Origin of the sequence: Mesorhizobium sp. M0715 (assembly GCF_040320355.1) — a bacterium.
Taxonomy (GTDB): domain Bacteria; phylum Pseudomonadota; class Alphaproteobacteria; order Rhizobiales; family Rhizobiaceae; genus Mesorhizobium.
In genome coordinates this window covers 223,636-278,866 of record NZ_JAMYPL010000005.1, presented here as the reverse complement: position 1 = coordinate 278,866, position 55,231 = coordinate 223,636, and the positions used below count along the sequence as shown (strand labels likewise).

Here is a 55,231-nt window from a genome sequence, read left to right as displayed (position 1 = left end):
AGCGAAAAGTCGATGGCGAAGAATTTCGCCAGTACCCATTCGGCCTTCGGCCCGGCAATGCGGATGGCGGTGCGGCCGTGCGAGAGGTCGGTCACCGTGCCGATGGCCGGGGGCACCGCCTTGGCAAAGGCAGCGGCCAGCCCTTCGGCCTCGTCGGCAACGGTGAACTTTCCCGGCGCGAAGCCGAAAGCCGACTTCACGCCGTCGCTCAGGCCACCGCCGGCGCCATCGGGCAGGGCAAGCCCGGTGACGGTGCGGAAGGCCGCGATCAGCTTCTTCTCCTCGCCGGGCCAGGCGGCGAGCTGCACGATCGACCCCGGCCTCGTCTCGGTCAGGATGATCTCGACACCATGCTCGAAATTGCCGTGCGAGCCGACGTGGAATTCGGGCTCAAGCGGCGACAAGGGCTCGGGTGATTGGCGCTCAACCATGCATGCGGCTCCCGTCCGGATCGAAGAAGTGGTTGGAGACGATCTCGACCGGTCCGAACCGGTTGCGCAAGGGATCGGAGACATGAGCGCGTGTGCCTTGCCGTGCCTTGCCGCCCTTGACCAGCGCCAGCGCGATATGTTTGCCGAGCGCCGGCGAATAGCAGCAGGCGGTGATATGGCCGATGGAGTCGTGCGGATTGGCTTCGTCAACCTCCTCGACAATGTGGGCGCCACCGTTGAGTGGCCGGTTATCGAGGGCGATCAGGCCGACCAGTTCGAGGCGGTCCGATGCGATCAAGCCTTCGCGGTCCATCATTGCCGAGCCGATGAAAGGCTTCTTCTTCGACAGCATCCAGTCGAGATGCAGGTCGCGTGCCGTGGTGCGGCCATCGATCTCGGCGCCGGTGACATGGCCCTTTTCGATGCGCATGGTGCCCAGTGCCTCGAGCCCGTAGGTGACCAGCCCGAACGGCTTGCCGGCTTCAACAAGCGCTTCCCAGACATGGGTGCCGAAGCCGGCGCCGGAATAGACCTCGAAGGCCATTTCACCGGAGAAGGACAGCCGGCATATCATCACCGGCACGCCTGCTATATCGCCACGCACGATGCCCATGAAGGGCAAGGTGGCATTGTCGACCCCGGTGCCGGTGACGCAAGCGGCAAGGATCTGCCTGGCCCTCGGCCCGCCGATCGCGGCACCTGCCCATTCGTCGGTCACCGAGGTGACGTGGACTTTCAGCTCCGGCCAGATCACGTCGAGGAAATATTCCAAATGCTGCATCACCTTGCCAGCATTGGCCGTGGTGGTGGTCATCAGAAAATCCTGCTCGCCGAGCCGCCATGTGGTGCCGTCGTCGAAGGCAAGGCCGTCCTCGCGCAGCATCAGGCCGTAACGTGCCTTGCCGACGGCCAGCGTCGAAAACATGTTGGTGTAGACACGGTCGAGGAATGCGGCGGCGTCGGGGCCCTGCACGGCGATCTTGCCCAATGTCGAGACATCGACGATGCCGGCGCTTTCGCGTGTCGCCTTGGCTTCGCGCACATAGGCCTGCTCGACCGTTTCGCCTGAAAGCCCGTAGATCATAGGGCGATACCAGAGGCCGGCGGAATACATCGTCGCGCCATTGGCCAGATGCCAGTCATGCATCGGCGTCAGTCGCTCGGGCTTCAGTTCGCCGAAGCGTTCCGCCGCCAGCGAGCCGATCGACACCGGCGCAAAAGGCGGCCGGAAGCGTGTCGTGCCAACCTCGGGGATCGGCTTGCCCAGCGCTTCGGCCATGATGGCCAAGCCAGGCACGTTGGAGCTCTTGCCCTGGTCGGTCGCCATGCCGAGCGTGGTGTAGCGCTTGAGATGCTCGACCGAGACGAAGCCTTCGCGGTGTGCAAGTCGCACGTCTTCTGCCGTGACGTCGTGCTGGAAATCGACAAAGCTCTTGCCCTTGGCCCTGATCTCGAACACCGGTGCCGGATCGGGATCGCCAGGTGCTGCTTCGACCGTCGGCAGCACGGCCGGCGTGCTCGTTCCACCGGCGGCGGCGAGGCCGGCGGCGCGGCCTTCGGCGATGGCCTCGGCGGTGGAAAAACTGCCAGTGAAAGCGCCGGCGCCAATCCAGCTCTGTGTCGGCTTTGGCGGCAGGAAAGCTTGCCGCGCGGCGTTCCATTCCGCCTTGGCACCGGCCTGGCTGGCCAGATGGATGGTCGGCGACCAGCCGCCCGACATCAGCAGGCAATCGGCGTGGATGCTGCGGGCATCACCGATGAGCGTGCCATTGATCATGTCGAAGCGCTGCAGTTTGAGGCCGGACAGCGCCTTGCCGCCTTCGGTGGCGACGACGGCATGGCCGGCGAAGATCTCGGCCTCCGCTTCCGCGGCCAGCTTGCGCATCTCCGGCGAAAGTTCCGGCCTGACATCGGCGATGGCGACGACCGCGGCACCGGCCTTCTTCAAGGCGACGGCCGCCCGATAGGCACTGTCATTGTTGGTGAACAGTGCGATCCGCTCGCCCGGCAGCACGCCGAATTCGTTGACATAGCGCTCGGCTGCATGCGCCAGCATCACGCCTGGCCGGTCATTGCCGGGGAAGACCAGCGGCCGCTCGAACGCACCAGTGGCCAGGACCACGGATTTGGCGCGGATCGCCCAATAGCGATGGCGCGGCTCGCCCTTGCCTGGCTGATCCTTGTGGTCGCTGACCCGTTCGAGCGCGGCAAGCGTGTTGTTGTCGTAATAACCCCACACCGTGGTGCGCGGCAAAAGCCGGACATTGTCGCGGCCTTCGAGCTGGGCGACGGTGCGACGGGCCCAGTCTGCGGCCGGCGCGCCGTCGATCGTCTCATCGGACCAGTTGGCCGAGCCGCCGAAACGCGGCTCGAGATCGGCCAGCATGACGCGCGCGCCCTGATCGGCGGCGGCCTTGGCGGCCATCAGTCCGGCCGGGCCGGAGCCGACCACCAGCACCTCGCAAAAGGCGTTCATGCGTTCGTAGCGGGCCGGGTCCTTCGCCGATCCGGCACTGCCGAGACCGGCTGCGCGGCGGATGAAGTGTTCGCAGAACATCCAGAAGCGCGTGCCTTTGAGCGGACCGAACACCGGTCCCATGAAGGTCTTGTAGTAGAACCCGGCCGACAGGATCTTGCCGCCGAGCTGGTTGACGGCGTTGATGTCCCAGGCAAGCGAGGGGAAGCGGTTCTGGCTGATGGCAACCAAGCCGTCATGGATCTCGACCATGGTCGCCGGGATGTTGGGTTCACGAACCTCGCCCTTCAGCACCGTTACCAGCGCATTGGGCTCCTCGACGCCGGCAGTCAGCAATCCGCGCGGGCGGTGGTATTTGAACGAGCGGCCGTACAGCGTGACGCCCTTGGCCAGCAGGGCTGACGCCAGCGTGTCGCCGGCATGGCCGGTGTAGGATGCGCCATCGAAGGTGAAGCGGATGGTTTTCAGCCGGTCGATGCGGCCGCCGGTGTCGGTGCGGCGCGGGCTCATGACTTGTCCTCCGCCTTGCGGCGCGCGGCCGAGCCATGATCGCCGCGCATAAAGGCGACACTGGAAATCTCATGCGTCAGCGTGTTGCGCACGACGCGCAGATGCGTGCGGCAACCGCCGGAATGCTGCCAGATCTCGTTGTGGTCGCCGGCCGGGTTCAGCCGGTCATAGACATAAGCGTTCCACGCCTCGAAATTCTGCGAGGCGGGGTCGGGGCGCTCACGGTTGCCGTCCCCCTGATAAGTGAACTCGATGACGTCGCGCGGACCGCAATAGGGGCAAGTGATCAACATTGAACTCTACCTAATGCCTAATGCAGCCGCGGGTTTGCACCCTGGCCCTTGTCGTCGATCACCAGGCCGCGGTGGAAGCGGTCGAGGGTGAAGGGGGCGTTGAGATCGTGCGGCTGGTCCTTGGCGATGGTCCAGGCGAAGCACCAGCCGGAAGCCGGCGTCGCCTTGAAGCCGCCATAGCACCAGCCGCAGTTGAGATACATGCCGGGCAGGGGGCCGGTGGTGATGATCGGCGAGCCGTCCATCGACATGTCGCAAACACCGCCCCAGGAGCGCAGCATGCGCACGCGCGCAAGGCCCGGAAACAGCGCCAGCATTTCGCTCATCACCTCGTCGACGACGGGCAAATTGCCGCGCTGGGCGTAGCTGTTGTAGCCGTCGATGTCGCCGCCATAGATGAGGCCGCCCTTGTCCGACTGCGACATGTAGAAATGGCCCATGCCGAAGGTGACGACCGTGTCGATGAAGGGTTTCAGCGATTCGGTGACGAAGGCCTGCAGCACATGGCTCTCGATCGGCATTGTCTCGATACCGGCAAGCTGCATGACACGCCCGGTGCTGCCGGCGACCGCAACGGCCACCTTCTTGGCGCGGATGTCGCCACGGGACGTCGTCACGCCTGAAATGCGGTCGCCGTCGCGCAGGAAGCCGGTGACCTCGCAGTTTTCGATGATGTCGACGCCGCGACGGTCGGCGCCGCGCGCATAGCCCCAGGCCACCGCATCATGGCGGGCGGTGCCGGCGCGTCGCTGCATCAGGCCGCCAACCACCGGAAAGCGCGCGCTGTCGGAGATGTCGAGCGCCGGAATCAGACGTTTGATCTCAGCCTTCGTCATCAGTTTGGCATCGACGCCGAGATGGCGCATGGCATTGCCGCGTCTTGCATAGTCGTCGAACTGGGCCGGCGTGTGCGCCAGGTTCAGGCAGCCGCGCTGCGAGAACATGACATTGTAGTTGAGCTCGTGCGAAAGGTTTTCCCACAGCTTCATCGAGTGTTCGTAGAAGCGGGTGTTGGCCGGCAGCAGATAGTTCGAGCGCACCGCCGTTGTGTTGCGGCCGACATTGCCGGAGCCGAGCCAGCCCTTTTCCACAACGGCGACATTGGTGATGCCGTGTTCCTTGGCAAGATAATAGGCGGTCGCCAGCCCATGACCGCCGCCGCCGATGATGATGACGTCATAGGACGCCTTCGGGTCCGGCTTGCGCCATGCCGGCTTCCAATCCTTGTTTCCCTTGAGCGCGTTCGCGAGCAGCGAAAAGGCCGAGTACTCTGCCATTGATGTCATCCGGTTCGGGCGATGCGGCAGACTATAGAGCAGGCCGCATCCGCAAAGCCAATATTGCGCCATCGCCTTTCGACTGGCCGACGCCTGGGATGGGATCAATCGGAGTGAGTGATCGGTTGAGGCCAATGATCGGACGGGCTCGCGATACGACGGCTTGCCCCATGATAGGGCCGTCTTTATCAAGAGCAGGCTTTCAAATTGCCTTTGCCGCCGATGAGTCGCCAACAAATCATGCTTTTCCGATTGCTTCGTCTCATTTTGATCCTCACGCTTGTCGTCTCGGCGCCGCTGTCGTTCGATGCGGTGGCACAGGGGCTTGGCCAGGCGCCTGCCGGACTGGTCGCCGACCAGCAGAAGATCATCCAGGCGCTGACGACCAAGACCGACAATTTCGAGAAGCAGATACAGCAGGACGGCGAGGAGGATAGCAGCCTTGTCGATATCCGCTTGCAACTCGAGGAGCTGTCGCGGCAATCGCTGAACAGCGCACTGGCCTTCCGTACGCGTCTTGGCGAGATCAACAGCCGTCTTGAGCAGCTTGGCGCGGCACCTGCCGCGGGTCAGCCGCCGGAGCCCGACATCGTCAGCGGCGAACGCGAGGCGCTGGTGTCGGAAAAGGCGGAGATCAATGCCGTCATTGCGCAAGCCCAATCGCTTTCGATCCGCATCAGCGGGCTGATCGACAAGATCGGCAACATGCGCAGCGAGCTGTTCCGCAATGTGCTCACCAAGCGCTATGTGCTGTCCGACGCGCTCAGCCCGCAGGTCTTTTCGGACGCCAGGGACGAATTCGGCAATTTCTACAAAGCGGTGTCGTCATGGCTAAGCTTCGCTTTCAAGTTCAAGTTCCAGGCCATTCTGGCGGCAACCTTCGTGGCGCTCGGGCTGGCGCTGGTGCTGCTGGTCGGTGGCCGGCGCCTGTTCGGGCGCGTGTTCGAAGCCGACCCTGCCAATGAGGATCCATCCTATCTCAGCCGCTTGTCGGTGGCCTTCTGGTCGACCTTGCTGCCGACGCTGGCGGTTGGCGTGTTCTTGGCCTCCACGGTGTTCTTTTTCAACTATTACAATGTGTTGCGTGGCGACATCGGCCTCTTCCTGAATGCGCTCGCGGCCGTCATCGGGGTGGTGTTCTGCGTCAACCGATTGACCAATGCGGCGCTCGAGCCGCGGCTGCCGAATTGGCGCCTTATCCCCGTCGAGACAGGTCCGGCGCGCTGGCTGGTGCGGCTGACGACCGCCATGGCCGTGGTCATCGGCGTCAATTATTTCCTGTCGGTCATCAACGACAAAATGGGCTCGCCGCTGTCGCTGACCATCGCCCGCAGTTTCGGCGCCACCATCATCGTCGGCGTCATCCTGATCCTGATGGCGATGCTGAGGCCGTTCAAGGCGCGTGACGGAAGCTGGCGGCCTTGGCCGGCATGGCTGCGCTATACGGCGCTTGCGCTCGGTCTTTTCACCATCGTCGCGGCGCTGCTCGGTTACATCGGCCTTGCTCTGTTCGTTTCGTTGCAGGTCGTCGTTACCGGCACCGTGCTGATCACCGCCTATATCGGCTTCCTGTCGGCGCAGGCGATCGGCGAGGAGGGTGCTTTCGCCAACACGACCGTCGGGCGCTGGCTGTCGGCCAAATCCAGCTACGAGGATACAGCCCTCGACCAGCTCGGCCTTGTCGTCAGCGTTGCCATCAATGTGATGATCGTGCTGGTGTTCCTGCCGTTGATCCTGCTGATGTGGGGTTTCCAGCCCGGCGATATCCAGGCCTGGGCCTACAAGCTCGCAACCGGGATCAACATCGGCTCGGTGACGATCTCGGTCACCGGCATCCTCTCCGGCATCGTCGTCTTCGTCATAGGCTATTTCCTGACACGCTGGTTCCAGGGCTGGCTCGACGGTTCCGTGATGGCGCGTGGCAAGGTCGATACCGGCGTGCGCAACTCGATCCGGCTGGCGGTCGGCTATGCCGGCGTCGCGCTCGCGGCACTGGTCGGCATCTCGGCGGCGGGCATCGACCTGTCCAGCCTGGCGCTGGTCGCCGGCGCTCTTTCCCTCGGTATCGGCTTTGGCCTGCAGAACGTGGTGTCTAATTTCGTTTCCGGCCTGATCCTGTTGGCCGAACGGCCGTTCAAGGTGGGCGACTGGATCGTTGCCGGCGATGTCAGCGGCACAGTCAAGAAGATCAGCGTGCGCGCCACCGAGATCGAAACCTTCCAGCGGCAATCGGTGATCCTGCCCAACTCGAACCTGATCAACAATGCCGTCGGCAACTGGACGCACCGCAACAAGCTCGGCCGCATCGACATCAAGGTCGGCGTCGCCTATGGCAGCGACGTCAAGCAGGTTCATGCCGTCCTGCTGGAGATCGCCCGCAGCCACCCGATGGTGCTGAAGAACCCCGAACCCTTCGTGCTGTTTTCCAATTTCGGCCCTGCCGCCCTGGAATTCGAGATCCGCGTGTTCCTGGCCGATGTGATGAACGGCAACATCGCGCAGAACGACATCCGTTTTGCCGTGCTTGAAAAATTCAGCAGCGAACACATCGAGATGCCCTCGACGCCACGCGCCGTGGTCGAGGCCCACAAGCCCAAGGCCTGGCCGACAGACGACGACAAGATCGAGGCCGACTTCGCCGAACAGGAGCAGGTGAAGGCCGAAGCCGAGGCGGAGAAGAAGCGACTAGTCAAGTCCCGCAAAACCAGGAAGCCAGATCCGGACTAGGCTGGGAATCGGTGGGTCTCAACCATCGAAAGCCGATTGCGGCATGAATGGGGCATTCAGTTGCGGTTCAGCTTCCATCTCATATAAGCTCCATGCAAAGGCGAAAATGCCTTGCGAAATGCAACAGAGGCGGTGGGAACACCGATATTGCACCATGTGGAAGTCTCTCGTCGCTGCCGTCGCCCTGGTCGCCGCTATCGGCTCGGTCCATGCCGCGAGCGCGGTCAACAAGGACGCCGAGACCCGAACGCTGGTCGTCACCGAGGGCGGCAGCAAGACCGACCTTGCGTTGGCCGGTGGCGAAACGGTTGAGTTCTGCCCGAATGGCTGCTTCGTCACCTTGCCCAATGGCGACCTCGAAGCCCTGACCGGTTCGGAAACCGTCGAGATTTCGGGCGGTGTCGCCCGCATCAAGTAATCCTGGCGTCACGATTGCGGAGGCCGGGAATTTGCCCGGCCTTTTATCGTTTCCGGTAGCGGTTGTTTAACAATGACGCCGGAAATACCCCCATGGCAGCCGTCTGCAACCGTGCGTTTTAACGTTCGCTACGTCATCGCCCGCTATACCAGCCTCAAGACGCCGAAAAGCGGCGCGCAACTCTACGCGGGCAGGGTAGGACATGGATGCGCGGTCGGACAGGAACGCAATACCGCTTGCGGTCGATCTCGACGGCACGCTGATCGCGACCGACCTGTTGTGGGAAGGGCTGTTCATCCTTCTCAAGAAGAACCCGCTCTATATCTTCCTCGTGCCTTTCTGGGCCGCCGGCGGACCGGCGCGGCTGAAGCAGGCAATCGCGCAGCGCATCGACATCGATCCGGCATCGCTGCCCTATCGCGAGGTGCTGCTTTGCCGCCTCCGGACCGAGCATGCCGAAGGCCGCAAGATCGTGCTGGCGACCGGCACGCCGCGCAAGTTCGCCGATGCCATCGCGGTCCATCTCGGCATTTTCGACCAGGTGCTGGCCACCGATGGTCTCGCCAATCTCACCTCGGGCAGGAAGCGCGCTTCGCTGATCGCAGCCTATGGTGATGGCGGTTTCGACTATGCCGGCAACAGCCGTCACGATCTCCAAGTCTTTGATGCAGCGCGCAACGCGATCGTCGTCGCGCCCGACCGCCATGCCGCGCGCTGGCAGGCGGCACATGGCGCCGAGACGATGCCGGCGCCGAAGCCGACTTTGCGGACCATCGTCAAGATGCTGCGTGTCCATCAGTGGCTGAAGAATTCGCTGATCGCAGTGCCGATGGTGCTCTCGCACGAATATTTCAACACCGACATGATCTGGCAATGCCTGCTGGCATTCGTCTCGTTCAGTGCGGTGGCATCGGCCATCTACATCCTCAACGATTTCTTTGACCTCGCGCTCGACCGCAAACACCTCACCAAGCGCAACAGGCCGTTCGCCAGCGGTGCGCTGTCCATCCCGTTCGGACTTGGCGCGATTGCGATGCTTTTGGCGATCGGCTTCGGCACCGGGCTGTTCTTGTCGCACGAATTTCTGGCTGTGCTTGGCGGCTACATGGTCGTCACCACGGCCTATTCGCTGTCGTTCAAGCGCATGCTGCTGGTCGATGTGCTGACGCTCGCCGGCCTCTACACGATCCGCGTCCTGGCCGGTGCGGCGGCGACCGGCGTCGACGTCTCGTTCTGGCTGCTGGCCTTCTCTATCTTCTTCTTCCTGTCGCTGGCGCTGGTGAAGCGCTTCGTCGAATTGCGCACCACCGCCATTCCGCCTGGCGAGCGCATTGCCGGCCGCGGCTATCGCACCGAAGACCAGGAGATCGTCGCCCAGGCCGGCATGGCCTCGGCCTTCTCCTCGGCGCTGGTGCTGGCGCTCTACATGGACAGTGTCGCGGTGCGGGAGCTCTATCCGCATCCATGGCTGATCTGGCCGCTGGCGCCGATCGTGCTTTATCTCACCATGCGCGTCTGGATCCTGGCGCGCCGCAACGAGATGCATGACGATCCGGTCGTGTTCATCATCCGCGACTGGCGCAGCCAGATCGTGGTGCTGATCGGTGCGGTGATGCTGGTCATCGGGGGCTGGTAGGCATGGCCGCCGGACGTTTCCCAAGCTTTGGCCTTGCCACACCGCCGGCGCCGCGCGCCATCGGGGCCGATGAGGCGATCGCGCTGCTGAAGGGCGGTCGGGCCAAGCCGGCGTCGCTGCTTGCCTATGGCAATGGCCGCTCCTACGGCGATTCCTGCCAGAACGAGGCCGGAGCGGTCGTCGATATGCGATCGCTGAACCGCATCCACGCCTTCAACGCCGAAACCGGTGTTCTCGAGGCGGATGCCGGCGTGCTGTTGTCCGACATCATCGCCCACGCCGCCCCTTACGGCTTCTTTCCGGCGGTTGTGCCAGGCACGCAATTCGTCACGCTCGGCGGCGCCATCGCCAATGACGTGCATGGCAAGAACCATCACCGGCGCGGCACCTTCGGCTGCCATGTCGAGAGCTTCACGCTGCTCAGGTCCGACGGAAGGACCTATCGCTGCTCGGCAGCAGACAATGCGCGCCTGTTTGCGGCGACGATCGGCGGCATGGGGCTGACCGGTCTCATCCTGTCTGCCTCGATCCGGTTGATGCGGGTTCATTCGCTCGACATCGTCGAAAAGGCGACGCCGTTTCGCGATCTCGACGAGTTCTTCGGTTTGGCCGAGGCGGCCGATCAGGCCAATGAATATGCGGTCGCCTGGATCGACCAACTTGCCGGCGGCCGCAATAGCGGTCGCGGGTTGCTGTTTACAGGCAATCATGCCGAGCACGGCTCGCATGCCGCCTCGCGCGCCGGTGGCAATCTCTCGGTGCCGGTCCAGCCGCCGTTCAATGTGCTCAACCGGCCGTTCCTGACCGCCTTCAACGCCGCCTACAGGTGGAAGAAGGGGCGGTCGACGGCGCCGCGCCAGGTTGGCTACCAGGGCTTCTTCTTCCCGCTCGACGGCGTGCGCGACTGGAACCGGCTTTATGGGCCGAAAGGGCTTTTCCAACACCAGAGCGTGGTGCCGGAAGCGGCGGCGCGCGAGGCCGTGCCGGCATTGCTTGCGGCTGCAAGGCAAGCCGGGCAGGGCTCGTTCCTCACCGTATTGAAACGCTTCGGCTCCATCCGCTCGCCGGCGCTGCTGTCGTTCCCGCGTCCCGGCTACACGCTGACGCTGGATTTCCCCAACAGGGGGGCTGCGACGCTGGCCTTGTTGCGGGAACTCGATCGCATCACCGTCGAGGCAGGCGGCGCCGTCAATCCCTACAAGGATGCTCGTATGGGCGCAGACATCTTCGCTTCGTCCTTTCCCGAATGGCCGCGGCTGGAGTTGCTTCGCGATCCCGCCTTCCTATCGAGTTTCTGGGCGCGGACGGCAAGGAAGCTCGACACGCGGCGCTGCGTAGCCGAGGCAGCGGAATAGATATAACTTGAGTAATTCTTGGTATCGATCGTTAAATCCATGATTCACTCAAAACATTCTTGTGGCTTCACGAAATGTTTGCTTGTTTGTAATAGGAAGCATGAAGGGGTGGCTCGGAACACATGAAATACATCGTCTTCATTCTCTTTACGGTCATGACCAATGCCGCCGCACAGCTGATGCTGAAGCAAGGCATGATGTCGCTCGGGCCGATCTCGTTCGAGGGCGTCAATCCGCTCGTCAAGCTGTTGCAGATCGTTTTCAGCCCCTGGGTGTTCCTTGGCCTCTGCACCTTCGTCATCTCGATGGCCTCGCATCTCTATGTGCTGTCCAAGGTCGAGCTCTCCTTCGCTTATCCGTTCCTCAGCCTCGCCTATGTTGCCGTCGCCATCTTCGCTTATTTCGTCTTCCGCGAGGACCTCAATGGCTGGCGGATCGCCGGCATCGCCTTCATCTGCGTCGGCACGGTGCTGATCGCGCAAAGTGGCCGGGATTTGGGTAAGCAAGGGCATGAGGACCAGACCGCTTCCATCATGCCCGACAAGATCCAAGCAAACGAGATCATTCGATGAGACATGTGATTTTCGGCGGTGACGGTTTCGTCGGCCGCCACCTTGCTCCGAAGCTTGTGGCCGATGGTGAAGAGGTTGTCGTCGCCGACGTCGTCAAGAGCGACCTGCCGCAGTACCGCACCGTCCGCTTTATCCAATGCGACGTCACCGATCCGGCGTCGGTCGCGGCGGTCGGGCTGAAGGCCGATGATATGGTCTACAATTTGTCGGCCAAGATGCTGTCGCCGATCCAGGTGCGGGCCAAGCGGCACGATTTCTTTTTCCCGGTGAATTTCCACGGCACCGAGCACATCATGCAGGCCATGGACAGAGCCGGTGCGACAAAACTCGTCCACTACACGACCGACATGATCTACGGCCACACGGTCACGCAGCCGATGACCGAGGAGCACCCGGTGGCGCCGCTGGGCGAATATGGCTGGTCGAAGCAGAAGACAGAGGAGTTGGCGGCCGAATGGCGCAAGCGCGGCATGTCGATCTCGCTGTTTCGCCCGCGCCTGATCATCGGCCCAGGCCGGCTCGGCATCCTGGAAAAGCTGTTCAAGCTGATCGACTGGAACCTTCCCGTGCCGATGATCGGTTCGGGCAGGAACCCCTATCAGTTCATCTCGGTGTTCGACTGCGCCGAGGCCGCGCGCGCGGCCTGGAAGGCCGGTGTGCCTAATGAGGCCTATAATCTGGGTTCGCTCAACCCGCCGCCGGTCAAGAAATTGCTCGGCGATTTGATCCGGCATGCCGGCTCGAAATCGATCCTGATCCCGACACCGGGCTGGGCGGTCAAGCGCACGCTCGACCTGCTCGACCTCTTCAACATGCCGATCATGGACCCGGAACAGTATCTGATCGCCGACGAGGACTGCGTGCTCGACGTGTCCAAGGCCGGGCGCCAGCTCGGCTGGGTGCCGCAATATCGCGACGAGGACATGCTGATCGCCGCCTATAGCGAGTACCGCGCAAAGAAAGCCGGCCACGCAGTCGCCACCAAACATGTGCCCGCCGAATAGCGGCTCGCAAAACAGCTTTCGTTGCGCCCGATCCTGGTCGTGCGTGCAGACAGGAGATTGAAATGACCGTCATGGCCAAGCCCGAACAGACCAATTTGCGCACCATGGTCAGCGCGCCGTCGCTGTCGCCAGCGACCATCGCCAAGCCCGATTTGATCAGCGTCGAGCAGGCCAAGGCGATGGACGTCGCCCGCATGACCGACCTGTTCAAGGCGCATCTCAACCCCGGCCAGCTGCACTTCATGAAGCTGCTCGGCTTCCACAAGATCAAGATCGAGCGTGCCGAAGGCATGTTCTACATCGACCAGAACGGCCGCAAGATCCTCGACTTCTTCGGTGGTTTCGGATCGCTGGCCTTCGGCCACAATCATCCGCGCATCCTGGAAGCACGCAAGAAATTCCAGGAGGAGAAGCGCCAGGAAATCGCCATCGCCTTCATGTCGCAATATGCGGCGGCACTTGCGCACAACATCGCCAAATGCTCGCCCGGCGATCTCGACATGGTGTTTCTGGGTTCGTCCGGCTCGGAGGCGATGGAAGCGGCGGTTAAGCTCGCCGAGCGCGCCGCCGGTCCGAAGCGACCGAAGATCGTCTATGCCGAGAATTCCTTCCACGGCAAGACCAAGGGCGTGCTGGGCATCACCGACGGCCAGCTCTACCGCGCCGACTTCAAGGTGGCCGAAAACACGGTCCGCATCCCGTTTGCCGACATCGAGGCGGTCGAGCGCCTGTTCCGTTCCGACCCGGAGGTCGGCGTCATCGTGCTGGAAACCATCCAGGGCGGCGGCGGCATCATCCAGGCGCCTGCTGAATATTGGCAGAAGCTAAGGGCGCTGTGCGACCAGTATGGCGTGTTGTGGGTCGCCGACGAAGTGCAGTGCGGCTATGGCCGGTCAGGCCGCTTCTATGCCTTCGAGCATTACGGCGTCATTCCCGATGTGACGGCGCTGGCCAAATCGCTTGGCGCCGGCAAGGCGGCGGTCGGCGCGATGATCGCGCGGCGCGAGGTCTACATGAAGGCCTATGGCACGCCGAAAACGGCGATGATCCATGCCATGGCGACCTTCGGCGGCATGGGCGAGGCCTGCGTCACCTCGATCGAGGGGCTCAATGTACTCTATGATGAAGGGCTGATCGACAATGCCGCCATCACCGGCGACTATTTGCTGCAGCGCCTGCAGACGCTCAGGGAAAAGTACCCGAAGATCATCAAGGAGGTGCGCGGCAGGGGTTTTATGATCGGCCTGGAGTTCCACGACTTCTCGCAGACCTTGCCGATGGTGTTGCGGCCGATCGTCAGCGTGCTCGACGACAAGCTGAAGGGTTCGCTGTCGGGCTTCATCGGGGCGCTGCTGTTGCGCGACTACGATGTGCTGGTCGCCTTCACCGAATACAACCGCAACGTCATCCGGCTCGAGCCGCCGCTGATCTGCCAGCGCGAGCATGTCGACCGCTTCGTCGACGCCTTCGACAGCCTGCTGTCGCGCGGCATCGTGTCGATCGTCAAGGATTTCGTCAAAAGCCAGGTTCGTTAAGCGAGTTCGCTGGGTACAACGATGCTGACCAAGTCGCCCGATCCACAAAACCCGCTCGACCGCCTCATCGGAGCCGGTCTGGCGTGGGGCGAGGGGACTTATGCGCGGCTGGCAGCACCGATCGGCGCGGCGGCCTTCGCGCTCTACATTCTTTTTACAGCGTTCACCGCCTGGGTGATGCCCGACGCCAACTGGGACATGCTGCCCTATCTCGCTATATCGGAGGAAGGCACCTATCCCGATGCGCAGGCGCTGCATGACTATGCCTACAACACTGTCAAATCGGGCGTGTCCGCAGGCGACTATAAGGCGCTGACCGACGATGGAGGCGGCTTCCGCAGTCACATGACGGAGAATGCCGCCGACTTCCATTCACTGCTCGGCATGTACCGGATCAAGTTCCTCTATGCCGAGATCCTGTCGACACTGAGCGCGGTGATGTCGCCGGTCGAGGCAATGCGACTGGTCTCAGTGTTCTCCGTGCTGCTGTTTGGCGCGATCGCGTTGATGTGGCTACGCTCCACAGGGGCATTGGCGTTGGCGCCTATCGTCGGCGCGGTGCTGATCATGGCCGATTTCGGCGATGCGGCACGCGCTTCGACACCGGATCTGCTCACTTCAGCGCTGCTGCTCGGCGGGCTCTATGCCTATGTCCGCGGCCTCGAGGTGGCAACGGCGATCCTGCTCTTCCTCGCCTTCATGGTACGGCCGGACAACATTGTTTTCCTGGCGATTTTCGCTGTGCTGCTGGTCGCGTACCGGCAGAGGGCATGGGGTGCGCTGGCCGGTTTTGCCGCTTCCTTCGTGGCCTACTTCGCCATCTCTCACTGGGCGCATCATCCCGGCTGGGCGCCGCATCTGTGGTTCTCCAGCATCGAGCAGCACTTCAATATGGACGGATTCGAGCCGCCATTCTCGGTCACCACCTATCTCAGGGCGTTTGCCACCTCGCTGCTGCGCGCCGTCAGCCTGAACAGTTGGGTCGGCGTGTCGGTGCTGGCACTGGCCGGCTGGTTTGCTGCCGCCCGCGCCGGCTTCCGCCTCGATCGCCGCGCCGGCATCCTGTTTGCGGCGCTGGTGCTCGGTGCGCTGGCGAAGTTCACCGTCTTCCCGATCCACGACACGCGCATCTATTTCCCCCATCTGATTCCGCCATTCCTGCTGCTGGCGACGCCGTTCATGGCGCTGTGGGCAGCCGTGGCTCGCGGCCAGAATCGCGCTGCCATGCAAATCATTCCCGGAGACAAGTCATGAGTTCGCTATCCAGCCTGGCGCGCGTTGCCCTGTCGCTTGCTCTTCCCAAGGGCGTTCTCGATCGCGGCCCGTCGCTGCGCGGCACCAAGTTCCTGGCCAGGGCGGCGCTGAAGGCGCGTTTTGGTGGTGCAGGGCGACCGTTCCAGATGGTCAATGTCGGCGCCTGCGACGGCGCACTGTTCGACGATGTGACGCCTTGGCTGCACAGGATTCCCGGTGCACGGGCCATGCTGGTCGAGCCGATCCCGTACAACCAGAAGAGACTGCGCGCCAATTATCCAGACACGGACCGCTTCATCATCGAGCCGGTGGCGGTGACGAAGACAAAGGGCACGATAACCGTCCACACCTTCGATGCCGCCGCCCTCGAGGCCGGCACGTTGCCCATCGAATTTATCGGCTGCTCGTCGGTCACCGACACCAATCTGATGTCGGGCAAGAATGCCTGGGGCGAGGCCGACGCCAATTTCAACAAGTTCGCGCCGCATCTCAGGGACATCGAGGTGCCATCCGAGACCTTGCAGACGCTGCTCGATCGCAACGGCATCAGCCATATCGACGCTTTCCTCGTCGATTGCGAGGGCGCCGACTGGATCGTCTTCGAACAGCTGGACCTCAAGCGCTACCGCCCCGGCATGATCAAGGTCGAGGTCGGCGCGCTGCCCGCCCCGGAGATCGGCCAGGTCGTGGTCAAGCTGAAGACATCAGGTTATCAGGTCGGCTTTCAGGCCGAGGACATCTGGGCCTTCGCCTGAGTTAGCCCACCGAAAAGCGAACCGCCCCAGGCGCCGGTGTGAAGCATTCTGCCGTCTGGTCGCTCGGCTTTTTGCCAATGTCGCAAACAGGCTTCAATCGGCCTGCCGCTCCGCCCTATAGTCCGCCCGCTTTATCACTTTGGAGTCGCGGGCAATGGCAGAGTTTCCGAAAAAGGCGAAGGTCGTCATCGTCGGCCTGGGCGGTATTGTCGGCGCATCGATCGCCCATCATCTGATCGAACGCGGCTGGGACGATATTGTCGGCATCGACAAATCAGGCATCCCGACCGATATCGGCTCGACCGCGCACGCCTCCGACTTCTGCTACACCACCAGCCACGATTTCCTGTCGTGCTGGACGACGCTCTACTCCATCGATTTCTACGAGAAGATGGGTCATTACGCGCGTATCGGCGGCCTTGAGGTTGCGCGTGTCGGCGACGACAGCCGCATGGAAGAGATCAAGCGCAAGATCGCCTCCGCCAAGGCGTTTGGCACGCGCGCCCGTCTGATCGAACCGGCCGAGATCAAGGAAAAATTTCCGCTGATCGAAGAAGCGATGGTGCAGGGCGGCCTGTGGGATCCCGATGCCGGTCTGGTCATCCCGCGCTCGCAGACGGTCGCCGGCAAGCTGGTCGACCAGGCGGAAGCCTCGGGCAAGCTCAAATCCTTCGCCAACACGCCGGCTCGGTCGCTTGTCGTCAAGGACGGCCGCATTTCAGGCGTGGTGACCGATCGCGGCACCATCGAGGCCGACTATGTCATCGTCTGCGCCGGCATATGGGGCCGGCTGATCGCGGAAATGGTCGGCGAGGATCTGCCTGTCATGCCGATCGACCATCCGCTGACCTTTTTCGGCCCCTACAACGAGTTTGCCGGCACCGGCAAGGAGATCGGCTGGCCGCTGCTGCGCGACCAGGGCAACTCGGCCTATATGCGTGACACCGGCGATCCAAAGACCGCCGAGGGCGGGCAGATCGAGTGGGGTTACTACGAAGAGACCAATCCGCGCCTTTGCCATCCGCGCGACCTGCTGGAGAAGGACCAGGCGCGGCTTTCGCCCTCACAGCGCGACCTCGACATGGAGCAGATCCTGGCACCGCTCGAACGCGCCATGGAACTGACGCCGATCCTCGGCGAACTCGGCTACAATGAGAGCCATTCCTTCAACGGTCTCTTGCAGGTGACCGCGGATGGCGGCCCGTCCATGGGCGAAAGCCAGAAGGTGCGGGGCCTTTGGTATGCCGTCGCCATCTGGGTCAAGGATGGTCCCGGCATGGGCAAGCTGATCGCCGACTGGATGACCGACGGCCGCACCGCGATCGATCACCATGCCATCGACTATGCACGGTTCTATCCGCACCAGACCAAGGAGCAATTCATCTGGGATCGCTGCACCGAGACGGCGATGAAGGTCTACAATCCGGCGGTGCATCCGCGCGAGCCGTTCTCGAAAGCCCGCAACATCAGGCGCTCGCCGTTCTGGGAACGCGAGAAGGAACTCGGCGGCTATTTCATGGAGCTTGGCGGCTGGGAGCGCGCCCACGGCTACGCCGCCAACGAGCATCTCTTGGAAAAATACGGCAACCGGGTGCCGGTGCGTGAGAACGAATGGGACAACCGCCATTTCTGGCGCGTCTCCAATGCCGAACATCTCGCCATGAGCGAGGATTGCGGCATCGTCAACCTGTCGCATTTCGCTATGTACGACATCGAGGGTCCCGACCATGTCGCGCTGCTGGAATGGCTGTGCGCGGCCAAGATCGGCGGCGACAACAACATCGGTAAGGGCATCTACACTCACTTCCTCGACGAGGAAGGCATGGTGCGCGCCGACTTCACCGTCATCCGCATGGCCGACCGCTGTCGTTTGATCGATGGCGCCGACGCCGGTCCGCGCGACTTCCAGTACATGCGCCGCACGGCACAGGACAAAGGTTTCGACGTCACCATCACCGACGTGACCGAGAAATATGTCACCATCGGCATCTGGGGGCCGAACGCCCGGGCGACGTTGCAGAAGGTGGTCGAGAATCCGGACGGGCTCTCTGTTGAGAACTTCCCATTCGCGGCGATCAAGCCGGTCCGGATCGGCGGCAAGGATGTCAGCGCTTTCCGCATCTCCTATGTCGGCGAGCAGGGCTGGGAACTGCATATGCGCTACGAGGACGGTCTCGCTGTCTGGAACGCGCTGCGCTCGACCGGCGTGATGCCCTTCGGCGTTGAGACCTATGCCAACACCCGCCGTATGGAAAAGAGCCTGCGCCTGCAGAACGCCGACCTTTTGACCGAGTACAACCTGCTCGAAGCCGATCTTGCGCGTCCGAAGGTCAAGGAGAACGACTTTTGCGGCAAGGCCAAACATGTCGAATACCGCGCCCGCGAGCACCAACCGGCCATGCTGTGCACGCTGGTGATGACCAGTAATGTCGATTCCAAAGGCGTTGCCCGCTATCCTGTCGGCACGATGCCGGTGATGGACCCGAAGACCGGCGAGACGCTGGTCGACGAACTCGGCCGCCGGTCGTTCACCACGTCGATGGCCTATGGCCCGACCATCGGCAAGAACATCGGCCTCGCCTATCTGCCATGGGCCTACGCCCAGGAAGGCCGCAAGCTCACCATCGAGTATTTCGGCGAGACATATCCGGTCGAAGTCGCCGCTGTCGGCTACAAGCCGCTTTATGATCCGGAGAATTTGAAGCCGCGCAGTTGAAGCAGCAGAATTTGAGAACGCAAAGCCCGGCCTTGGTCGGGCTTTTCCCTTTTTAAACGGGCTGCTTTCGCTTACCCTTGCGGAATGTCTGCTTTTGCCTGTGCTAGACATTTGCTTTCGGGCTGTGCCGCGTTCGCGCTGACGTTTTGGTTGGCGCCGGCGTCCCTTGCTGACGAGCCCGTCGATGTCGAGCTGGTGCTGGCCGTCGATGTCTCGCTGTCGATGTCACCGGACGAGCTCGAGATCCAGCGTCATGGCTACGCAGCCGCGCTGACGCACGACAATGTGCTGCAGGCCATTGCCGACGGCGCCCATGGCAAGATCGCCGTCACCTATGTCGAATGGGCCGGTACCACCTGGCAGCGCGTCATCGTGCCGTGGACGGTGATCGCCAGCCGCACCGACGCCGAGCGCGTGGTTGCGCAGTTGTCGGCGCAGCCGCCCAACAGCGCGCGGCGCACCTCGATCTCCGGAGCGCTGGAGTTCGGCAACGACCTGTTCGCCGAAAGCGGCTACCGAGGCACGAAGCGGGTCATCGACATTTCGGGCGACGGCCCCAACAATCAGGGCGCGCCGGTCAACCTGACCCGCGACGAGCTGATCAAGCAAGGCATCGTCATCAACGGCCTGCCGCTGATGACGCGAGGCGGCTTCACCGGCGCCTACGACGTCAGCAATCTCGATCGCTACTACAGCGACTGCGTCATTGGTGGTCCCGGAGCCTTCATGATCCCGGTCAATGACTGGACGCAGTTTCCCGAAGCCATTCGCCGCAAGCTGGTGTTGGAACTCGCCGGCCCGGCCTCGCCGCAATGGGCGGCGGAAGAAGCCGCGCATCCGCCGGTGATATTGGCACAGGAGAGATCCACCACCGACTGTCTGGTCGGCGAGAAAATGTGGCGAAACCGCAGCTGGATGTTCGACAGCCGCTAAAGCTCTTCCCCATTGAGCGTGATCTTTGCCGAACCGGCTCCCGCTCTTGCCCCGCTGCCTACCTGTTCGGGCTTACGCTCCAGGCTTGCCTCCGCGACCGAAGCAGTGGCAAACTGGGCAGGCCGCGTGACCCAGCCAGGAGCGCTGCCGAACCGAGGAAAAACCGATGAGACGTCTTGCCATCCTGACCGCAGTCGCGTCCGTGCTGTATGCCGACGTCGCCAGCGCCCAATACAACCAGGCTGCCTGTATCATGTTCGAGAACGGGAATTTTCGCGGGCGGTCCATCGGCATGGGTGCCGAGGATTCCGTAAATTTTCGTGGCGGCCAGTTCTGGAATGACCGTGTGTCGTCGGTGATCGTTCGCCGCGGCTGCACGCTCGTGGCCTATGAGGATTCTAGGATGGGCGGCCGCTCGATCGAGATCACGCGCAGGATCCGCAATTTGGGCGGCAGTGACTGGAACGACCGTATCTCCTCGGCGGAATGCACCTGCGACGATTACTGAGGTTGGTTCCAGGCAGCGGGGCGCCGCTGCCTGACGATATCATGACACTAGCCTGTTTGTCCGTGGGCGTATCGGATCAGGCCGCCAGCAGCTGCTTGCGGTCTACGCGCTCCTGCTGCGGCGAGCGGGCGTAGAGTTCTCGGTAGCATTTGGAGAAATGCGATGCCGAGACGAAGCCGCAGGCGACCGCCACCTCGACTACCGGCATCGACGACTGGATCAAGAGGTGCCTGGCGCGGTCGAGCCGGATTTCCAGATAGTAGCGGGCAGGGGAGCGGCCCATCTCGGTGCGGAACAGCCGCTCGATCTGGCGGCGCGACAGATCGACATGGTCGGCGATCTCGATCAGTGACAGCGGCTCCGACAGATTGCCCTCCATCAGTTCGATGATGGTCAGCACCTTCGAGTTCTGGACGCCGAGGCGGGCGCGTAGTGGCAGGCGCTGGCGGTCGGTGGGGCTGCGTACGCGGTCGGTCAGCACTTGCTCGCAGACGCGGTTGACGAGGTTCTCGTCAAAGTCGTCGCCGATCAGCTTCAGCATCATGTCGAGCGCGGCAGTGCCGCCGGCGCAGGTGTAGATATTCTGGTCGATCTCGAAGAGGTCGGCAAAGACATTGGCCTTCGGAAACGCCTCGGAAAAGCCCGGCAGGTTCTCCCAGTGGATGGCGCAGCGCTTGTTGGACAACAGGCCGGCGGCGGCGAGGATATGCGCGCCGGTGCACAGGCCGCCGACGGCGACGCCGCGATTGTATTCCTCGCGCAGCCAGGCGAAGGCGGACTTGTTCTGATAACGCTCGACATTGATGCCGCTGCAGACGATGGCCATGTTCGGCCGGTCGGGGCCGGCCATCTTCTTGCGCTCATCCTCGAGCGAGGTGTTGACCGCGCATTCGACCCCGTTCGAGGCGCGCACCGGCTTGCCGTCGATGCTGGCGAGGCGCCAGCGATAGGCCTCGTAGCCGAGCATGCGATTGGCCGAGCGCAGCGGGTCGAGCGCGGTCGCAAAAGCGATCATGGTGAAATCGGGAATAAGGAAGAATACAAACGATCGCTTGATCGGATGCTTTACCGCGTTCAAGGGAACCTCACACAGCCATGGCGCGAACAGGATGTCGCGAATAGCATAGCGACATCAGGAAAAACCATGTCTGTCAATCGGCTACGCCGCTACGACAAGATTAAATTTGCGACATGGGTCGCAAATGGGCAATCGGCGTGCAGCGAGCCCTGGAAGTGGCACGAACTGTTCAAGGGACGGGCAACGTACGGCCTGCGCACAGAACAAAACGCCGCTCTGGCTGGAGCCAGGCGGTGTTGCAATTTTAAAGCAGCGGCAGGGATGCGCTGCCTCTAGAAATCTTCAGGCGATGAAGCCGAGGCGCGCCGCATTCATGGCGCCGGTCTGGCCGGGCATGGTGTTGGCAAGACGCTGACGCTCGAGAGCGGTGGTCAGGTTCATTTCGCGGCGGGCAAAGAGGCGTGCAAAAAGCTTCATAATCATCTCCATTTGTTGCTTAGACGGGTCGCCTTCGCTTGATGGAGTGGGGCAGCTCGTTTGCTGGCGCTGATATAGGCTTGTGTAAGCAGAAACTAAATCGCAAAAGCGAAGCGCTTGATATGAAATGCGACATCGATTGCGACAGATTTGAGCAAGGTGCCCAAAATTTACGATTATTTACAAGGCATTAATTGGAAACAGGAGCTGCTATGCGGCTTTCTCATATGCGTCATGCGTCATGCGCCGGCGACATGGCTCCAAAGCTCTGTTGAATACAAATAAAACAGAGAAGGCCTGCCGGGCGGGCTGCGCGGCAGGCCTTCAGCACATGGTACACACGATCTACTTTGCTCCAGCCCAGGATCCGATGCCATTGCGAGTACCGGTCTTGGTGTCGGAAGCTTCAGGCCAGCCGATATCCTTCTGCAGTTCGATCGGCAGGGAGCGGATAGCGCGCTCGGTCTGGTAGCGGGCGCGTGCCGCGCTGAATTCGGTCGCGATGCGACCAAGGGACGACAGGATAGACATCTCTTTCTCCTTTGGGTTGGCTAGTGCCAGACAGCGAGTTGGGGTTTGTTTCAACTTCATTTCGTGTCGAATGCAGGTCTGTGTCGAGGTCGTTTCATGGCTGCTCGTGGCAGCTACTGCTTCGATGGAGTTGACTATCCTCCCAATCTGATGTTCAATCAAACGAAATGGAATGATGTTTTGTATCAGAAAAATTGAAGGTCGGTTGCCATGAACGCCCCGCTCAATCATCCGCTGCCACTGCTCGATCTCGATGTTTTGCGCACGTTCGTGGCGATTGCCGAGACCGGCAGCTTCACCACCGCCGCCAATGCCGTGTTCCGCACGCCGTCGGCCGTTTCCATGCAGATCAAGAAGCTCGAGGACATTCTCGGCCGCTCCGTGTTCGCGCGCGACGCTCGCTCGGTGTCGCTGACCACGGACGGCGAGATGCTGCTCGGCTATGCCCGCCGGCTGCTGTCCATTAATCGCGAGGTGGTGTCGAAGTTCATCATTCCCGACATTGTCGGTGTGGTGCGGCTTGGCTCGCCGGACGATTACGGTGAGCGCGTGCTGCCGCATGTGCTGAAGCGTTTCGCGCAGTCGCATCCGTCGATCGCCGTCGACGTCACCATAGACCAGAGCAGCAATCTGCGCCGGCGCATGGACGACCGGGCGCTCGACATCACGCTGTTGACCAATTCCTACAAGACCAGCGCGCTCGGCGCCGAGGTGCTGCTGACCGAGCCGATCGTCTGGGCCGGCGCCAAGGGCGGCTGTGCGCATCTGCGCGAGCCCTTGCCGGTATCGCTGTGGGAAGAGGGCTGCGCCTGGCGTGCCGGGGCGCTCGACGCGCTTGGCCGCGAGGGCCGCAACTACCGCATCGCCTATATGAGCGCGCACACGGCCGGCCAGCGCGCCGCGATCATGTCCGATCTCGCCGTGGCGCCATTGCCGAAGTCGTTCCTCGGCAACGACATGGTCGAACTCTGCCCGAAGGACGGCATGCCCGACATCGGGACCTACAATCTGGCAATGGTGGTGGCGCCGGATGCCAGTGCCCCGGTCAAGGCCGTTGCCGACCACATCCGCGCGACTTTCGAAGTCTTCCGGGAAACCGGCAAGTTCTGACCGGCTGGCAAGGACGATAGTATAGAGCTACTCCGCCGCTTCGGCGGGGCGCTGTTCATGCCTTACTCTCGTATCGTGCACGATCCGGCTCTCCCCGAGAAAGGCGACGATGCGCTCGCGGGCGCGCCGGGCTTCCGGCATGTCGATCAGCGGCCAGACGTGGAACATGCCTTCCTCATAGACAAGATCGATTTCAACGCCGGCTGCGCGGGCTTTTTCGGCGAAGATCAGATTGTCGGGAGTCAAAAGATCGCGCGAGCCGGTCAAAAGCAGCGTTCTTGGCAGCACGGACAAATCTCCATAGACCGGGCTGATGTGCCAATCGCTGGGATCGATGCCGGCACTGTACAGGCGAATTGCCTCTCGTCCGCCAGCTATGCCCAGCCAAGGGTCGTTGCGTTCCGCCTCGAACACTGCGGGATTGGTGAGCGACACGTCGAGACCCGGCGAAATGAGCACATGCCGCGACGGCAGGGGCAGTCCTTCTTCGGCGGCCATCATGGTCAGCACCACAGCCATATTGCCGCCGGCGGAATCGCCCATGAAGACGATGTCTTCGGCTTCCGTCTCGGCGAGCATCTGCCGGTAGACATCGCCAACCATTCCGAACATGGCATGGAAATCGTGTTCGGGAGCGATTGGATAGATCGGCACCGTGATCCCGTAGCCCAGCCGATCCGCCATCTCGGCGATTAGGTGCCAATGATAGGGTGTGATTTCAAAGACATATGCACCACCGTGCAAGTAGAGAATCCGCTTCTGCTCGCCGGTCCTGGGTGCGATTTCGTAGACGGGGAAGCCATCGACCGTATGCATCTCGATGTCGAGACGCTGGTGCAGCGAGGCGGGAGGCCGGTGGTTCTCGGTCTTGCGCGCGGCCGCGATCCAGCGCTGCAGATTTTCCGGACTGGCAAATGCCTGCTTGCGGCTGTGCCGCAGGACAAAAGACACGACATGGCTTTTCAAACTTGGCATGCGGATACGCGAACTTCGGCCAAAGCCGACTAAGAGAACCCCCACTATCTTCGAAGATCGTGCCGTGGCCGAAAATGTCAAGATTCGCGCCGTATCTACACGCTGGTGTGATCCGCGCCGCGATGCTCAGCGGCGCGGCAAAAGTGCGGCACGCAGCCGGTTGCTGGTGGTCGCCGGGGACATGCGTGATCCCCGGCGCATGCCGAGCAATTTGCATTTGTCGGCGAAGGTCATCAGCGCGCGGCGCTCCAGATGGTGTTGATGAGTGCTGCCTTTTCGCTGGATCGCGGCGACACCGGCCAGCCGATGTCCTTCTGAATCTCAGGCGGCAGACTGTTCAACAAGCGCCGCGCCTTGCTGCGGTCGTGAGCATTCTTGATGGCCGTGCCATAGCGGCCGAGGCTTTCGAGCATTGACATCGTTGTCTCCTCTGGAGCGTTGCGACGGCTGAAAGATATCTCCAGCCTGCCATTCGATGCCGGTTGAATGCGCCTGCCATGTATCTGGCGAATTTCACGAAAACAGCGTTTTGGTTTCCGGATCAAGCGATCCGGAAACATTTGCATGCAAATGAGTTTGGAAAGGCGGTGGGCGCGGCCGCTTATTCCCGTCCACGCCTGGCGGCGTGGCCTTCGCGCGAACGCCGTCGCGGAGCAGCGTCGCCGGCAACACCGTCCTCGCTGACCGTCTTGCGCGGCGGCAGTTTCACCGCTGCCGACAGTTTTGGGAACGGATCGACCTTGTTGGGCAGCGCCATGGCGTAGACGAAATGCTCCTGGAATTTCGGTTCCAGCGCCGTCTCGATCTTCTCGATCTTGCTGACCGTGTCCTCGATCTCGCGGCGGTAGCCGCGATTGAGCAGCGCCATGCGGGCGCCGGCACCTGCGGCGTTGCCGACGGCCGAGACCTTGTCGAGGTCGCAATCCGGGATCAGCCCGAGCACCATGGCGTATTTCGGATCGATGAAGGAGCCGAAGGCGCCGGCGAAATGGATGCGGTCGACATGCTCGGTGTTCTGCTTTTCCATCAACAGCTTGGTCCCGGCATAAAGCGCTGCCTTGGCAAGCTGAATGGCGCGCACATCGGTCTGGGTGATGGTGATCTTCGGCCCATCTTCCGTCAATGCGGCGGAGCCTTCCTTCAGCACATAGGAGAAGGTGCGGCCGTTGGCGGTGACGCGCGGCGAACGGGCCGAAAGCCCGCCGTCGATGACGCCGTCCTCGGAAATGATGCCGGCGAGATACATCTCCGCCACCACTTCGATGATGCCGGAACCGCAGATGCCGGTGACGCCGGTTGCCTGGACGCTTTCCAGGAAGCCCGGTTCGTCGGACCACAGTTCCGAGCCGATGACGCGGTATTTCGGCTCCAGCGTGTCTGGGTCGATGCGCACGCGCTCGATCGCGCCCGGTGCGGCGCGCTGGCCGCCGGAGATTTCAGCACCCTCGAAGGCCGGGCCGGTGGGCGAGGAGGCGGCAACCACGCGCGAGCGATTGCCGAGCACGATCTCGGCATTGGTGCCGACGTCGACAATCAGCATCATTTCGTCCTGGCGGTGCGGGCCTTCCGACAGCGTCACCGCCGCCGCGTCCGCGCCGACATGGCCGGCGATGCAAGGCAGCATATAGAGCCTGGCGCCCTGGTTAAGCTTCAGGCCGATGTCGGATGCCTTGATATGCACGGCGCCCGAAACGGCCAGCGCAAAGGGCGCGCCGCCAAGCTCGGTCGGATCGATGCCGAGGAACAGATGGTGCATGATCGGATTGCCGACGAAGACGCTGTCCAGGATGTCGTTGCGCTGGACATTGCCTTCGGCACAGACCTTGTCGACGAGACCCGAGATCGCCTCGCGCACGGCGACCGTCATGCCTTCGCGCCCGTCAGGATTCATCATCACATAGGAGACGCGGCTCATCAGGTCCTCGCCGAAGCGGATCTGCGGGTTCGAGGTGCCCGACGAGGCGGCGACGCGGCCCGACAGCAGCGACACCAGATGCATGGCGATGGTGGTCGAGCCGATATCGCAGGCGAGCCCATAGGCTTCGTTCTTGAGGCCGGGCCACAGCGCCACGACACGCGCGGTCTCGCTGTCGGCATCCTTGTAGATGGCAGCGGTGGCGGTCCAGTTGCCCTTGCGCAGGATGCCTTGCACCTGCGGCAGCAGATAAAAATCGAAATCGAGGCTTTTCAGGCCCCAATCATGCATCAGCGCGATCTTCAGCCGGTCGAGATCGCCAAGCGGCTTGTGCATGTCGGGTTCTTCGATCTCGACATAGCACATGCGGATCGCCGTATCGCGGGCGATCACCCTGGTGTCGGCATCCTTGCGGATGGTCTGCGCGTTGATGACCGTATCCTGCGGCACGTCGATGACGAGGTCGCCGAGGATCTGCGCCGAGCAAGAGAGGCGGCGCCGTTCGGGCAGGCCGCGGACGCGCTCATAGCGCTCTTCCTTGGCACCCTTGGGCGTGATGTGGTCGTTGGAGGAGGTGATCTTGTGCTTGGCGAAATTGCCTTCCTGCACTTCGATCTGGCAGCGCCCGCAGGTGGCGCGTCCGCCGCACACACTTTCGACATAGACACCAAGCTGGCGCGCGGCATCAAGCACCGGCGTGCCGACAGGAAACCGCCCGCGCTTGCCGGACGGCATGAAAAGCACGAGCGGATCGGTGATGTTTGCAGGTGAGTTCACGATTGCGCGCTTATCCTCGGCCCATCCGGGCTTCACGACCGCCACGGCGGCGACCGCCATTGCCGGCGCCGTCGCCCGGCGCATTGACCTGCGTCGGGGCGGCAACGGCCTGGCCGCCTTCTGCCGGCTTATAGTCCTTGTAGGTACGGATCCAGTTGGTGCAGTTCTCGTCGGTGCCGTTCAGCACATTGGCGCCGCGCACGGCTTCCATTTCCTGCGGACGCACCGGGTTCATGATGGCTGACGTCATGCCGGCGCCGATCACCATCGGGATGAAGGCGGCGTTGATGCCGTGGCGATGCGGCAGGCCGAAGGAGATGTTGGACAGGCCGCAGGTGGTGTTGACCTTGAGCTCTTCGCGCAGGCGTCGCAGCAGCGCGAAGACCTGGCGGCCGGCATCGCCCAGCGCGCCGATCGGCATGACCAGCGGGTCGACGACGACGTCATGCGCGGGGATGCCGAAATCGGCGCAGCGCTGCACGATCTTCTTGGCGACGGCAAAGCGCACGTCCGGGTCCATCGAAATGCCGGTCTCGTCGTTGGAGATGGCGACGACAGGCACATTGTACTTCTTGACCAGCGGCAGGATGGCTTCGAGCTTTTCTTCCTCGCCGGTGACGGAGTTGACCAGCGGGCGGCCCTTGGCGACCTTCAACGCGGCTTCGATCGCGGCGGTGACGGAGCTGTCGATCGACAGCGGCAGGTCGACAAGCCCTTGCACGATCTCCAGCGTCTGCACCAAAAGGCCGGGTTCGGTCTCGTTCGGGTTAACCGAGGTGACGCCGGCATTGACGTCGAGCATGGTGGCGCCACAGGCTGCCTGCTCGAGTGCGTCCCTGATGACGGTCTCGAAATTGCCCGCGATCATCTCGGCGGCCAGCTTCTTGCGGCCGGTCGGATTGATGCGCTCACCAATCACGCAGAACGGCTGGTCGAAGCCGATGATGATTTCTCGGGTCGCCGAGGCGACGATGGTACGGGTCATGAAGTCTCTCCGCCATGATATAAAGATTTCTTTATATCGTTGTCTGTTTTCGTTCAAGCGAGTGGGTGGCCGTCCGCGCTTCGCCTCGAGTTAAAGTATGTCGTTGTCCCAAAACCGGCTCCCACTTTGCGCGACATACATCAGTGCGCGGTCTTCACCATGTCCACCTGCGTTTCGGTAATGTCGTCGTGCAATATGCTGTCGAGCCGGTCGGCGACAAGCTGGTCGTCGCGACGGATCTCGCGTTTCCATGGCTGGCGGCCCTTCAGCACGCCCGATTCATCGACGATCTCGGCGACATATTCTTCCTGCCGATAGGCCATAACATGGACGCCGGAAACGCCTGATATTTCCTTCACTTCGTTGATGATGTCGATGCAGAGCTGCTTGCCTTCCTTCTTCTGGTCCTGGGCGCCTTCCAGCCGCTTGATGACCTGATCGGGAATATGGATGCCCGGCACGTTCGAGCGGATCCACTTGGCCGTCTTGGCTGATGCGAGCGGGCCGACGCCAACCAGGATGAAGCATTTTTCGGTGTAACCGAGGTCGCGCACCTTCTGCATGTAAGTGCGGAACATCGGCACGTCGAAGCAATATTGGCTCTGCACGAATTGCGCGCCGGCGGCGATCTTTTTGCCCAGCCGATGCGGGCGGAAATCGATCGGTGGCGCGAACGGATTGATCGCAGCACCGAGGAAAAGCTGCGGCGGCGTCGTCAGCTTGCGGCCGGACAAGAACTTGCCGTTGTCCCGCATGATGCGGCAGGTCTCGAGCAATGACATGCAATCGAGGTCGAACACCGGCTTGGCGCCGGGCTGGTCGCCGGCCTGCACGCCGTCGCCGGTGAGGCACAGCATGTTGGCGACGCCCATCGCGGCACCGCCCAGTACGTCGCCCTGGATGGCGATGCGGTTCTTGTCGCGGCAGGCGATCTGCATGATCGGCGCATAGCCCATGCGGGTCAGAAGTGCGCAGATGCCGACCGAGGACATGTGGCAGTTGGCGCCGGATGCGTCGACGGCGTTGATGGCGTCGACCCAGCCATCGAAGATTTTTGCCCTGTTGTAGACGTCTTCCGGATCGGCGCTGTCAGGCGGATTGAGCTCCGTCGTCACCGCGAACTCGCCGCGCCGAAGCACGCGCTCCAGCCGGCCGCGCGAGGTGTGGCCGGGCAGGGGGTCGAGCGGCAGGTGGATGCCGGCCGGGTTCTCGTCAAGCTGGCGTCCGATCATGCCGATGCCCCGGTGTTTGCCGCCCCATTCTTGGCGGCGGCGGCTGCTTCGCGCGCGGTGGCCGCCTGCGCGGTCACCCGCAGCCAGGCCGAGGTTTCGCGCAACGACTGGTCGACGGGCTTCTGCACGGTCAGGATTCTGTCGCCATGCACCATGTTCTGCGAGCCTTCCCAGGCCTTGACCCAGACGCAGGGCATATCGGGCTCGACCTCGCAATTGCCGTTGGCGCGGACGCCGCCGCAAGGGCCGTTGCGCAGTTGCTTGGGGCAGTTCATCGGGCACGACATGCCGGTCGACGACAAGATGCACTGGCCGCACATGCGACAGTCGAACATGAAGCCCTTGACGCGCTTCTCGACGAATTTGATCGGCCCTTCGACGCGGCCGTAGCCGATGCCTTTCCACAGGGGATGGAGCGTCAGGAACATGTCGGCGAACTTGCCGTAGAACCATTCGAGCAGGCGCGAGTGCCTGATCGACCACAGCCGGACCGCGAAGGAGCGCTGCACGCGCCGCTGCGGCGATACGTCGGCCGGCTTGTAGTCGGATTTCGGCGCTGCCTTCTTGACCAGAGTGGCTTGGGTAACCGGCTGGACAACCCTTTGGCCATCCTTGGCAGGAATGGTTTCAGACATTTTCTTTGCCGCCTGCCTTGACCAGGGCGACCAGCCGCTCGCGGTCGTATTTCGTGTCGATATCGTTGAATGCCTTCTCGACTTCGGCTTCGAGGTCGTCGCCGACCGGAATTGGATCGGCCTTGCGCCATTCGGCCAGATAGTCGTCGGTGCCGCCGGCGCCGGTGCGCATGGCGCACATGTCGATCGCCTCGGTGAAGCGCAGCGGCAGTTCACGCTTGGCGTTCTGCCTGCCCTTCTTGACGATGATCTGGGCAGGGATGTCGCGCCAGTAGACGACGATCAGATCGGCCATGAATTCTCACTCCTCGATCTGCGAGCATTGCCGGAAGCGCAGTGGGGCCGCTTGTTATGGGACGACGCGCGCGCATTCAAAAGCGACGCATTTGGATGTCGTAAAATGAAAGGTGGGTTTATTCGTTTGCGGCGTGTGCTGGCGGCAGGTTCGACGCGCCGGAAGAGCCAGCGTGCGGCATGCGGATACGGGCGAGGAACTCGCTACCAGATGCCGGTTCTGAGGCCGGTCCAGACGTAGAACCAGATCGTCGGATGATACCACAGCTTCGAAGGCAGGCCGGGATTGATCGTCGTGAGTTTTCCAGCCAGTGCATCGCTGACGGCCTCGACGCAGATGTCGCGCGAGAACGCCGTCTGGCGTAGCGCGTGACTTGAGATGGTGTCGCCTTTTTTCGATCTGCCGCGCGCCTGCTTCAGCACGCCACCAGTGTCGACGCCAGCGTCGACGAGGTGGACAGTCGTGCCGAAATTCTGCGCATCGCCTGATACCAGAGCCCAATAGCCGCCATTCATGCCGCGATATTTCGGCGTGATGCCTGCATGGTAGTTGAGCACCGGGCAGGGCATTTTGCTCAGCATCTCAGCCGAGATTAGTCGGCAACCGTTGAGCAGCACAACGCCTGGCCGGATCTTCTGGATCGCCTGCAGGCACTCAAGCCCATTGGCCGAGGCTACTTGGATGATCTCCTGGCCTGGTCGCGGCTCAACCTCCAGCTTCTCCTCGGCAATCAATCGCGCGCTATGGCCGGCCAGGAATCGCTTGCCCAACCTGCTCAGCACCATCGTGCCAAGCTGGCCCATGGCGGAGATCCAGCCCTGGCGGCGAGCCCGGCCACGCAGCAATTGCTTTTTGGATTCAGGTGTTTCGAGGACAACGCTGACAGGACCGACGCGATCGGCGATTGCATTGATCATAGCCCAGACATGCTGGCCGCCGCCGGTGACGACCAAGATCGGACGCGTACTGGATTCTGATGCTGCCATGGATCTTGCCCCCTCCAAGCAACCCGTTCTCGACAATGGGCGGATGCTAGGGCGTCCGGGTTAATCCTTGGTGATCAGCTCTTCGATGCCCGGTCAGCGCTTGAATTCGATGATATCGAGCTTCGATTCATAGTAGGGCGCCGGGAATTCGATGCGCCATTCCTTGGCGCTGTTACGGAAGGCATAGCCGACCTGGTCGGTTTGCGGGCCGCTGCCATAGGGCTTTGCCGGATCGTCGTTGACATAGAAGGAGCCGAGATAGATCGCGCGTTTCTCGCCATCGTCGAAGAAACGGCCCTTGGTGCGTTGCGAGCCGCTGATCTTTTCCAGCCGCCAGCCGGAACCGTCATCAGTCACCTTGCATTTGAACCAGCCATAGATGACGAGCGGCAGAGATCCGCCGGCCTTGATGGTGCGGCACCGCCAGCTGCCGGTCAGGTCCTTGTCGGAGAAGGCCACCAGCGGTTTTGCCAGCAAGGCGTCGAGTTGCTTGACCTCGGCGGGGTCGCCCGCTTTCGCCTCGGCGAGTGCCACCTTGCGGGTCTCGCCATATTTGTCGAGCCGTGCCTTGTCGGCTGGGGTGATGAGTTTCTGTATCTCGCCATCGGCATGAGCGGGCAGGGCGAAACAGAGGAGACCGAGTGCGGCTATCAAGAGGCGAGGTGTCATCGGTGCGTTTCCACGTTCGAATGGCTGGAGGGCCTGTTGCCTTGTGGCGCACAACTTACCCGTTCTCGATGGCCTGTCATCCAGGGTTGGAGCATAGCGGGTCAAGAATTGCTTCAGGCGTGTGCAGCCGCCTGCGCCATTCCGACCGTCAGGTCGCCATAGCCAGTGGCGCGGCGTTCATAAACGAGACCGAGCATTTTGGCGGCCTTTTCGGCGACCTTGTCGAGTTCCGGATCATTGGTCTGGGCCAGATAGATCAGCTTCTCGTAGTTGCCGAAATAGTCCTTGATCAGTTCCGGGTGCTTGTCGAGGCCGAGCGGCTTCATGAAGAAGGCGTCGAACTGCCGGCAGAGGAAGTCGGTCATGTAGAACGACATCATGTCGTCGTCTGCGACCTTCGCGTAGGCCTCCATGCCCTGGTAGAAGGCGAAGCAATGCGGGCCGGCCATGCGCTCGACGCCATGCTTCTCGCAGACCCTGTCGAGCAGGCCGCCGGTGCCGCAATCGGCATAGCCGACGAAGATGTTGCTGTAGCCTTCGGCCTTGGCCTTTTCGATTGCCTTGTCCATGGCCGGAGCGATGCGGTCCGGGTAGAAATGGAATTCCGCCGGCAGGCAGGTCAGGTCGAGGTGATCCAGTCCGAGCTGTTCCTTGACGGCCAGAATTTCGCGCGCAATCATCCCACAGGCGATAACGAGCAGCCTGTCGTCTTGATTCGGTTTCGTTTTTTGCGTCTTGGCCATGGAACCCGTCGAGCCGGCCTTCGTTGCTGTAGCGCTAATTTATCTATTGAGGGAGACACCGTCCATGAAACTGCTACGCATCACGCCAATTGCCATCTTGACCTGCGCCCTGGCCCTCACGGCTTGTGCGAACACCGTCCGAGGCGTCGGCAAGGACGTCAAATCAACCGCCAATGCGGTCGAGGACACCGTCAACAATCCCTGATCCGCACCCGGCCTTTCTTCATCTGGGAACAAAAAAGCCGCGCTGCAAGGCGCGGCTTTTCCTGTTCTCCGGCCGAATTGGCCAATCAGGCCGAAGCGCGCACATTGTGCTTGCGCTTCATGTAGTCCTTGGCGGTCTCGACCGCCACCGCCGCGTCTCGGCAATAGGCATCGGCGCCGACGGCCTTGCCGAATTCCTCGTTCAGCGGCGCGCCGCCGACCAGCACGACATAGTCGTCGCGGATGCCCTTTTCCTTCATCGTGTCGATGACGACCTTCATATAGGGCATGGTCGTGGTCAGCAGGGCCGACATGCCGATGATGTCGGGCTGGTGCTGTTCGATCGCATCGAGATATTTCTCGACCGCATTGTTGATGCCGAGATCGATGACGTCGAAGCCAGCACCTTCCATCATCATGCCGACGAGGTTCTTGCCGATGTCGTGGATGTCGCCCTTGACGGTGCCGATGACCATCTTGCCCTGCTTCGGCGCGCCGGTGGCGGCGAGCAGCGGACGCAGGATGAACATGCCGGCCTTCATCGCATTGGCCGACAACAGCACTTCGGGCACGAACAGGATGCCGTCGCGAAAATCCTCGCCGACGATGCGCATGCCTTCGACCAGCGCCTCGGTCAGCACCTTGTAGGGCACCCAGCCGCGCTCGAGCAGGATGTTGGTGCCTTCCTCGATCTCTTCCTTCAGCCCGTCATAGAGATCGTCGTGCATCTGCTGCACCAACTCGTCGTCGGAAAGTTCGGAAAGGATGATCTCGTCGTCGGCCATTTGTATCGAGCTCCTGCCGGCATCGCGACGTGCGTCGCAAGGCACAAAATATTCGCGTTCATACCTAACCCGCTGGGGGCAGGTATCCATAGCTGATTTGCGACTTCCCGCAAAAGGAAAGCGACCGTAACTCTCTTGGAATTCTTGTCGATTTTGCGACAGGCGTTGGCGCTGGCGGGCCGTTTCGAATAGGGTGCATGGCTACGATCTGGCAAGAAGCGGCGAGATGCAGCCGCTATGGATTCCAGACAAGAACAGATTCAGGGAAGAACCACCATGAGCGAACACGCGGCAGTCGATCAGGAAGCGTCAAACGCGCGACGTGGGCGTGGCGCCAGTGGCGGGGCTGCAGCCCGGCGGGCAGCACGTTCGGGCGGTGGCCCGGGTACGCAGCTCACCTACATCAAGCGCAAGATCAACGTTTACGAGGTGCTGGACGAGGAAGGCCTGGCGCTGATCGAGAAGAACACCGACACGGTGCTCGAGGAGATCGGCATCATCTTCCGTGATGACGCGGAAGCGCTGCAACTGTGGAAAGAGGCCGGCGCCGACGTCAAGGGCGAGCGCGTGCACTTTCCGAAGGGGCTGTGCCGTTCGCTGCTCAAGACCGCGCCGTCCGTCTACACCCAGCATGCGCGCAATTCCGAGCGTTCGGTGCAGATCGGCGGCAATGCCACCGTCTTTGCGCCGGTCTACGGTCCGCCCTTCGTGCGTGACCTCGATGGCGTCAGGCGTTATGCGACGATCGAGGATTTCCAGAATTTCGTGAAGCTCGCCTATATGGCGCCGTCGATCCACCATTCGGGCGGCACGGTGTGTGAGCCCGTCGACGTGCCGGTCAACAAGCGCCACCTCGACATGATCTACAGCCACATCAAATATTCCGACAAGCCGTTCATGGGCTCGGTGACCGCGCCGGAACGCGCCGAAGACACCGTCGCCATGGCCAAGATCGTCTTCGGCGACGATTTCGTCGAGAACAACACGGTGCTGACCAGCCTGATCAACGCCAACTCGCCGATGGTGTTCGACGAGACCATGCTCGGCGCGCTGAAAGTCTATGCGCGCCACAACCAGGCCTGCATCGTCACGCCGTTCATCCTTGCGGGCGCGATGAGCCCGGTGACGGTGGCCGGCACGCTAACGCAGGTCCTGGCCGAAGTGCTGGCCGGCGCCTCGTTCACGCAGTTGATCCGTCCCGGCGCGCCGGTGCTGTTCGGCACCTTCGCCTCGTCGATTTCGATGCAGTCGGGAGCGCCGACCTTCGGCACGCCGGAGCCGTCGCTGGTGTCTTATGGCGCCGCACAGCTGGCGCGTCGGCTGGGCCTGCCGTTCCGCACCGGCGGCTCGCTCTGCGCGTCCAAGGTTCCGGATGCTCAGGCGGCCTATGAAAGCGCCAACACGCTGAACTCGACCATCCTGGCCGGCACCAACTTCGTGCTGCACTCTGCCGGCTGGCTCGAGGGCGGGCTCGCGTCCTGTTATGAGAAGTTCATGATGGACATCGATCAGCTCGGCATGACGCAGAAGTTTTCCGAGGGCGTCGACCTGTCGGAAAACGGCCAGGCGATGGACGCCATCCGCCAGGTCGGCCCCGGCAGCCACTATCTCGGCTGCGACCACACCCAGGCCAATTTCCAGACCGCCTTCTACCGCTCCAACATCGCCGACAACAATTCCTACGAGCAGTGGCTGGCCGAAGGCGAGAAGACCGCGCCGCAGCGTGCCAACGAACTTGCCCGCCGCTGGCTGGAAAGCTACGAGGCGCCGTATCTCGATCCGAGCATCGACGAAGCGTTGCAGGACTTCATCGCCAAGAAGAAGGGGTCGATGCCCGACGCCTTCACTTGAAAGGAGCCCGAGTCAGGCGGGGCTAAAGTCGCCAACATCATCCACAAGGAAGTCTGGCGGAGCGCGTTCTCCGATCCGGTCAAGAAGGAATGATTGCCGCGGGGCGCCGGGTTGAGGACATCGCGACCGTGCTTTCGGCCCATGGCCTCATCCTGCGCGGCGGCTTCAAGTGCGGAGCGAGCGAAACCCCGTTTGCCGACCTCTCAGGTGCTCCCGTCAAATCCGTCCTGCTGGTCGGGCAGGCGGGTGCAGCGCCTTGGCCGCATTTCCTGCGCTGGATCGACAAGCAATCGCAGACCATCGCCAATCCGCTCGACACGTGGTCGCGCGAAGTGATCGGAGCCGTGGCCGAGGCATTCGGGGCGCGAGCCGTTTCCCCTTCCGACAGACCTTATCTGCCGTTTCAGCAATGGGCGATGCGGGCGGAGGGACTGAAGCCGTCGCCGCTCGGCATCCTCATGCATCCGCAATACGGGCTATGGCATGCCTATCGCGGTGCGCTGCTGTTCGAGGACGAGCTTCCGATTCAAGCCGGCGAAACGGCGCCTCACCTTTGCGATAGCTGCGTCGAGAAACCTTGCCTGAAATCTTGTCCGGCCGACGCCTATTCCGCGCAAGGATTTGCTTATCAATCCTGCCTGACGCATGTGCGTGGAGCCGGCGGCTCGCCTTGCCGCAGCGGCGGCTGCCTTGATCGCAATGCGTGCCCCTATGGCACGGAGTATCGCTATCCGCCGGAGGTTCAGGCCTACCACATGGCGAGCTTCGCACGAGCCACCAACTGATCCATTCCCATTACGTGGTGCTCGTTCGCTTCGAGCATCTTGACGGCAGTTAGAAGCAAGCCTATTCATCAAGTCATCTGATGACTTGATGAATAGGCCGATGCAACCTGCTATCCGAACCAATCTCACCGACAGCGCCACCGAGAGCCTGCGGGCTGAAATCGTCAGCGGCCGCTGGGGTGTCGGCGAGCGTATCCCCAACGAGGCAGCTCTGACCGACCTTCTGTCGGTCAGTCGGGGCACCGTCCGCGAGGCGGTGCGGGTGCTGGTCTCGCAGGGGTTGCTGAATACGCGTCAGGGCTCGGGCACCTATGTGCGCTCCGCCGTCGATACTTCTGCCGCGCTTGACCGGGTCAAACGCAGCGGCTTGCGCGATCAGTGGGAGGCGCGGGCGGCGCTGGACCTCGAGGCCGCGAGGCTCGCCGCCTTGCGTCACACGCCAGCCGACCTCGAGCGGATGCGGCAATTGCTTGCCGCGCGCGGCACCGTCGCCGACGGCGGAAGCGAAGCCTTCATCCGGCGCGATCTTGCTTTCCACAAATCCGTCGTCGCGGCGTCCGGCAACAGGGCGATGATGGAGCTCTATGACTTCTTCACCGCCGCCATCACCGAGACCATCCATGCCACCATCGACGGCGATCTGCCCGAACCGGACCACCAGGCGCATGCGGCAATCGTCGACGCCATTGCCGCGAGCGATCCCGAGCGCGCCGTTGCCGCCGTCCGAGCCTTCATGGCGCCGGTGCTTGCCCAACTTGAAAGACTGCTTTCGCAATGAACCAGAGTTTTCGTCAGCCTGATCCGAAGGCCGAGGTCGAGGGTCTGGAACTCATCGATGCCGAGGCCGACAGCCTGCCCATGCCGCAGCCGCCTGAACTGCGCAGCCGTGCGGCGCGCATCGTGCTTGGCGCAAGCCTTGTGCTGATCGCCTTCAGCTTGAGGCCGCTGTTTTCCAGCCTGTCGGTGCTGTTGCCCGAGGTGATGCAGGCAACCGGTCTTTCGACGACGGGCGCGAGCCTGCTGACGACGCTGCCCGTCCTGTGCCTCGGCCTGTTCGCGCCCTTCGCGCCAAGGCTTGCGCAGCGCTACGGGGCCGAACGCACTTTACTGGGTGCACTCGCGCTGCTGGTGCTGGGAACAGGGCTGCGCTGGTTCGGTACGGTTCCCCTGCTGTTTGTCGCCACCTTCCTGGCCGGCGGCTCGATTGCCATCGGCAATGTGCTGCTGCCGGGCCTGGTGAAGCGCGATTTCGCCGACAGGGCCGCTGTCATGACCGGGCTCTACACCATGGCGCTCTGCGCCGGTTCGGCCGCCGCCGCGGGCTTCACGCTGCCGATCGAGCATTTTGTCACCGGTTCATGGTCCGGGGCACTCGCTGCTTGGGCGGTGCCTACATTGGTCGTGCTTTTGATCTGGATTCCGCAGGCGCTGGGCAGCCGTCGGCAGGTCAGTCATCGCGGCTTTCACGTCGTCGGGCTTTGGCGCGATCGCCTGGCTTGGCAGGTGACGCTGTTCATGGGGCTGCAGTCGGCACTTGCCTATTGCATCTTCGGCTGGCTGGCGCCGATCCTGCGCGAGCGCGGCTTTGACGCGGCCACCGCCGGTGCGATGGTTTCGGTGTCGGTGATGGCGCAGGTCATCACGTGCCTCGCCGTGCCATCCTTTGCGATGCGGCTGAAGGACCAGCGCGGCATCAATGTGGCGCTCGTTGCCACGGCGGTGATCGCGCTGCTCGGCATTCTCTTTGCGCCGACCTCGACGGTGCTGTTCTGGGCGGTCCTGCAAGGCATTGGGCAGGGGGGCCTTATCGCGGCTGCCATGAGCTTGATCGTGCTGCGTTCGCCGGATTCGCATGTCGCCGCGCATCTTTCAGGCATGGCGCAAGGCGTCGGCTATGTACTGGCGGCATTCGGCCCGCTGCTGGTGGGCCTGATCCGCGATTGGACCGGCAGTTTTTCGGGGACGGCGTTCCTGTTCGTCGCGCTCGGGCTTGGCGTAGCCATCATGGGGCTCGGTGCCGGCCGTGCGCTGCATGTCGGCGCGCGGACCGTGCGCGAGGGCGAGCAATAGCGTCACGCAATCCTGCACGAAATGTTGACTGTCAGGTTCAGGGAACGCCTTGCCGTATCGGCTTGGCCGGATATGTATCGCGCATCAATCGAACGGAGCGGGCGATGACGAAGCAGGACCTGCAGATCAAGACCAGGGATGGCGTTGCCAAAGCAGGGCTTTTTCACTCGGCAAACGCATCTCCTGCCAAGGCCGGCGTCATTCTCTATCAGGACGCCTTCGGTCCGCGACCGGCGCTCGACAGCCTGGCCGAGCGGCTGGCGAATGAAGGTTATGCGGTGCTGGTGCCCGACCTGTTCTACCGCAACGCGCCTTACGGGCCGTTCGACGCCAAGACCGCGTTCGTCGAGGAAAAGACCAAGACAGCGCTGATGGCGCTGGTCACCGGCACGACGCAGGAGATGACCATCAGCGACAGCGGTGCATTCCTCGACGCGCTTGCGGCGGTAGGCATCACCGGGCCGATCGGTACCGTCGGCTATTGCATGGGTGGCGGCCGGGCACTGAATGCGGCTGCAACCTATCCCGACAGGATCAAGGCGGCGGCAAGCTTCCATGGCGGCAATCTGGCCAGCGACGCCGCCGACAGCCCGCATCGTAAGGCAGCCTCCATCAAGGCGCGCGTCTATATCGGCATGTCGGGTGTCGACAGAAGTTTCCCGCCGGAACAATCGATGCGATTGGAGGAAGCGTTGCGGGTTGCGGAAGTCGACCACGTCATCGAGAACTATGCCGGCATGGCGCATGGCTGGTGCGTGCCCGATCATAGCGTTTTCAATGCCGCGGGTGCCGAACGCCATTGGAAGCGGCTGACGACGTTGTTCGCCGAGACGCTGATCTAAGGTCAGGGGTCGCGCCCCTGAGCAGGACGCTACGTGACTTTGAACCAGAATGGCAGCCGATGCGGCGAAGAGTGAGCGATGCTTGCCCTTTCGACGGCGGCAGATGACTGTTCACCTTGCCGCCGCCGGATCAGGCTGCGCCTAGGCGTTTGCCTTGCGATAGGCTGCTACGACAAGCCAAATTGCGGAGAGCAGAAAGTAAAACGCGCCGAACCCGGCATAAGGGGCGATGTCCAGAATCGTCGGCGCAGCCGTGCCGAGGGATCGGCTGATCATGAAGCCGCCAGCGAGGGCCGACTGCGCACCACTCAGGATCATCGCCCATTGTGCGCCTTGGTAGCGCCAACGCTTTAATCCCGTGTTCAGCTGTAGCAGGCCCGAGAGGATCGCCCAAACCCCAAACACGGCCAGAACGGCATACATGCTGTTGGCGACCGCCACGATGACAGCGAGCGTCGTTATCAGGCTGACCACGACGTTCAATGCCTGGGACGAGTTGGCTTTCAGGCCGCCATTTACCCTGGCGTCAACCAGATTGGCGAGGGCGTCCCATGCGGGGTAGATCACGAGCAGAAGCGCGGTGGGACCGGGTTGCCCGTTGAATAGGATGGCGGCAGCAACCCAGGCGATAGAAAATATGGCGCGTACGAAATAATAGGATCGTAGCCATCCGGACTGGGTGAAAGATTGGTTTTGCATCGGCAGATTCCTTATTGCTATCTACCTATTAGTAGGTAGCCAAAACCTCTAAGTCAACCCGATCTCCGGACACCTCCCTGTGAGAATCGGGAACGATGCATAACCTTGACAGTTCGCCTACCAGAAGGTAGGCAGCGATATGGAATCAATGGCTTCGACTTCAGAAAAGATCCTCGATGTCGCGCAGTCTCTCATCGTCGCGGGAGGCTACAACGGGTTCAGCTATGCCGATATCTCGGCTGCCATCGGGATCAGGAAGGCGAGCATCCACCATCATTTTCCGACGAAGGCCGAGCTGGTTTCGGTGCTGGTGGATCGTTACAGGCGGCAGGCCGAAGTGGGTTTGGAGTCTCTCCGGGGAGAACTCTCAAGCCCTGCTGAACAACTGCAGTCCTACATGAACTATTGGCGGACATGCATTCGCGATGCCTCGCCGTCCTTCTGCGTCTGCGCGATGCTCGCCGGCGAGATGCAGATGCTGCCGGAAGAGGTCGCATCACGCGTTCGTGCCCATTTCCAAAATCTCGCGGGATGGCTTACGTCGGTGCTGCGGGCTGGAATGGAGCAGGACTTGTTCCGCTTGAACAACCGGCCGGAGGAGGAGGCCCAGATGCTGATGGCATCGGTTCATGGGGCAATGCTGTCCGCGAGGGCTTTCAGTGATCCCGGGCTGTTCACCACAATCGTCACCCTCCAGATCACCATGCTGCTGGGACGGAATTGCTAGAAAACTGTCGGGCCAAAGTGGTATCAGGCAGCACAAATGGCGCGGCCCCATGTGAGTGGGTCGAGCGGAAACGAATAGCCTGATGCAATCCTATGATGTCGTGATCATCGGCGCGGGTGCCGCCGGAATGATGTGCGCCGTGGAGGCGGCCAAGCGCGGCCGTTCGGTGCTGATCCTCGATCATGCGGCAATGCCTGGCGAGAAGATCCGCATCTCCGGCGGCGGCCGGTGCAATTTCACCAACATCCATGCCAGCCCGAAGAATTTTCTGTCGGGCAATCCGCATTTCTGCATTTCGGCGCTCAGCCGCCACACGCAGCGCGATTTCATCGCCCTCGTCGAACGCCACCGCATTGCCTATCACGAGAAGACGCTTGGGCAGCTGTTCTGCGATGGCTCCGCACGCCAGATCATCGACATGCTGGTCTCGGAAATGCGGGGCAGGGGCGTGGAGCTGGCGCTCTCGGCCAGCGTTGAGGATGTCCGCAAAACCGTGGAGGGGTTTGCGCTCACCCTCTTCACAGGCTTGGTTACTTGCCAGTCGCTGGTCGTGGCCTGCGGCGGCAAGTCGATCCCCAAGATGGGGGCGACCGGTTTCGGCTATGAGCTTGCCGAACGGTTCGGCCTTGCTGTTGTCGAAACGCGGCCGGCGCTGGTTCCGCTGACCTTCGACGCAAACACGCTCGAGCGGCTGGCGCCGCTGGCCGGCAATGCCGTGGACGCGGAAGTCGCCTGCGGCAAGACGCGGTTCTCCGAAGCGATGCTGTTCACGCATCGCGGCGTCAGCGGACCGTCCATCCTGCAGATCTCGTCCTATTGGCGCGAGGGCGATGAAATCCGCATCGCCATGCTGCCGGGAGTTGACGTGGCGGACCTCATCCGCGTGGCCAAGCGAAGCAATGGGCGGCAAGCGGTACAGACGGTGCTGGCAAATCATCTGCCGAAGCGGCTTGCGCAGTCGATCGCCGAGCGCACCGGGATCGACGGCAACCTTGCCGATCTTTCCGACGCCCAGATGAAAACCATAACTGCCGCAGTCAATGACTGGCGCATCAAGCCTGCCGGCTCGGAGGGCTACCGCACCGCCGAAGTGACGCTGGGCGGGGTCGACACCAACGGGCTGGACCAGAAGACGATGCAGGCGAAATCCGTGCCGGGCCTGTTTTTCATCGGCGAAGTCGTCGATGTCACGGGTTGGCTGGGCGGCTATAATTTCCAGTGGGCATGGTCATCGGGCTGGGTGGCGGGGCAGGCGGCCTAGACTTACGTCCGTGGCTTCGTCCCAGCAGCCGCCTTCTTCTTCTTTTTGGCCTGGTTGTAATCGATGGCGGCACGGACGAGGTCTTTCAGGGCGCCCTCGTCGAGCTTTTCGCCCTCGAACATGTCGATTGCCCGCCACACCTTGCCGCCAAAACCGTTGTTGAACAGCTTGTCGGGGTCCGGCAGGCTGGCGCCATGGGAAAAGGTCAGCTTCACCTTGTCTTTGTGGGCGTTGCCGACCACGATGTTGCCGTCGAGGCACCATACCGGGCTGCCCATCCACTTCCACTCCTCGACGATGTCCGGGTCGGCTGCAAGGATGGTCTTGCGGATGCGGGCGAGCGTCTCGCCGCGCCAGTCCGAGAGGCCAGCGATCAATTGGTCGATTTGTTGCGAGGGGGTCATTGGGTGCCTTCCTGTGCCTCGACGCGTTCAACCGCTGCCTGTCACCAGCGCGTCAGTTGGGTGATCTGAACGAGATTGCCGCAGCTGTCGTTCAGCTGGACGATGGTCGAACCGGTCACCTCGGTCGGCGGCATGGTGAACGCGCCGCCCTTCGCCTTGATGCGCTCGTAGTCGCCCTTGACGTCGTCGGTGAAGAACATGATCGCGGGCTGGCCCTGCTCGAAGATGGCTTCCTGATAGGCCTTGGCGGCCGGGTTGTCGTTGAGCGCGAGTTGCAGCTCGGTTCCATCAGGCTCGTCGGCTGAGATCACTGTCAGCCAGCGAAAAGGCCCGTTGCTGAAATCGGCTTTTTTGGCGAGGCCCAGCACGTCGGTGTAGAAGCGCAGTGCGTTTTCCTGGTTGTCCACATACACGCTGGTCAGCTTGATCTTCATCGCTCTTTCTCCTGTGTGTTATTCGGCCGTTACGGGATCCAGCCGGGCTGCGCGGCCGCCTGCTTGACCCAGTCCGCCATCCGCGCCTCGTCGAACTGGTCTTCGCGGATGTCGATCCAGCGCACATCCTTGCTCTTTGCCGTGCCGCCTGGTGGGATCGGCTGCAATGAGATGCCACTGAAAAAGGTCACCTTCAAATAGTGGGTGAAGACATGAAACGACACGAACCAGCCCTGGCCTTCGATGCCGTAGAAGGGCGAGTTCCATCGCACGGCTTTGCGGACGTCCGGCACGTTGCGCTCGATGAGCGCGTCGAGGCGTTCGCCCAGGCCGCGCTTCCAACCCGGCATCGCAGCGATATAGCCTGCACCGGGGCGTCACCATCGCCCTTGGCGATTTGCGGGTTGCCGCCCGAGAGCAGCACTGGCGCAGCCTTGGTCAATTGACCCTGTGTCTTGACCATTCTACCCACTCCTATCCGCGCGCACGCTGCGCGCCGCGTCCCTTGGCGGCATAGGGCAGCACGAACATGTACAGGCCGCTGAACAGCAGCAGGAAGAGCGGCAGGAGCGGCGAGTAGACCACCCAGGCGGGAGGCTGCCCGAATGCCATGGTGGCGAAGTTGGCGATGACGGTCAGCGTAAAGATGATCGACAGCCAGCGATGAATTTGCCGAACCCACATGTTCCAGTCCAATAGTTCCTCCTGTCAAAACAGCCGACGCGGACCACCGATCCGCACCGGCGGGTTTCAATCTATCCGCGCCAGGACTTGACTCAGATTTGCAAGGTACTGCCGCCACCCGCTCGTCGCGCCCCGGTACGCCTGCTCCTGATCCGGCCGGAAGCCGGACTGTTCCATGCGCAACCGGGTGCCCGTGCTGGTCGGCAGGAGAGTCCAGGTGACGACACTCTCAAGGCCATAGGCCTGCCACGTGTAGGACAGTGTCTTGTTCAGCTCGACGGCTGTTACCTGACAGTCGACAACGATGCTCACGTCAAGTTGCGGTTCCTTTCGCAGCTTGAAACGGTGGTCCACGACTGGCTGGAAGTCGTTCTTCATCAACCATTCCTCGATGAGATGCGGCTGGGTCAGCGCGCGCCAGATTTTTTCCGGCGGATAGGGGATCTCACGTTCGACGATGACGGAGCGCGTTTCGGTCGCGATGTTGGTCATTGGTCCATTCTTTTGAGCAAATTTTCGAGATCATCGAACCGGCTCTGCCAGAACGCATTCATCTGGTTCGTCCAGTCGGTCAGCGGGGAAAGTGCTGCGAGCTGGGCGCTATAATGGGTCTGCCGTCCTTGATGGCGGTCACGCACGAGCCCGGCCTGCCTGAGCACGCCGAGATGCTTCGACACCGCCGGCTGCGAGACCCCCGACTGAGCCGTCAGGGCACCGACCGTCTGCTCGCCTTGCCGGCACAGGCGCTCGAAGATCGCACGACGCGTCGGATCGGAGAGCGTTCTGAAGAGGACGTCGTGAGCGTTGTTCATTTTGGATCGATAACCCGGTGGCTATTGATTGACGTATAACCGCCGAGATATGGATGTGTCAAGCGGGGTGCCGGCGGTCACGATCCGGCGGTTTCCAAAAAAATCTTTCCATTGCCCCAAGGATTAGCCATTAGCCTTCGTCCAACAGGCAAATGATGGCGATGATGCTGGATGAGAGCGAAGCCTCCGACGCCGAACTGATCGGGCGGGCGAAGGGCGGAGACAGGGGGGCCTTCAGCACATTGCTGGAAAGGCACTATGACTTCGTCTATCGCGCTGCCTATCGCTGGTGCGGCAGGAAGGCCGATGCCGAAGACATAGCCCAGGAAGTCTGCGTCAGGCTGGGCAAGGCGATCCGCGACTATCGCGGCGGCGGCGCCTTCACCACATGGCTCTATTCCGTGACCCTGAACGCCGCGCGCGACATGATGCGCAAATCCGCCCGCGAGACAGTCAAGACAGAGGCCTATTGCGTCCATGCACTGATCTCGGGCGAGGCGTCGATCGAACCGGAAGACCCCGCCGAAGCGCTATGGGCCGCGGTGCGGCAATTGCCGGACAAGCAGCGCGACGCCGTGCTTTTGGTCTATGGCGAAGGATTGAGCCACGCGGCCGCCGCCGAGGCGATGGCGATCTCGGAGACGACGGTTTCCTGGCACATCCATGAAGCGAAGAAACGGCTGAAGACGCTGATGCGCGCGGCCGGGGAAGTGTGACCATGGTCGACGACAATGAACTCAACAGACTGCGCGATATCGCAGCACCGGCGCCCGCCAAGGATGCCAAGGCACGTGCCTTCGAGGCCGCCCTGCGCGCCTATGATCAGGAAAATATTTCTGCTGTCTCCCAAGGATCGGTTGGCGGGCTTCGTCTCACAGAGCGAGCACAAAAGCTCTGGAGCGAGATCATGCAAAAGAAACTTATTGCCACGCCGGCCCTTGCCGGGCTCGTCGCCCTGCCGATCGCCGGATACGCCACCTTCCATTTGCTGAGGGAACAGCCGCCCAAATTCGGCGGCGACGAGAAGATCAGCGAGACGCTGGCCGACAAGCCGACGACGGTGAAGCCGACGACCGCCGAGCCGAAGCCGGCTCGCGGCGAGTTGGAGAAGGACAAGAAGGCGGACGCCGATGTGGAAAGCCGCGACGCCACCGATGCGCTTGTGGCGCCGGCCTCGCCGCAGAAATCCGAATCGACCGTTGCTGGGGGCGCTGCACAACAAAATGCGCTGGAGCGCGGTGTGCTGGCCGAGCCTGCGCCACCGGCACCGACAGGTGAATTCGCACTGGATGGCGCTGCAAGTGTACCCAGCACCTCGCGAGCCCGCATGGCGGCGGAGTCGAAGCTGATGGCGCCGCAGCAGCCGGCTATGGCGCCGGCCGACCAGATGCTGCCGCAGGAGGAAAATCGCGACCGTATCGAGGATTTCAAGACCAATCCGGTGCATGCGGCACTCGAGGACCCGGTCTCGACCTTCTCGATCGACGTCGACACGGCGTCCTATTCCTTCGTGCGCAGTTCGCTGAAGCAAGGCACTCTGCCGCAAGCCGATACTGTTCGCGTCGAGGAGATGATCAATTACTTCCCCTATGACTGGAAGGGGCCGGACTCCGCCGCGACGCCGTTCAACTCGACCGTCAGCGTCATGCCGACGCCGTGGAACACGCAGACCAGGCTGATGCATGTCGCCATCAAGGGTTTTGACGTCAAGCCGACCGAGCAGCCGAAGGCCAATCTGGTGTTCCTGATCGATGTCTCGGGCTCGATGGACGAGCCGGACAAGCTGCCGCTGCTCAAATCGGCCTTCCGGCTGCTGGTCAGCAAGCTGAAGGCCGACGACACCATTTCGATCGTCACCTATGCCGGTGACGCCGGCACAGTCCTGGAGCCGACCAAGGCGTCCGAAAAGGACAAGATCCTCAGCGCCATCGACAATCTGACGCCCGGCGGCAGCACGGCCGGTGAGGCGGGCATCAAGGAAGCCTACAGGCTGGCGCAAAAATCCTTCGTCAAGGACGGCGTCAACCGGGTGATGCTCGCCACCGACGGCGACTTCAATGTCGGCCAGACCGATGACGACGACCTTAAGCGGCTGATCGAAAGCGAGCGCAAGAGCGGTGTCTTCCTGTCGGTGTTCGGCTTCGGCCGCGGCAATCTGAACGACCAGATGATGCAGACCATCGCGCAGAACGGCAACGGCACCGCCGCCTATATCGATACGCTGGCCGAGGCCGAAAAGGTGCTGGTCGAGGATGCTTCGTCGACGTTGTTCACTATCGCAAAGGACGTGAAGATCCAGGTCGAGTTCAACCCGAACAAGGTCTCGGAATATCGCCTGATCGGCTACGAGACCCGCGCCTTGAACCGCGAGGATTTCAACAATGACCGCGTCGATGCCGGCGACATTGGTTCGGGCCATTCCGTTACCGCGATCTATGAAATCACGCCAAAGGGCAGCGGCGGCGAGCAGATCGATCCGCTGCGCTACGGCCAGGCGTCGGTGGACAATGGCGGCGTCGCCAACGCGGACGAATATGCCTTCGTCAAGATCCGCTACAAGCTGCCGAATGAAGACGTCTCGAAGCTGATCACCACGCCGGTGACCTCGGCCAACGAGATTTCGTCCTTCGACCAGGCCAGCGCCGATCAGCGCTTCTCCGTCGCGGTTGCCGCCTTCGGCCAGAAGCTGCGCGACGAGGATGCGACCGCGAAGTTTGGCTACGACAAGATCATGGAGATCGCCACTGCCGCTCGAGGAGCCGACCCGTTTGGGTACAGGTCCGAGTTCCTTTCACTTGTGCGCCTTGCCTCGGCGCTGGGCGGTAACCGGTAGTGGTGATGACGGCCGGTTTCTTTCAGATGGGATCGTTCTGACAGGGGAAACCGACCTACGGGCGGGTGAGGCAGGCCGGCGAGGGAAATCTTGCCGGCCTTTTTTCGCGGATTTTCCGGGTCGTTAAATTGCGCGGCATTTCCGGTACTGGATGGCAACCCTCTCCTTGTTACGCAGGACAGGTGTACTGGGCTTGAGGGAGCCGAAATTGCAGATCAGGACTATCGCCAACTCGATACCCCCAGCGCCAGACGCCTCGGCGGTTTCATCGGCCCCATCATCGGAATCCAGGCGTATCAGTGACGATGTCGCGCAGGCGCGCCATACCGCCCTGTCGGCACTGACCAACGACCGGTTCCGCATCATGCTGGAACAGATCACCGACCCCAGCGCTTCAGGCGCGCTGATGACGATGCGCGGCGACAATGTGGTCGACTTCAAGTCGGCGCAGTCGAGCTACGCCGACAACAGCGAATAGTCGAAAACCGATGGGTCAGGCCCGGCTGCGGCGGCGCTCGCGGCGGGCTTCGCTGGTCTCGGCGGTGTTTTCCGTCGCCACCTTGTTGCGCATCGGACCGATGCGTTCGACGATCGCGGCAACCGTCGGACGATCCGCCCTGGTGTGCGCGTCGAGCGCCTTGCGCATGGCGGCGAGGTGCTGGAACGAGGTGCCGCAGCAGCCGCCGATAATTTTGGCGCCGCCATCGACGGCGAGCCTGACATAGTCGGCCATCAGTTCGGGTGTGCCGGAATAATGGATCTCGGTGCCGCGGAATTCGGGAATGCCGCAATTCCCCTTGACGATCACCGTCGCTTCCGGCTTCGCCTCGGTCATGTCGAGCAGCGAGGCCAGGATGTCGGAGGCGCCGACGCCGCAATTGGCGCCAACGCCGAGCGGCGCCTGCGACAGCCCGTCGGTGACGCCGTGGATATCCTTCGGCAGCAGACCCATCATGGTGCGGCCGGCGGTGTCGAAGGAACCGGTGTAGGTGTAGGGCAAGCCGACGCGGATGGCCGCCTCGGCGGCGGCGCGGATCTCGTCGGGAGCCGACATCGTCTCGATCCAGGCAACTTCGGCGCCGCCGGCCTTGAGACCCTCGATCTGTTCGGCGAAGGCGTCGACCGCCTCGTGATAGGTCATGGCGCCCAGCGGCACCAGCAATTCGCCGGTCGGGCCGACCGAACCGGCGACGATCACCTTGCGGCCGGCTCTGTCGGCGACGGCACGAGCAAGCTCGGCGGCGCGCTTGTTCAGCGCATGCGCGCGGTCCTGCGCATGGTGAAGCTTCAAACGGTGACGGGTGCCGCCGAACGAATTGGTGAGGATGATGTCTGCGCCGGCATCGACGAAATTCTGGTGCAGGCTGGTGATGGTGTCGGGCGCCGTCTCGTTCAGCAGTTCGGGCGCCTCGCCGGCCTCCAGACCCATGGCGAATAGATTGGTGCCGGTGGCGCCATCGGCCAGCAGCACGCCCTTTTCAGCCAGCAGCGCATCGATCGGGTTGGTGGTCGTCATCGGATTGGCTTTCATGTTCGAAGTCGGATAAGGATATAAAGAAGTCTTTATGTGTAGTCAATGAATAGCTAGGACGGAGTTCGCCCATGCGGCGCCTTGAGCCATGGCGCGGTGGTGATCTTGGCTGCCGAAAATCAGACAGTGCCTGTTGGGAACGACATGCCGGCCAGCCTGTGCGCAAAGCCGGACGCCTCGTGCGCATTGATGTCGGCAGCCCGGATCAGATTGTCGAAATGCTGGATCAGCGTCTGGATCGGCTGGGTGGCGTTGAGCACCAGATACATGTCGCCGACATAGATGGCGGCACGATAGGGGCCGAAGATGGTGTAGGGGATCGAATAGCGCATCCGCCCATCATAGAGAAACAGCCGGAAGGTCGGGTAGAGGTCGTCGAGCAGCGTCGCCATGTGCAGCAACTGGGCGCGCCGGTCGGCTTCGGGGAAACGGTCCCAGACACCCAGCCCGCGGGCGAAGATCTCCAGCGTGTGGCGCGGCATGCAGACTTCCATGTCGGTTTCCGGGCGCCTGTTGTAGTCGATGCGGTATTGCGTTTCTCCGGCCTGCGCCAGGCGGCTCTTGTTGGTGATGCCGGCTTCGTAGTCGACCAGCGCTTCGGTGCGCAGAAGATCGGGAATGCCGGCAGGCACGTAGCGGATCTTGGTGCCGGCCGCCTCGGCATGCCATTTGGCCAGCAGGGTGCGGTCGAAGCCGTCGGGTGCCTCCTCGATCTCCAGGCTCTCGCGGATTTCGCCGGTGAGGCCCTCGTCCTGGCTGAGACCGAGTAGCCAGTCCAGCGACACTTTGAACTCGGCGGCGATGTTGAGCAGCGTTTCGGCGCGGGGCAGGCGGGTCGAGGCGCCGGACAGCAGCTGCGATAGCGCCGAGCGGTCGATGCCGACCGCGGTCGCGAAGGCCGACTGGTTCAGGTCGGAGCGTGTCAAGAGCATTTTCAGGCGTTCGCGGAAGATCGTCGACAGGTCGCGCTTGTCCATGTGCGGGCTCCACCTCGATTGAGGAAAAATTTGCGCCGAATCGCTTCCGAGCGCGCCTCAGGCGTAAATGAATCCCTAAGTTTGTTTACAATGTATAACATGTGCGGCCGAAAATGCGCAATCGCAACAGTTTGTGCACTTTGTCTCGTTGAGTGGAATCATTTCTCCTGACACTATGCTGTCAGGAGCCAATTGGGGTTTCCGGCGACTGAGGGACAGTGGTCGATAGCATGACGAGCAAGAGCATCAGGCGACACAGCGCACCGGCCATCGAGTGGCCGACCGTGGTACTCGCCTTTTTCTGTTACGCAACTTGGCTCGCCACCGGTTTCCTGCTCTGGCCATCCTACCCCGTCCTGGCGCTCGCCATCCTGGCTTTGACCGCCGCACTGCAATCGTCGATCATGCACGAAGTGCTGCACGGGCATCCGACACGCAATGCACGGGTCAACGAAGCCTTCGTGTTCCTGCCGATCGGTCTGGTCTGGCCATTCCGCCGCTTCAAGACCATCCATCTGCGCCACCACGCCGACGAGCGGCTGACCGACCCGTTGGACGATCCAGAGAGTTATTACCAGGCGCTCTGGCAGCATGACGAGCTGCCGCCGACGATGAAATTCCTGCTCAAGATCAACAACACCATGGCCGGCCGCTTCGTGCTCGGCCCGTGGCTGTCCTGCGTCGGCTTCTTCATCGACGACGCCAAGCAGATGTTCGCCGGCGACAAGGCGATCCGCAAGGCGTGGCTGCTGCACGCGATCGGCCTTGCCGTCGTGCTGCCGATCGTCCAGTTCGGCTTCGGCATCCCGCTGTGGCTTTACATTCTCGTGCCGGTCTGGCTCGGCCAGTCGCTGATCTCGATCCGCACGTTCGCCGAGCATCAATGGTCGGAACATCCGGAAGGTCGCACGGTGATCGTCGAGCGTTCGCCGCTGTCGTTCCTGTTCCTCAACAACAATCTGCACTTCGTCCACCACAAGACCCCGACCGTGGCCTGGTACAAGCTACCCAAGCTGTTTCGTGACCGCCGTGAGGAATGGCTGCGGATGAACAATGGCTATGCCTATCCGAACTATTTCGCGCTGATCAAGGCTTACGCCTTCAAGGCAAAAGAGCCGATCGTGCACCCGGTGCTGCGGCGTCAAGCCGAGCCGGGCAGGGCCTTCAAGCCGCGCATCAGGGCGCGCAGCATCAGCGGGCTTGGCAGTGCGCCGGTTCCCGCCGAGCCGCCCAAGGAATAATCCGGCCTATCCGGGGGTCCGTGTCGGCCAATTCTGATTGGACGCCGCGTTTTTGCGATCCTTTTTCCCGACATGATGATTTGATATCGGCATGAGTGAATTGGTTGCGGCGTTGCCGATGTATGATTGGCCCGAAGTGCGCGGCGAGGTCGACGCGCAATGGGTGCTGCTGCGCGATGCTTTCCGGGGAAAGGGCATTGACGCGCCGGAAACCATCGCGCGTCGCAATGGTGACCTGCCGCCGGTGCCGGGCGGAATTCGTGATGCTGCCGGTGCATTGATCGCACCCGATCCAGCGACATTGCCGCCGGACGAACTCGATTTTCACAGACTGTGGCTGCACCCGGCGCTGCTGTTCGCGCAGACCTGCTGGGGGCCGATGGAACTCGGCCTGTCCAGGCATGTGCAGGTGGTCGCCCAGCCAAGCTACGACGCCTACGAAGGCGGGCAGGGCGAGCTCTATTCCAGCGCTATCGTCATGCTGGCGGATGGCGCGCCGTCGGTTGCCTCGCCCAATGACGGCAGCCCGCTGGTCCCACTCGATCGCATCCGTGGCAAGCGCTTCACCTTCAACAGCCTCGATTCGATGTCGGGGTTCCTCGGTTTGACGCGCGACCTGGAGGCGATGGGCGAGAGCCTTGACCTCTTTGCCTCGCGCAGCGAAAGCGGTGGGCACCGTTCCTCGATCGTGGCAATTGCCGAGGGCAAGGCCGATATAGCGGCCATCGACTGCGAGAGCTGGGCACTGGCGCAGCGTTTCGAGCCGGCGGCGAAAAAGGTGGTGGTCATCGGCTGGACCGGGCGGCGCAAAGGCCTGCCTTACATCACCGCCGCGGTGACACCGGAAAAGACGGTTGGGGCGTTGCGCGAGGCCCTTGCCGGGCTAGCCGAGCAGCCTCGCATCCAACGGGTAGGTTGAGAGCTGTTCGTTGCCGGTCTCGGTGATCAGGATCTGTTCCTCGATCTTGACGCCTTCGCGCCCGCCAAGCCGGCCGATATAGCTTTCCACGCACAGCACCATGCCCGGTTCCAGCACGCCGTCCGGCGTGTCCGATGTCCAGTCGCTGGCATGCGGTAGTGTCGGATACTCGTCGGCCAGGCCGACGCCATGATAGAGCACGCCGTATCGCGTCGGGAAGCAGTCTCCCGGTGGCACGGCCGAGCGCTCGACGAGGTCGCGAAACGAGATGCCCGGCTGCATCAGTGCCGTGTTGTGCTCGATCTGATCGGCGGCGATACGGAACAGGTCGCGCTGTTCATTGGTCGGCTTTGCATCGCCGCACAGCCATGTCCGCGACAGGTCGGCGCAGAAGCCGTAGGGGCCGATAAGGTCGGTGTCGAAGGCGACGAGGTCGCCTGATACAATCTTGCGTGACGAGCATTCCTGGAACCATGGGTTGGTGCGCGGACCTGACGTCAGCAGCCGGGTCTCGATCCATTCGCCGCCGCGCGCGATGTTGCCGCGATGCAGTTCCGCCCACAACTCATTTTCGGAAATGCCAGGCTTCAGCGCCTGTTCCATTTCGCCCATCGCCGCCTCGCAGGCGACGATGGCGCGGCGCATGGCGAGGATTTCGTCAGGCGACTTGATCAGCCGCGCATTTTCCATCACCGCTTCGCCATTGCCGATGGAGATACCAAGCCGCGCCAGTTCCTCGACGCCTTCCGGGTTGATGTGATCGACGGCGATGCGGCTGTTGCCGCCGCCATGCTCTTTCACCAGATCGGCGATCCCGGCGGCCCAGCGGCGGACTTTTTGCTCGGTCAACTCGCCGCTATAGAGGTACATCCACGACACCGCCGGCCGCACCTCGTCGACGACGCCGGAATGATCGGACAGGTGCTCGCAGGAAAAATAGTCGAACAGCACCACCGGGCCGTCGGTGGCGACAAAGCAATGCCGCGTCGGGTTGTGCGCCACCCACAGCTGCATGTTGGTCGAGTCGGTGGCGTAGCGGATGTTGACGGGGTCGTAGAGCAGGGCGCCGGCATAGCCGCGCCGCTTCAGCTCGGCGCGGATACGCTCCAGCCGGTATTGACGCATGGCAGGCAGATCGGGCGCGGCAATGCCTGCCGCGGCCCATTCAGCTTCGGCCTGCGCGCCATAGCCCAGCACATGCTGGTTGAGCGAAGCCGCCTTCCGGCGGGAGGCGTCGCGGAGGGCCTCGATCGAGCCTGGCTCGAACGGCATGATCTTGCGATGGCGGCCAAAGCTGCCCTTCGGCCCCGCGCTGTCCATGGTCGAACCTCAGGTCCGCATCTTCTCGCCGCTCGGGTCGAAAGGCGCTTCGACGTTGATGCGGGCCGGCCGGCGGTGTCCGAGGATCTCGATCTCGAACAGGCCCGCGCTTTCGTCCTCGGCAAGAGCCGCCGGCACATAGCCTTGCGCCATCGACTTCTGCACATAATGCGCATAGCCGCCCGACGTGACCCAGCCAACCACGCGCCAGTCGCCGTCGACGATGCCGCGCACGGCGGACGCGCCTTCGGCAGCCTTGGAGCCGCGTATTTCCTTGCCGCCCTTGTCGAAGCGTGGCGCGCCATAGCCATGCGGCTTTTCCACCGTGCCGTAGTCCTTGCTGACCTTGGCCCAGATCGGTTCGTCGCCCATGACGTCGGCGTCGGCGGCATCGACGATGAAGGAGACGCGGCGCAGCTTCGGACCCTCGACCTGTTCCTTGGCGGCAGCCTCGCGGCCGATGAAGTCGTTCTTCTCCAGTTTGATGAAGCGGTCCATCGCCCCTTCGAACGGGCCGTAGATCGGCCGCAACTCGCGGAACCAGGTCGGAAAATTCTTTTCGAGGCGCATGGAGAGCAGCGCGCGCATGCCGAAATCGACAAGGCCGAATTCCTCGCCGGCGTCCTTGATCGCTTTGTAAACCAGGCGCTCGTAGGCCGGCGCCATCCAGATTTCATAGCCGAGGTCGCCGGTGTAGGTGATGCGGTTGACCATGCAGGGCGCCCCGCCGACCGCCATCTCGCGGAAATCCATGAAGCGGAAGGCTTTTGTCGAGACGTCGACATCGACCAGTTTCTGCAGCAAGTCCCGTGATTTCGGCCCGGCGATCGACAGGCCGACCAGGGTCTGGTCGAAGCGGTGGATGCGCACCGTTCCGTCCTTCGGCAGGTGCTTCTCGAACCAGCGCATGTGGTATTTCTGCGCCGCCGACGAGCCCCAGATCATGAAGCGGTCTTCTGCCGCCTTGGCGATGGTGAAGTCGCCGATCAGCTTGCCGAATTCGTTGAGCATCGGCGTCAACACGATGCGGCGGGTCTTCGGCATGCGGTTGGTCATCAGCCGGTTGAGGAAATCCTCGGCCGCGGGTCCCGAGACTTCGTATTTGGCAAAATTGGCGATCTCGGTGACACCGACACGCTCACGCGTGGCGCGCACTTCCTCGCCGATCGGCCCAAAATCGTTGGAGCGGTGGAAGGAGACGATATCCCTGGGTTCCTTGCCTTCAGGTGCGAACCAGAGCGGTGTCTCAAGTCCCCAGCTGTCGCCCATGACGGCGTTGTTGGCCAGCATCGTGTCGTAGAGCGGGGTCGTCTGCGCCGGGCGTGCCGCCGGGAGTTCCTCATTGGGGAAGCGGATGGAGAAGCGGCGCGAATAGTTTTCGCGCACCTTGGCGTTGGTGTAGCGCAGGCCGGCCCATTCGCCGAAGCGGGTGACATCCATGCCCCAGACGTCGAAGCCGGGATCGCCATGGACCATCCAGTTCGACAGCGCCAAGCCGACGCCGCCGCCCTGGCTGAAGCCGGCCATCACGGCGCAGGCGCACCAAAAATTGGTCAGGCCCTGCACCGGGCCGACCAGCGGGTTGCCGTCGAGCGCGAAGGTGAAGGGGCCGTTGATGATCTGCTTGATGCCGGCCTTCTCGATGCCGGGGAAATGCTTGAAGCCGATTTCCAGCGACGGCGCGATGCGGTCGAGGTCGGGCGGCAGCAATTCATGGCCGAAATCCCACGGCGTGTTGACCGGCGACCACGGCTTGCAGGCCTTCTCATAGGTGCCGAGCAGGATGCCGTTGCGCTCCTGGCGGGTGTAGATCTCGCCCTTGAAGTCGAGCACGCCGATCATTTCGCGGCCGGTCGACTTGTTGAACTCCTCGACCTCCGGCATCGGCTCGGTCAAGAGATACATGTGCTCCATGGCCAGAACCGGCAGCTCGACGCCGACCATGCGGCCGATCTCGCGCGCCCACAGGCCGCCGCAGTTGACGACATGCTCGGCCTTCACCGTGCCCTGTTCGGTGACGACGTTCCAGGTGCCGTCGACCTCCTGTGTCAGTTCCACAACGCGGTTGCGCAGCACGATCTCGGCGCCGAGTTTTTTTGCCGCC

General features: G+C 62.4%; 54 protein-coding genes and 1 pseudogene (2 of these 55 running past the window's edge). 26 read left to right on the top strand and 29 right to left on the bottom strand.

Annotated features, from left to right (window positions below):
* The 4 genes in view from NKI21_RS09060 to NKI21_RS09045 are tightly spaced (at most 17 nt apart) and all read right to left on the bottom strand, a layout consistent with a single transcriptional unit that may run on beyond the window.
* Window positions 1-431, bottom strand: partial view of a sarcosine oxidase subunit gamma gene (locus NKI21_RS09060; RefSeq protein ID WP_352439856.1) — the 5' portion only. 172 nt of this gene lie to the left of the window's left edge; only the first 431 of its 603 coding nucleotides appear in the window; the start codon lies at window positions 429-431; the stop codon falls past the left edge of the window.
* Entirely contained in the window at window positions 424-3,417 is a 2,994-nt protein-coding gene (locus NKI21_RS09055) for a sarcosine oxidase subunit alpha (protein WP_352439857.1), read from the bottom strand. Before NKI21_RS09055 ends, NKI21_RS09060 begins: the two co-directional genes overlap by 8 nt.
* A complete protein-coding gene (locus NKI21_RS09050; RefSeq protein WP_352439858.1) occupies window positions 3,414-3,710 on the bottom strand; it encodes a sarcosine oxidase subunit delta in 297 nt (98 codons plus the stop codon). The genes NKI21_RS09055 and NKI21_RS09050 overlap by 4 nt, the downstream gene beginning before the upstream one ends.
* Window positions 3,711-3,727: 17 nt before the next feature.
* Window positions 3,728-4,987 carry a sarcosine oxidase subunit beta gene (locus tag NKI21_RS09045; RefSeq protein WP_352439859.1) on the bottom strand — a complete coding sequence of 420 codons (1,260 nt, stop codon included), beginning with the start codon at window positions 4,985-4,987 and terminating at the stop codon, window positions 3,728-3,730.
* A gap of 240 nt (window positions 4,988-5,227) precedes the next feature.
* Here NKI21_RS09045 and NKI21_RS09040 point away from each other — a divergent pair, with 240 nt between their 5' ends.
* From NKI21_RS09040 to NKI21_RS08985, 12 genes are all read left to right on the top strand, one after another.
* On the top strand, window positions 5,228-7,714 hold the full coding sequence (locus NKI21_RS09040) for a mechanosensitive ion channel family protein (protein ID WP_023812336.1): 2,487 nt from the start codon (window positions 5,228-5,230) through the stop codon (window positions 7,712-7,714).
* A 154-nt stretch (window positions 7,715-7,868) separates the two neighbouring features.
* The gene (locus tag NKI21_RS09035) at window positions 7,869-8,132 is read left to right on the top strand and encodes a hypothetical protein (RefSeq protein WP_023812335.1); all 264 of its coding nucleotides are present in this window, start codon (window positions 7,869-7,871) and stop codon (window positions 8,130-8,132) included.
* Between the two features lie 202 nt (window positions 8,133-8,334).
* Window positions 8,335-9,768: a UbiA family prenyltransferase gene (locus tag NKI21_RS09030; RefSeq protein ID WP_023812334.1), complete on the top strand. Its 1,434-nt coding sequence runs from the start codon at window positions 8,335-8,337 to the stop codon at window positions 9,766-9,768.
* Between the two features lie 2 nt (window positions 9,769-9,770).
* Window positions 9,771-11,123 carry an FAD-binding oxidoreductase gene (locus NKI21_RS09025; protein WP_023812333.1) on the top strand — a complete coding sequence of 451 codons (1,353 nt, stop codon included), beginning with the start codon at window positions 9,771-9,773 and terminating at the stop codon, window positions 11,121-11,123.
* 122 nt (window positions 11,124-11,245) lie between these two features.
* A complete protein-coding gene (locus NKI21_RS09020) occupies window positions 11,246-11,695 on the top strand; it encodes an EamA family transporter (RefSeq protein ID WP_023812332.1) in 450 nt (149 codons plus the stop codon).
* Window positions 11,692-12,699 (top strand): NAD-dependent epimerase/dehydratase family protein, encoded by a 1,008-nt coding sequence (locus tag NKI21_RS09015; RefSeq protein ID WP_128304388.1) that lies wholly within the window; start codon window positions 11,692-11,694, stop codon window positions 12,697-12,699. The genes NKI21_RS09020 and NKI21_RS09015 overlap by 4 nt, the downstream gene beginning before the upstream one ends.
* A 104-nt stretch (window positions 12,700-12,803) precedes the next feature.
* Entirely contained in the window at window positions 12,804-14,234 is a 1,431-nt protein-coding gene (locus tag NKI21_RS09010) for an aspartate aminotransferase family protein (RefSeq protein ID WP_245273256.1), read from the top strand.
* Between the two features lie 21 nt (window positions 14,235-14,255).
* Window positions 14,256-15,488, top strand: a complete 1,233-nt coding sequence (locus NKI21_RS09005) for a glycosyltransferase 87 family protein (RefSeq protein WP_023812329.1) — start codon at window positions 14,256-14,258, stop codon at window positions 15,486-15,488.
* Window positions 15,485-16,243 carry an FkbM family methyltransferase gene (locus NKI21_RS09000; RefSeq protein ID WP_023812328.1) on the top strand — a complete coding sequence of 253 codons (759 nt, stop codon included), beginning with the start codon at window positions 15,485-15,487 and terminating at the stop codon, window positions 16,241-16,243. Before NKI21_RS09005 ends, NKI21_RS09000 begins: the two co-directional genes overlap by 4 nt.
* 154 nt (window positions 16,244-16,397) lie before the next feature.
* Window positions 16,398-18,959 carry a GcvT family protein gene (locus NKI21_RS08995; RefSeq protein WP_352439860.1) on the top strand — a complete coding sequence of 854 codons (2,562 nt, stop codon included), beginning with the start codon at window positions 16,398-16,400 and terminating at the stop codon, window positions 18,957-18,959.
* An 84-nt stretch (window positions 18,960-19,043) separates the two neighbouring features.
* Complete coding sequence (locus NKI21_RS08990; protein WP_352439861.1) at window positions 19,044-19,892, top strand: DUF1194 domain-containing protein; 849 nt, start codon at window positions 19,044-19,046, stop codon at window positions 19,890-19,892.
* A gap of 166 nt (window positions 19,893-20,058) precedes the next feature.
* Window positions 20,059-20,400 (top strand): peptidase inhibitor family I36 protein, encoded by a 342-nt coding sequence (locus tag NKI21_RS08985; RefSeq protein WP_023812325.1) that lies wholly within the window; start codon window positions 20,059-20,061, stop codon window positions 20,398-20,400.
* Window positions 20,401-20,476: 76 nt separating this feature from the next.
* Here NKI21_RS08985 and NKI21_RS08980 read toward each other — a convergent pair whose 3' ends face one another.
* The 3 genes from NKI21_RS08980 to NKI21_RS08970 all read right to left on the bottom strand — a co-directional run bounded on the left by NKI21_RS08980 (window position 20,477) and on the right by NKI21_RS08970 (window position 22,426).
* Window positions 20,477-21,415 (bottom strand): GlxA family transcriptional regulator, encoded by a 939-nt coding sequence (locus tag NKI21_RS08980; protein ID WP_348625597.1) that lies wholly within the window; start codon window positions 21,413-21,415, stop codon window positions 20,477-20,479.
* Window positions 21,416-21,760: 345 nt separating this feature from the next.
* A complete protein-coding gene (locus tag NKI21_RS08975; RefSeq protein ID WP_023812324.1) occupies window positions 21,761-21,895 on the bottom strand; it encodes a hypothetical protein in 135 nt (44 codons plus the stop codon).
* 345 nt (window positions 21,896-22,240) lie between these two features.
* Window positions 22,241-22,426 (bottom strand): hypothetical protein, encoded by a 186-nt coding sequence (locus NKI21_RS08970; protein WP_013531162.1) that lies wholly within the window; start codon window positions 22,424-22,426, stop codon window positions 22,241-22,243.
* A gap of 210 nt (window positions 22,427-22,636) precedes the next feature.
* Here NKI21_RS08970 and NKI21_RS08965 point away from each other — a divergent pair, with 210 nt between their 5' ends.
* On the top strand, window positions 22,637-23,536 hold the full coding sequence (locus NKI21_RS08965; RefSeq protein WP_127291815.1) for a LysR substrate-binding domain-containing protein: 900 nt from the start codon (window positions 22,637-22,639) through the stop codon (window positions 23,534-23,536).
* 27 nt (window positions 23,537-23,563) lie between these two features.
* Here NKI21_RS08965 and NKI21_RS08960 read toward each other — a convergent pair whose 3' ends face one another.
* From NKI21_RS08960 to NKI21_RS08915, 10 genes are all read right to left on the bottom strand, one after another.
* The gene (locus tag NKI21_RS08960) at window positions 23,564-24,511 is read right to left on the bottom strand and encodes an alpha/beta hydrolase (protein WP_128304386.1); all 948 of its coding nucleotides are present in this window, start codon (window positions 24,509-24,511) and stop codon (window positions 23,564-23,566) included.
* 233 nt (window positions 24,512-24,744) lie between these two features.
* On the bottom strand, window positions 24,745-24,924 hold the full coding sequence (locus tag NKI21_RS08955; protein WP_348629751.1) for a hypothetical protein: 180 nt from the start codon (window positions 24,922-24,924) through the stop codon (window positions 24,745-24,747).
* 188 nt (window positions 24,925-25,112) lie between these two features.
* Window positions 25,113-27,263: an ASKHA domain-containing protein gene (locus tag NKI21_RS08950; RefSeq protein ID WP_352439863.1), complete on the bottom strand. Its 2,151-nt coding sequence runs from the start codon at window positions 27,261-27,263 to the stop codon at window positions 25,113-25,115.
* The gene (locus NKI21_RS08945) at window positions 27,214-28,188 is read right to left on the bottom strand and encodes a methyltetrahydrofolate cobalamin methyltransferase (RefSeq protein ID WP_023812319.1); all 975 of its coding nucleotides are present in this window, start codon (window positions 28,186-28,188) and stop codon (window positions 27,214-27,216) included. Before NKI21_RS08945 ends, NKI21_RS08950 begins: the two co-directional genes overlap by 50 nt.
* Window positions 28,189-28,328: 140 nt before the next feature.
* Window positions 28,329-29,420, bottom strand: coding sequence for a methylenetetrahydrofolate reductase (locus tag NKI21_RS08940; protein ID WP_352439864.1), 1,092 nt, complete (start codon window positions 29,418-29,420; stop codon window positions 28,329-28,331).
* Complete coding sequence (locus tag NKI21_RS08935) at window positions 29,417-30,055, bottom strand: methylenetetrahydrofolate reductase C-terminal domain-containing protein (RefSeq protein ID WP_352439865.1); 639 nt, start codon at window positions 30,053-30,055, stop codon at window positions 29,417-29,419. Before NKI21_RS08935 ends, NKI21_RS08940 begins: the two co-directional genes overlap by 4 nt.
* Complete coding sequence (locus NKI21_RS08930; protein WP_027034742.1) at window positions 30,048-30,350, bottom strand: virulence factor; 303 nt, start codon at window positions 30,348-30,350, stop codon at window positions 30,048-30,050. The genes NKI21_RS08935 and NKI21_RS08930 overlap by 8 nt, the downstream gene beginning before the upstream one ends.
* A gap of 203 nt (window positions 30,351-30,553) precedes the next feature.
* Window positions 30,554-31,336, bottom strand: coding sequence for a formyl transferase (locus tag NKI21_RS08925; RefSeq protein ID WP_352439866.1), 783 nt, complete (start codon window positions 31,334-31,336; stop codon window positions 30,554-30,556).
* 93 nt (window positions 31,337-31,429) lie between these two features.
* A complete protein-coding gene (locus NKI21_RS08920; protein WP_352439867.1) occupies window positions 31,430-32,005 on the bottom strand; it encodes a DUF4893 domain-containing protein in 576 nt (191 codons plus the stop codon).
* 113 nt (window positions 32,006-32,118) lie between these two features.
* The gene (locus NKI21_RS08915; protein WP_352439868.1) at window positions 32,119-32,748 is read right to left on the bottom strand and encodes a DUF1638 domain-containing protein; all 630 of its coding nucleotides are present in this window, start codon (window positions 32,746-32,748) and stop codon (window positions 32,119-32,121) included.
* A gap of 64 nt (window positions 32,749-32,812) precedes the next feature.
* Here NKI21_RS08915 and NKI21_RS08910 point away from each other — a divergent pair, with 64 nt between their 5' ends.
* Entirely contained in the window at window positions 32,813-32,953 is a 141-nt protein-coding gene (locus NKI21_RS08910) for an entericidin A/B family lipoprotein (protein WP_023812312.1), read from the top strand.
* 85 nt (window positions 32,954-33,038) lie between these two features.
* Here NKI21_RS08910 and NKI21_RS08905 read toward each other — a convergent pair whose 3' ends face one another.
* Window positions 33,039-33,737, bottom strand: a complete 699-nt coding sequence (locus NKI21_RS08905; protein ID WP_023812311.1) for a cobalamin B12-binding domain-containing protein — start codon at window positions 33,735-33,737, stop codon at window positions 33,039-33,041.
* A gap of 276 nt (window positions 33,738-34,013) precedes the next feature.
* Between NKI21_RS08905 and NKI21_RS08900 the strand changes: the two genes are divergently transcribed.
* The 5 genes from NKI21_RS08900 (at window position 34,014) to NKI21_RS08880 (ending at window position 39,285) form a co-directional block, all read left to right on the top strand.
* Window positions 34,014-35,588: a trimethylamine methyltransferase family protein gene (locus NKI21_RS08900; RefSeq protein WP_023812310.1), complete on the top strand. Its 1,575-nt coding sequence runs from the start codon at window positions 34,014-34,016 to the stop codon at window positions 35,586-35,588.
* An 89-nt stretch (window positions 35,589-35,677) separates the two neighbouring features.
* The gene (locus NKI21_RS08895) at window positions 35,678-36,373 is read left to right on the top strand and encodes a hypothetical protein (RefSeq protein WP_352439869.1); all 696 of its coding nucleotides are present in this window, start codon (window positions 35,678-35,680) and stop codon (window positions 36,371-36,373) included.
* A gap of 100 nt (window positions 36,374-36,473) precedes the next feature.
* Window positions 36,474-37,151: a FadR/GntR family transcriptional regulator gene (locus NKI21_RS08890; protein ID WP_128304376.1), complete on the top strand. Its 678-nt coding sequence runs from the start codon at window positions 36,474-36,476 to the stop codon at window positions 37,149-37,151.
* A complete protein-coding gene (locus tag NKI21_RS08885; protein WP_352439870.1) occupies window positions 37,148-38,443 on the top strand; it encodes a CynX/NimT family MFS transporter in 1,296 nt (431 codons plus the stop codon). Before NKI21_RS08890 ends, NKI21_RS08885 begins: the two co-directional genes overlap by 4 nt.
* 104 nt (window positions 38,444-38,547) lie before the next feature.
* Window positions 38,548-39,285 carry a dienelactone hydrolase family protein gene (locus tag NKI21_RS08880; protein ID WP_352865290.1) on the top strand — a complete coding sequence of 246 codons (738 nt, stop codon included), beginning with the start codon at window positions 38,548-38,550 and terminating at the stop codon, window positions 39,283-39,285.
* 141 nt (window positions 39,286-39,426) lie between these two features.
* Here NKI21_RS08880 and NKI21_RS08875 read toward each other — a convergent pair whose 3' ends face one another.
* The gene (locus NKI21_RS08875; protein WP_023812305.1) at window positions 39,427-39,984 is read right to left on the bottom strand and encodes a DUF308 domain-containing protein; all 558 of its coding nucleotides are present in this window, start codon (window positions 39,982-39,984) and stop codon (window positions 39,427-39,429) included.
* 139 nt (window positions 39,985-40,123) lie between these two features.
* On the opposite strand from NKI21_RS08875, the gene NKI21_RS08870 reads away from it, so the two are divergent.
* Entirely contained in the window at window positions 40,124-40,711 is a 588-nt protein-coding gene (locus NKI21_RS08870) for a TetR/AcrR family transcriptional regulator (RefSeq protein WP_023812304.1), read from the top strand.
* An 82-nt stretch (window positions 40,712-40,793) separates the two neighbouring features.
* Entirely contained in the window at window positions 40,794-41,972 is a 1,179-nt protein-coding gene (locus NKI21_RS08865; RefSeq protein WP_023812303.1) for a BaiN/RdsA family NAD(P)/FAD-dependent oxidoreductase, read from the top strand.
* A 2-nt stretch (window positions 41,973-41,974) separates the two neighbouring features.
* Here the strand turns inward: NKI21_RS08865 and NKI21_RS08860 are convergent, their stop codons facing one another.
* The 6 genes and pseudogenes from NKI21_RS08860 to NKI21_RS08835 all read right to left on the bottom strand — a co-directional run bounded on the left by NKI21_RS08860 (window position 41,975) and on the right by NKI21_RS08835 (window position 44,306).
* On the bottom strand, window positions 41,975-42,376 hold the full coding sequence (locus NKI21_RS08860; RefSeq protein ID WP_023812302.1) for a DUF1801 domain-containing protein: 402 nt from the start codon (window positions 42,374-42,376) through the stop codon (window positions 41,975-41,977).
* Window positions 42,377-42,417: 41 nt separating this feature from the next.
* A complete protein-coding gene (locus NKI21_RS08855; RefSeq protein WP_023812301.1) occupies window positions 42,418-42,810 on the bottom strand; it encodes a VOC family protein in 393 nt (130 codons plus the stop codon).
* A 29-nt stretch (window positions 42,811-42,839) separates the two neighbouring features.
* Window positions 42,840-43,273 (bottom strand): annotated as a pseudogene (locus NKI21_RS08850) (DUF1801 domain-containing protein).
* 11 nt (window positions 43,274-43,284) lie between these two features.
* Complete coding sequence (locus tag NKI21_RS08845) at window positions 43,285-43,506, bottom strand: hypothetical protein (RefSeq protein WP_023812299.1); 222 nt, start codon at window positions 43,504-43,506, stop codon at window positions 43,285-43,287.
* Window positions 43,507-43,560: 54 nt separating this feature from the next.
* A complete protein-coding gene (locus NKI21_RS08840) occupies window positions 43,561-43,986 on the bottom strand; it encodes an SRPBCC family protein (protein WP_023812298.1) in 426 nt (141 codons plus the stop codon).
* The gene (locus NKI21_RS08835) at window positions 43,983-44,306 is read right to left on the bottom strand and encodes an ArsR/SmtB family transcription factor (RefSeq protein WP_023812297.1); all 324 of its coding nucleotides are present in this window, start codon (window positions 44,304-44,306) and stop codon (window positions 43,983-43,985) included. Before NKI21_RS08835 ends, NKI21_RS08840 begins: the two co-directional genes overlap by 4 nt.
* A gap of 155 nt (window positions 44,307-44,461) precedes the next feature.
* Between NKI21_RS08835 and NKI21_RS08830 the strand changes: the two genes are divergently transcribed.
* The 3 genes from NKI21_RS08830 to NKI21_RS08820 all read left to right on the top strand — a co-directional run bounded on the left by NKI21_RS08830 (window position 44,462) and on the right by NKI21_RS08820 (window position 47,617).
* The gene (locus tag NKI21_RS08830) at window positions 44,462-45,022 is read left to right on the top strand and encodes an RNA polymerase sigma factor (RefSeq protein WP_023812296.1); all 561 of its coding nucleotides are present in this window, start codon (window positions 44,462-44,464) and stop codon (window positions 45,020-45,022) included.
* A 2-nt stretch (window positions 45,023-45,024) separates the two neighbouring features.
* Window positions 45,025-47,139, top strand: a complete 2,115-nt coding sequence (locus tag NKI21_RS08825) for a VWA domain-containing protein (protein ID WP_023812295.1) — start codon at window positions 45,025-45,027, stop codon at window positions 47,137-47,139.
* A gap of 208 nt (window positions 47,140-47,347) precedes the next feature.
* Window positions 47,348-47,617, top strand: a complete 270-nt coding sequence (locus NKI21_RS08820) for a hypothetical protein (RefSeq protein WP_023812294.1) — start codon at window positions 47,348-47,350, stop codon at window positions 47,615-47,617.
* A 15-nt stretch (window positions 47,618-47,632) separates the two neighbouring features.
* On the opposite strand, the gene bmt is transcribed toward NKI21_RS08820, so the two are convergent.
* Both bmt and NKI21_RS08810 read right to left on the bottom strand, forming a co-directional pair.
* Complete coding sequence (gene bmt / locus NKI21_RS08815; RefSeq protein WP_023812293.1) at window positions 47,633-48,655, bottom strand: betaine--homocysteine S-methyltransferase; 1,023 nt, start codon at window positions 48,653-48,655, stop codon at window positions 47,633-47,635.
* Window positions 48,656-48,789: 134 nt separating this feature from the next.
* Complete coding sequence (locus tag NKI21_RS08810; protein ID WP_023812292.1) at window positions 48,790-49,647, bottom strand: helix-turn-helix domain-containing protein; 858 nt, start codon at window positions 49,645-49,647, stop codon at window positions 48,790-48,792.
* 230 nt (window positions 49,648-49,877) lie between these two features.
* Between NKI21_RS08810 and NKI21_RS08805 the strand changes: the two genes are divergently transcribed.
* On the top strand, window positions 49,878-50,888 hold the full coding sequence (locus tag NKI21_RS08805; RefSeq protein WP_031213520.1) for a fatty acid desaturase: 1,011 nt from the start codon (window positions 49,878-49,880) through the stop codon (window positions 50,886-50,888).
* Window positions 50,889-50,979: 91 nt separating this feature from the next.
* Entirely contained in the window at window positions 50,980-51,807 is an 828-nt protein-coding gene (locus NKI21_RS08800) for a phosphate/phosphite/phosphonate ABC transporter substrate-binding protein (protein ID WP_023812290.1), read from the top strand.
* Here NKI21_RS08800 and NKI21_RS08795 read toward each other — a convergent pair.
* Together NKI21_RS08795 and NKI21_RS08790 are read right to left on the bottom strand one after the other, a co-directional pair.
* Window positions 51,772-53,127, bottom strand: a complete 1,356-nt coding sequence (locus NKI21_RS08795; protein ID WP_023812289.1) for a M24 family metallopeptidase — start codon at window positions 53,125-53,127, stop codon at window positions 51,772-51,774. The two genes, NKI21_RS08800 and NKI21_RS08795, sit on opposite strands and share 36 nt — an antisense overlap.
* Before the next feature lie 9 nt (window positions 53,128-53,136).
* On the bottom strand, window positions 53,137-55,231 hold the 3' portion of the coding sequence (locus NKI21_RS08790) for a GcvT family protein (RefSeq protein WP_128303962.1). It continues 476 nt past the right edge of the window; only the last 2,095 of its 2,571 coding nucleotides appear in the window; its start codon lies off the right edge, out of view; the stop codon is at window positions 53,137-53,139.

What these genes read in the sequence shown, in the direction of transcription:
- NKI21_RS08995 (WP_352439860.1), top strand. Translation starts at nt 16,398, where the DNA reads ATGGCAGAGTTTCCGAAAAAGGCGAAGGTCGTCATCGTCGGCCTGGGC.
- NKI21_RS09020 (WP_023812332.1), top strand. Translation starts at nt 11,246, where the DNA reads ATGAAATACATCGTCTTCATTCTCTTTACGGTCATGACCAATGCCGCC.
- NKI21_RS08950 (WP_352439863.1), bottom strand. Translation starts at nt 27,263, where the DNA reads ATGGCGGTCGCCGCCGTGGCGGTCGTGAAGCCCGGATGGGCCGAGGAT.
- NKI21_RS08955 (WP_348629751.1), bottom strand. Translation starts at nt 24,924, where the DNA reads ATGCTCGAAAGCCTCGGCCGCTATGGCACGGCCATCAAGAATGCTCAC.
- NKI21_RS08940 (WP_352439864.1), bottom strand. Translation starts at nt 29,420, where the DNA reads ATGATCGGACGCCAGCTTGACGAGAACCCGGCCGGCATCCACCTGCCG.
- NKI21_RS08890 (WP_128304376.1), top strand. Translation starts at nt 36,474, where the DNA reads ATGCAACCTGCTATCCGAACCAATCTCACCGACAGCGCCACCGAGAGC.
- NKI21_RS08835 (WP_023812297.1), bottom strand. Translation starts at nt 44,306, where the DNA reads ATGAACAACGCTCACGACGTCCTCTTCAGAACGCTCTCCGATCCGACG.
- NKI21_RS08910 (WP_023812312.1), top strand. Translation starts at nt 32,813, where the DNA reads ATGAAACTGCTACGCATCACGCCAATTGCCATCTTGACCTGCGCCCTG.
- NKI21_RS08960 (WP_128304386.1), bottom strand. Translation starts at nt 24,511, where the DNA reads ATGCCAAGTTTGAAAAGCCATGTCGTGTCTTTTGTCCTGCGGCACAGC.
- NKI21_RS08915 (WP_352439868.1), bottom strand. Translation starts at nt 32,748, where the DNA reads ATGGCCAAGACGCAAAAAACGAAACCGAATCAAGACGACAGGCTGCTC.
- NKI21_RS08905 (WP_023812311.1), bottom strand. Translation starts at nt 33,737, where the DNA reads ATGGCCGACGACGAGATCATCCTTTCCGAACTTTCCGACGACGAGTTG.
- NKI21_RS08830 (WP_023812296.1), top strand. Translation starts at nt 44,462, where the DNA reads ATGGCGATGATGCTGGATGAGAGCGAAGCCTCCGACGCCGAACTGATC.
- NKI21_RS08975 (WP_023812324.1), bottom strand. Translation starts at nt 21,895, where the DNA reads ATGAAGCTTTTTGCACGCCTCTTTGCCCGCCGCGAAATGAACCTGACC.
- NKI21_RS09000 (WP_023812328.1), top strand. Translation starts at nt 15,485, where the DNA reads ATGAGTTCGCTATCCAGCCTGGCGCGCGTTGCCCTGTCGCTTGCTCTT.
- NKI21_RS09015 (WP_128304388.1), top strand. Translation starts at nt 11,692, where the DNA reads ATGAGACATGTGATTTTCGGCGGTGACGGTTTCGTCGGCCGCCACCTT.
- NKI21_RS09030 (WP_023812334.1), top strand. Translation starts at nt 8,335, where the DNA reads ATGGATGCGCGGTCGGACAGGAACGCAATACCGCTTGCGGTCGATCTC.
- NKI21_RS08855 (WP_023812301.1), bottom strand. Translation starts at nt 42,810, where the DNA reads ATGAAGATCAAGCTGACCAGCGTGTATGTGGACAACCAGGAAAACGCA.
- NKI21_RS08895 (WP_352439869.1), top strand. Translation starts at nt 35,678, where the DNA reads ATGATTGCCGCGGGGCGCCGGGTTGAGGACATCGCGACCGTGCTTTCG.
- NKI21_RS09035 (WP_023812335.1), top strand. Translation starts at nt 7,869, where the DNA reads ATGTGGAAGTCTCTCGTCGCTGCCGTCGCCCTGGTCGCCGCTATCGGC.
- NKI21_RS08930 (WP_027034742.1), bottom strand. Translation starts at nt 30,350, where the DNA reads ATGGCCGATCTGATCGTCGTCTACTGGCGCGACATCCCTGCCCAGATC.
- NKI21_RS08985 (WP_023812325.1), top strand. Translation starts at nt 20,059, where the DNA reads ATGAGACGTCTTGCCATCCTGACCGCAGTCGCGTCCGTGCTGTATGCC.
- NKI21_RS08970 (WP_013531162.1), bottom strand. Translation starts at nt 22,426, where the DNA reads ATGTCTATCCTGTCGTCCCTTGGTCGCATCGCGACCGAATTCAGCGCG.
- NKI21_RS08965 (WP_127291815.1), top strand. Translation starts at nt 22,637, where the DNA reads ATGAACGCCCCGCTCAATCATCCGCTGCCACTGCTCGATCTCGATGTT.
- NKI21_RS08900 (WP_023812310.1), top strand. Translation starts at nt 34,014, where the DNA reads ATGAGCGAACACGCGGCAGTCGATCAGGAAGCGTCAAACGCGCGACGT.
- NKI21_RS08945 (WP_023812319.1), bottom strand. Translation starts at nt 28,188, where the DNA reads ATGACCCGTACCATCGTCGCCTCGGCGACCCGAGAAATCATCATCGGC.
- NKI21_RS08880 (WP_352865290.1), top strand. Translation starts at nt 38,548, where the DNA reads ATGACGAAGCAGGACCTGCAGATCAAGACCAGGGATGGCGTTGCCAAA.
- NKI21_RS08875 (WP_023812305.1), bottom strand. Translation starts at nt 39,984, where the DNA reads ATGCAAAACCAATCTTTCACCCAGTCCGGATGGCTACGATCCTATTAT.
- NKI21_RS08935 (WP_352439865.1), bottom strand. Translation starts at nt 30,055, where the DNA reads ATGTCTGAAACCATTCCTGCCAAGGATGGCCAAAGGGTTGTCCAGCCG.
- NKI21_RS09045 (WP_352439859.1), bottom strand. Translation starts at nt 4,987, where the DNA reads ATGGCAGAGTACTCGGCCTTTTCGCTGCTCGCGAACGCGCTCAAGGGA.
- NKI21_RS08885 (WP_352439870.1), top strand. Translation starts at nt 37,148, where the DNA reads ATGAACCAGAGTTTTCGTCAGCCTGATCCGAAGGCCGAGGTCGAGGGT.
- NKI21_RS09055 (WP_352439857.1), bottom strand. Translation starts at nt 3,417, where the DNA reads ATGAGCCCGCGCCGCACCGACACCGGCGGCCGCATCGACCGGCTGAAA.
- NKI21_RS08980 (WP_348625597.1), bottom strand. Translation starts at nt 21,415, where the DNA reads ATGATCGCTTTTGCGACCGCGCTCGACCCGCTGCGCTCGGCCAATCGC.
- NKI21_RS08795 (WP_023812289.1), bottom strand. Translation starts at nt 53,127, where the DNA reads ATGGACAGCGCGGGGCCGAAGGGCAGCTTTGGCCGCCATCGCAAGATC.
- NKI21_RS08825 (WP_023812295.1), top strand. Translation starts at nt 45,025, where the DNA reads ATGGTCGACGACAATGAACTCAACAGACTGCGCGATATCGCAGCACCG.
- NKI21_RS09040 (WP_023812336.1), top strand. Translation starts at nt 5,228, where the DNA reads ATGCTTTTCCGATTGCTTCGTCTCATTTTGATCCTCACGCTTGTCGTC.
- NKI21_RS08865 (WP_023812303.1), top strand. Translation starts at nt 40,794, where the DNA reads ATGCAATCCTATGATGTCGTGATCATCGGCGCGGGTGCCGCCGGAATG.
- NKI21_RS08800 (WP_023812290.1), top strand. Translation starts at nt 50,980, where the DNA reads ATGAGTGAATTGGTTGCGGCGTTGCCGATGTATGATTGGCCCGAAGTG.
- NKI21_RS09025 (WP_023812333.1), top strand. Translation starts at nt 9,771, where the DNA reads ATGGCCGCCGGACGTTTCCCAAGCTTTGGCCTTGCCACACCGCCGGCG.
- NKI21_RS08860 (WP_023812302.1), bottom strand. Translation starts at nt 42,376, where the DNA reads ATGACCCCCTCGCAACAAATCGACCAATTGATCGCTGGCCTCTCGGAC.
- NKI21_RS08870 (WP_023812304.1), top strand. Translation starts at nt 40,124, where the DNA reads ATGGAATCAATGGCTTCGACTTCAGAAAAGATCCTCGATGTCGCGCAG.
- NKI21_RS08920 (WP_352439867.1), bottom strand. Translation starts at nt 32,005, where the DNA reads ATGACACCTCGCCTCTTGATAGCCGCACTCGGTCTCCTCTGTTTCGCC.
- NKI21_RS09050 (WP_352439858.1), bottom strand. Translation starts at nt 3,710, where the DNA reads ATGTTGATCACTTGCCCCTATTGCGGTCCGCGCGACGTCATCGAGTTC.
- bmt (WP_023812293.1), bottom strand. Translation starts at nt 48,655, where the DNA reads ATGACGACCACCAACCCGATCGATGCGCTGCTGGCTGAAAAGGGCGTG.
- NKI21_RS08990 (WP_352439861.1), top strand. Translation starts at nt 19,044, where the DNA reads ATGTCTGCTTTTGCCTGTGCTAGACATTTGCTTTCGGGCTGTGCCGCG.
- NKI21_RS09010 (WP_245273256.1), top strand. Translation starts at nt 12,804, where the DNA reads ATGGTCAGCGCGCCGTCGCTGTCGCCAGCGACCATCGCCAAGCCCGAT.
- NKI21_RS08925 (WP_352439866.1), bottom strand. Translation starts at nt 31,336, where the DNA reads ATGGCAGCATCAGAATCCAGTACGCGTCCGATCTTGGTCGTCACCGGC.
- NKI21_RS09005 (WP_023812329.1), top strand. Translation starts at nt 14,256, where the DNA reads ATGCTGACCAAGTCGCCCGATCCACAAAACCCGCTCGACCGCCTCATC.
- NKI21_RS08805 (WP_031213520.1), top strand. Translation starts at nt 49,878, where the DNA reads ATGACGAGCAAGAGCATCAGGCGACACAGCGCACCGGCCATCGAGTGG.
- NKI21_RS08840 (WP_023812298.1), bottom strand. Translation starts at nt 43,986, where the DNA reads ATGACCAACATCGCGACCGAAACGCGCTCCGTCATCGTCGAACGTGAG.
- NKI21_RS08810 (WP_023812292.1), bottom strand. Translation starts at nt 49,647, where the DNA reads ATGGACAAGCGCGACCTGTCGACGATCTTCCGCGAACGCCTGAAAATG.